The sequence below is a fragment of the Undibacterium sp. GW821-FHT11B02 genome (assembly GCF_058808955.1).
In genome coordinates this window covers 121985-179655 of record NZ_JBXASD010000013.1, presented here as the reverse complement: position 1 = coordinate 179655, position 57671 = coordinate 121985, and the positions used below count along the sequence as shown (strand labels likewise).

53 protein-coding genes, 2 tRNA genes and 2 pseudogenes (1 of these 57 cut by a window edge) are annotated in these 57671 nt (G+C 50.5%); 6 read left to right on the top strand and 51 right to left on the bottom strand.

Annotation, left to right across the window (positions count from 1 at the left end; translation table 11 throughout):
• The 10 genes from AC1RVX_RS24755 to AC1RVX_RS24710 form a co-directional block, all read right to left on the bottom strand.
• On the bottom strand, positions 1–651 hold the beginning of the coding sequence (locus AC1RVX_RS24755; protein ID WP_493219234.1) for an ApeI family dehydratase. The gene continues 1116 nt to the left of window position 1, outside the view; the window shows 651 of its 1767 coding nt (coding positions 1–651); its start codon is at positions 649–651; its stop codon lies beyond the left edge, outside the window.
• Positions 644–1174 (bottom strand): COG4648 family protein, encoded by a 531-nt coding sequence (locus AC1RVX_RS24750; RefSeq protein ID WP_493219233.1) that lies wholly within the window; start codon positions 1172–1174, stop codon positions 644–646. The genes AC1RVX_RS24755 and AC1RVX_RS24750 overlap by 8 nt, the downstream gene beginning before the upstream one ends.
• A 29-nt stretch (positions 1175–1203) precedes the next feature.
• On the bottom strand, positions 1204–1449 hold the full coding sequence (locus AC1RVX_RS24745; RefSeq protein WP_493219232.1) for an acyl carrier protein: 246 nt from the start codon (positions 1447–1449) through the stop codon (positions 1204–1206).
• Positions 1450–1477: 28 nt separating this feature from the next.
• A complete protein-coding gene (locus AC1RVX_RS24740) occupies positions 1478–1732 on the bottom strand; it encodes a phosphopantetheine-binding protein (protein WP_186949074.1) in 255 nt (84 codons plus the stop codon).
• Positions 1725–2498: a lysophospholipid acyltransferase family protein gene (locus tag AC1RVX_RS24735; protein WP_493219231.1), complete on the bottom strand. Its 774-nt coding sequence runs from the start codon at positions 2496–2498 to the stop codon at positions 1725–1727. Before AC1RVX_RS24735 ends, AC1RVX_RS24740 begins: the two co-directional genes overlap by 8 nt.
• Complete coding sequence (locus AC1RVX_RS24730; RefSeq protein ID WP_493219230.1) at positions 2491–3255, bottom strand: beta-ketoacyl synthase chain length factor; 765 nt, start codon at positions 3253–3255, stop codon at positions 2491–2493. Before AC1RVX_RS24730 ends, AC1RVX_RS24735 begins: the two co-directional genes overlap by 8 nt.
• A 338-nt stretch (positions 3256–3593) precedes the next feature.
• Positions 3594–6743, bottom strand: coding sequence for an efflux RND transporter permease subunit (locus tag AC1RVX_RS24725; RefSeq protein ID WP_493219229.1), 3150 nt, complete (start codon positions 6741–6743; stop codon positions 3594–3596).
• A gap of 9 nt (positions 6744–6752) precedes the next feature.
• Positions 6753–8036, bottom strand: coding sequence for an efflux RND transporter periplasmic adaptor subunit (locus tag AC1RVX_RS24720; RefSeq protein ID WP_493219228.1), 1284 nt, complete (start codon positions 8034–8036; stop codon positions 6753–6755).
• Positions 8037–8066: 30 nt separating this feature from the next.
• Entirely contained in the window at positions 8067–9542 is a 1476-nt protein-coding gene (locus AC1RVX_RS24715; protein ID WP_493219227.1) for an efflux transporter outer membrane subunit, read from the bottom strand.
• 8 nt (positions 9543–9550) lie between these two features.
• The gene (locus AC1RVX_RS24710; RefSeq protein ID WP_493219226.1) at positions 9551–10306 is read right to left on the bottom strand and encodes a CerR family C-terminal domain-containing protein; all 756 of its coding nucleotides are present in this window, start codon (positions 10304–10306) and stop codon (positions 9551–9553) included.
• 286 nt (positions 10307–10592) lie between these two features.
• On the opposite strand from AC1RVX_RS24710, the gene AC1RVX_RS24705 reads away from it, so the two are divergent.
• Positions 10593–12578, top strand: coding sequence for a methyl-accepting chemotaxis protein (locus tag AC1RVX_RS24705; protein WP_493219225.1), 1986 nt, complete (start codon positions 10593–10595; stop codon positions 12576–12578).
• Between the two features lie 116 nt (positions 12579–12694).
• On the opposite strand, the gene AC1RVX_RS24700 is transcribed toward AC1RVX_RS24705, so the two are convergent.
• The 9 genes from AC1RVX_RS24700 to AC1RVX_RS24660 all read right to left on the bottom strand — a co-directional run bounded on the left by AC1RVX_RS24700 (position 12695) and on the right by AC1RVX_RS24660 (position 20743).
• Positions 12695–13063 carry a MerR family transcriptional regulator gene (locus AC1RVX_RS24700; protein WP_493219224.1) on the bottom strand — a complete coding sequence of 123 codons (369 nt, stop codon included), beginning with the start codon at positions 13061–13063 and terminating at the stop codon, positions 12695–12697.
• A gap of 8 nt (positions 13064–13071) precedes the next feature.
• Positions 13072–13425, bottom strand: coding sequence for an integration host factor subunit alpha (locus tag AC1RVX_RS24695; protein WP_456243413.1), 354 nt, complete (start codon positions 13423–13425; stop codon positions 13072–13074).
• Between the two features lie 102 nt (positions 13426–13527).
• Positions 13528–15954: a phenylalanine--tRNA ligase subunit beta gene (pheT, locus tag AC1RVX_RS24690; protein ID WP_493219223.1), complete on the bottom strand. Its 2427-nt coding sequence runs from the start codon at positions 15952–15954 to the stop codon at positions 13528–13530.
• A gap of 72 nt (positions 15955–16026) precedes the next feature.
• Positions 16027–17043 carry a phenylalanine--tRNA ligase subunit alpha gene (pheS, locus tag AC1RVX_RS24685; protein WP_493219222.1) on the bottom strand — a complete coding sequence of 339 codons (1017 nt, stop codon included), beginning with the start codon at positions 17041–17043 and terminating at the stop codon, positions 16027–16029.
• Between the two features lie 127 nt (positions 17044–17170).
• Complete coding sequence (rplT, locus tag AC1RVX_RS24680) at positions 17171–17530, bottom strand: 50S ribosomal protein L20 (protein ID WP_186949063.1); 360 nt, start codon at positions 17528–17530, stop codon at positions 17171–17173.
• Positions 17531–17558: 28 nt separating this feature from the next.
• Positions 17559–17756, bottom strand: a complete 198-nt coding sequence (rpmI, locus tag AC1RVX_RS24675; protein WP_162020098.1) for a 50S ribosomal protein L35 — start codon at positions 17754–17756, stop codon at positions 17559–17561.
• A gap of 185 nt (positions 17757–17941) precedes the next feature.
• Positions 17942–18478, bottom strand: a complete 537-nt coding sequence (gene infC, locus AC1RVX_RS24670) for a translation initiation factor IF-3 (protein WP_493219221.1) — start codon at positions 18476–18478, stop codon at positions 17942–17944.
• Positions 18479–18531: 53 nt separating this feature from the next.
• Positions 18532–20439, bottom strand: coding sequence for a threonine--tRNA ligase (gene thrS / locus AC1RVX_RS24665; RefSeq protein WP_493219220.1), 1908 nt, complete (start codon positions 20437–20439; stop codon positions 18532–18534).
• A 227-nt stretch (positions 20440–20666) separates the two neighbouring features.
• Positions 20667–20743: transfer RNA gene (locus AC1RVX_RS24660), tRNA-Val, on the bottom strand.
• A gap of 200 nt (positions 20744–20943) precedes the next feature.
• Here AC1RVX_RS24660 and AC1RVX_RS24655 point away from each other — a divergent pair.
• On the top strand, positions 20944–21876 hold the full coding sequence (locus AC1RVX_RS24655; protein ID WP_493219219.1) for a cation diffusion facilitator family transporter: 933 nt from the start codon (positions 20944–20946) through the stop codon (positions 21874–21876).
• Positions 21877–21924: 48 nt separating this feature from the next.
• Here AC1RVX_RS24655 and AC1RVX_RS24650 read toward each other — a convergent pair whose 3' ends face one another.
• The 3 genes from AC1RVX_RS24650 to AC1RVX_RS24640 are packed head-to-tail and all read right to left on the bottom strand — an operon-like array spanning position 21925 to position 25396.
• Positions 21925–24162, bottom strand: coding sequence for a RelA/SpoT family protein (locus AC1RVX_RS24650; RefSeq protein WP_493219218.1), 2238 nt, complete (start codon positions 24160–24162; stop codon positions 21925–21927).
• Positions 24163–24167: 5 nt separating this feature from the next.
• Positions 24168–24518 carry a RidA family protein gene (locus AC1RVX_RS24645; protein WP_493219217.1) on the bottom strand — a complete coding sequence of 117 codons (351 nt, stop codon included), beginning with the start codon at positions 24516–24518 and terminating at the stop codon, positions 24168–24170.
• Between the two features lie 8 nt (positions 24519–24526).
• Positions 24527–25396, bottom strand: a complete 870-nt coding sequence (locus AC1RVX_RS24640; protein WP_493219216.1) for an alpha/beta fold hydrolase — start codon at positions 25394–25396, stop codon at positions 24527–24529.
• Positions 25397–25592: 196 nt separating this feature from the next.
• Here AC1RVX_RS24640 and AC1RVX_RS24635 point away from each other — a divergent pair, with 196 nt between their 5' ends.
• The gene (locus tag AC1RVX_RS24635) at positions 25593–26387 is read left to right on the top strand and encodes a 3-hydroxybutyrate dehydrogenase (protein ID WP_493219215.1); all 795 of its coding nucleotides are present in this window, start codon (positions 25593–25595) and stop codon (positions 26385–26387) included.
• A 128-nt stretch (positions 26388–26515) separates the two neighbouring features.
• Entirely contained in the window at positions 26516–27040 is a 525-nt protein-coding gene (locus AC1RVX_RS24630; protein WP_493219214.1) for a DUF3617 domain-containing protein, read from the top strand.
• A 192-nt stretch (positions 27041–27232) separates the two neighbouring features.
• Here AC1RVX_RS24630 and AC1RVX_RS24625 read toward each other — a convergent pair whose 3' ends face one another.
• Positions 27233–27874 carry a CoA transferase subunit B gene (locus tag AC1RVX_RS24625; protein ID WP_493219213.1) on the bottom strand — a complete coding sequence of 214 codons (642 nt, stop codon included), beginning with the start codon at positions 27872–27874 and terminating at the stop codon, positions 27233–27235.
• Positions 27875–27895: 21 nt separating this feature from the next.
• A complete protein-coding gene (locus AC1RVX_RS24620; RefSeq protein ID WP_493219212.1) occupies positions 27896–28597 on the bottom strand; it encodes a CoA transferase subunit A in 702 nt (233 codons plus the stop codon).
• Positions 28598–28801: 204 nt separating this feature from the next.
• Between AC1RVX_RS24620 and AC1RVX_RS24615 the strand changes: the two genes are divergently transcribed.
• A complete protein-coding gene (locus AC1RVX_RS24615; RefSeq protein WP_493219211.1) occupies positions 28802–29362 on the top strand; it encodes a LuxR C-terminal-related transcriptional regulator in 561 nt (186 codons plus the stop codon).
• A 41-nt stretch (positions 29363–29403) separates the two neighbouring features.
• On the opposite strand, the gene AC1RVX_RS24610 is transcribed toward AC1RVX_RS24615, so the two are convergent.
• Together AC1RVX_RS24610 and AC1RVX_RS24605 are read right to left on the bottom strand one after the other, a co-directional pair.
• A complete protein-coding gene (locus AC1RVX_RS24610; RefSeq protein WP_493219210.1) occupies positions 29404–29850 on the bottom strand; it encodes an acyl-CoA thioesterase in 447 nt (148 codons plus the stop codon).
• Positions 29847–30623 (bottom strand): SDR family oxidoreductase, encoded by a 777-nt coding sequence (locus AC1RVX_RS24605; protein ID WP_422986256.1) that lies wholly within the window; start codon positions 30621–30623, stop codon positions 29847–29849. The genes AC1RVX_RS24610 and AC1RVX_RS24605 overlap by 4 nt, the downstream gene beginning before the upstream one ends.
• 494 nt (positions 30624–31117) lie before the next feature.
• Here AC1RVX_RS24605 and AC1RVX_RS24600 point away from each other — a divergent pair, with 494 nt between their 5' ends.
• Complete coding sequence (locus AC1RVX_RS24600; RefSeq protein WP_493219258.1) at positions 31118–32740, top strand: electron transfer flavoprotein-ubiquinone oxidoreductase; 1623 nt, start codon at positions 31118–31120, stop codon at positions 32738–32740.
• 226 nt (positions 32741–32966) lie between these two features.
• On the opposite strand, the gene AC1RVX_RS24595 is transcribed toward AC1RVX_RS24600, so the two are convergent.
• The 25 genes and pseudogenes from AC1RVX_RS24595 to pssA all read right to left on the bottom strand — a co-directional run bounded on the left by AC1RVX_RS24595 (position 32967) and on the right by pssA (position 57144).
• On the bottom strand, positions 32967–33533 hold the full coding sequence (locus AC1RVX_RS24595; protein ID WP_493219209.1) for an NUDIX domain-containing protein: 567 nt from the start codon (positions 33531–33533) through the stop codon (positions 32967–32969).
• A pseudogene (locus AC1RVX_RS24590) lies at positions 33526–33720 on the bottom strand (DUF2818 family protein); the annotation flags it as partial. The pseudogene AC1RVX_RS24590 and the gene AC1RVX_RS24595, both read right to left, overlap by 8 nt.
• A gap of 198 nt (positions 33721–33918) precedes the next feature.
• Positions 33919–33981: pseudogene (locus AC1RVX_RS24585) on the bottom strand (DUF2818 family protein); the annotation flags it as partial.
• A gap of 33 nt (positions 33982–34014) precedes the next feature.
• A complete protein-coding gene (nuoN, locus tag AC1RVX_RS24580) occupies positions 34015–35499 on the bottom strand; it encodes an NADH-quinone oxidoreductase subunit NuoN (RefSeq protein ID WP_493219208.1) in 1485 nt (494 codons plus the stop codon).
• A gap of 71 nt (positions 35500–35570) precedes the next feature.
• Positions 35571–37064, bottom strand: a complete 1494-nt coding sequence (locus AC1RVX_RS24575; RefSeq protein WP_493219207.1) for an NADH-quinone oxidoreductase subunit M — start codon at positions 37062–37064, stop codon at positions 35571–35573.
• Positions 37065–37090: 26 nt separating this feature from the next.
• Entirely contained in the window at positions 37091–39166 is a 2076-nt protein-coding gene (gene nuoL, locus AC1RVX_RS24570; protein ID WP_493219206.1) for an NADH-quinone oxidoreductase subunit L, read from the bottom strand.
• An 87-nt stretch (positions 39167–39253) separates the two neighbouring features.
• The gene (gene nuoK, locus AC1RVX_RS24565) at positions 39254–39568 is read right to left on the bottom strand and encodes an NADH-quinone oxidoreductase subunit NuoK (RefSeq protein ID WP_162041807.1); all 315 of its coding nucleotides are present in this window, start codon (positions 39566–39568) and stop codon (positions 39254–39256) included.
• On the bottom strand, positions 39569–40216 hold the full coding sequence (locus AC1RVX_RS24560) for an NADH-quinone oxidoreductase subunit J (protein ID WP_493219257.1): 648 nt from the start codon (positions 40214–40216) through the stop codon (positions 39569–39571). It lies immediately after the preceding gene.
• A 16-nt stretch (positions 40217–40232) separates the two neighbouring features.
• Entirely contained in the window at positions 40233–40721 is a 489-nt protein-coding gene (nuoI, locus tag AC1RVX_RS24555; RefSeq protein ID WP_493219205.1) for an NADH-quinone oxidoreductase subunit NuoI, read from the bottom strand.
• A gap of 12 nt (positions 40722–40733) precedes the next feature.
• Complete coding sequence (nuoH, locus tag AC1RVX_RS24550) at positions 40734–41798, bottom strand: NADH-quinone oxidoreductase subunit NuoH (protein WP_493219204.1); 1065 nt, start codon at positions 41796–41798, stop codon at positions 40734–40736.
• Positions 41798–44104, bottom strand: coding sequence for an NADH-quinone oxidoreductase subunit NuoG (gene nuoG, locus AC1RVX_RS24545; RefSeq protein ID WP_493219203.1), 2307 nt, complete (start codon positions 44102–44104; stop codon positions 41798–41800). Before nuoG ends, nuoH begins: the two co-directional genes overlap by 1 nt.
• Before the next feature lie 32 nt (positions 44105–44136).
• The gene (gene nuoF / locus AC1RVX_RS24540) at positions 44137–45432 is read right to left on the bottom strand and encodes an NADH-quinone oxidoreductase subunit NuoF (protein ID WP_493219202.1); all 1296 of its coding nucleotides are present in this window, start codon (positions 45430–45432) and stop codon (positions 44137–44139) included.
• Positions 45432–45920, bottom strand: a complete 489-nt coding sequence (nuoE, locus tag AC1RVX_RS24535; RefSeq protein WP_493219201.1) for an NADH-quinone oxidoreductase subunit NuoE — start codon at positions 45918–45920, stop codon at positions 45432–45434. The genes nuoF and nuoE overlap by 1 nt, the downstream gene beginning before the upstream one ends.
• A gap of 37 nt (positions 45921–45957) precedes the next feature.
• A complete protein-coding gene (locus AC1RVX_RS24530; RefSeq protein ID WP_493219200.1) occupies positions 45958–47211 on the bottom strand; it encodes an NADH-quinone oxidoreductase subunit D in 1254 nt (417 codons plus the stop codon).
• Positions 47211–47807: an NADH-quinone oxidoreductase subunit C gene (locus tag AC1RVX_RS24525; protein ID WP_493219199.1), complete on the bottom strand. Its 597-nt coding sequence runs from the start codon at positions 47805–47807 to the stop codon at positions 47211–47213. Before AC1RVX_RS24525 ends, AC1RVX_RS24530 begins: the two co-directional genes overlap by 1 nt.
• Before the next feature lie 29 nt (positions 47808–47836).
• On the bottom strand, positions 47837–48313 hold the full coding sequence (locus AC1RVX_RS24520; RefSeq protein WP_186949040.1) for a NuoB/complex I 20 kDa subunit family protein: 477 nt from the start codon (positions 48311–48313) through the stop codon (positions 47837–47839).
• A 6-nt stretch (positions 48314–48319) separates the two neighbouring features.
• Complete coding sequence (locus AC1RVX_RS24515; RefSeq protein ID WP_493219198.1) at positions 48320–48679, bottom strand: NADH-quinone oxidoreductase subunit A; 360 nt, start codon at positions 48677–48679, stop codon at positions 48320–48322.
• A 114-nt stretch (positions 48680–48793) separates the two neighbouring features.
• Positions 48794–48878, bottom strand: a tRNA-Leu gene (locus AC1RVX_RS24510).
• A gap of 84 nt (positions 48879–48962) precedes the next feature.
• On the bottom strand, positions 48963–49349 hold the full coding sequence (gene secG / locus AC1RVX_RS24505) for a preprotein translocase subunit SecG (RefSeq protein WP_493219197.1): 387 nt from the start codon (positions 49347–49349) through the stop codon (positions 48963–48965).
• A gap of 177 nt (positions 49350–49526) precedes the next feature.
• Positions 49527–50270: a triose-phosphate isomerase gene (tpiA, locus tag AC1RVX_RS24500; RefSeq protein WP_493219196.1), complete on the bottom strand. Its 744-nt coding sequence runs from the start codon at positions 50268–50270 to the stop codon at positions 49527–49529.
• Between the two features lie 175 nt (positions 50271–50445).
• Positions 50446–51432, bottom strand: a complete 987-nt coding sequence (locus tag AC1RVX_RS24495; RefSeq protein ID WP_493219256.1) for an NAD(P)H-quinone oxidoreductase — start codon at positions 51430–51432, stop codon at positions 50446–50448.
• 147 nt (positions 51433–51579) lie between these two features.
• The gene (pnp, locus tag AC1RVX_RS24490; protein ID WP_493219195.1) at positions 51580–53724 is read right to left on the bottom strand and encodes a polyribonucleotide nucleotidyltransferase; all 2145 of its coding nucleotides are present in this window, start codon (positions 53722–53724) and stop codon (positions 51580–51582) included.
• Positions 53725–53939: 215 nt separating this feature from the next.
• Entirely contained in the window at positions 53940–54209 is a 270-nt protein-coding gene (gene rpsO / locus AC1RVX_RS24485) for a 30S ribosomal protein S15 (protein WP_110253976.1), read from the bottom strand.
• A gap of 142 nt (positions 54210–54351) precedes the next feature.
• Positions 54352–55890: a 2-isopropylmalate synthase gene (locus AC1RVX_RS24480; RefSeq protein WP_493219194.1), complete on the bottom strand. Its 1539-nt coding sequence runs from the start codon at positions 55888–55890 to the stop codon at positions 54352–54354.
• Positions 55891–56280: 390 nt separating this feature from the next.
• Positions 56281–57144 carry a CDP-diacylglycerol--serine O-phosphatidyltransferase gene (gene pssA, locus AC1RVX_RS24475; protein WP_493219193.1) on the bottom strand — a complete coding sequence of 288 codons (864 nt, stop codon included), beginning with the start codon at positions 57142–57144 and terminating at the stop codon, positions 56281–56283.
• Between the last annotated feature and the right edge of the window lie 527 nt (positions 57145–57671).

Sequence of the window (57671 nt, the reverse complement as noted above, 5' to 3'; positions counted from 1 at the left end):
TTGTTCAGGAAAACTCAGGCTTTCAGCATGGATGGCGCGCCCTGCCGCCAAAGGCCATAAAATCCGGAACAACAAACCATAAATATGCTGATGCGAGACCGTCGCCAGCACCACAGCATTTTCCAGGCGGGAACCAAAAACCTCTTCCAGATTGGACACTTCGCTGGTCAGTTGCGATATTTTTTTGGGTACTGCCTGCGCCTGCCCTGTACTACCGGAAGTATGTACCACCAAACCCTGAAATTCGGGGTCCAGGCTGGTCAACACCGGTATGCGAACAGATATGGCACTGGCTTGCACAGGCAGAAATTCAGCAGGAAAATCACCGGCAAACGCATCGACAGATTTCGCCATCGCTGCACAACTGCTATCCAGAGTATCGGCGTTCAACCAAACGGTTTTTCCGCACTGCCACGCTGCCAGCAAAGCGGCAGCAAATTCCAGGCTGTCATTCAGATACAGGGCCAGTTGCCTGCCGGGCAGATGCTGAAAAGCATGCGACCACGCACCTATGCGCTGCAGAAAATCAGCTTGAAATATAGTTTGAGGTGAGGCGTGAGATCCTGCAGCAGAACCAGTACGCAAACCGATGACGGTATGTGCCGGGCGGGATGCTACCGCCAGGCAAGGATCAGAAAAAAATTCAGACATGATGCAGCCGCTTAAATCGTAGACGTACCAGATATTCGAGGCCGAACAACAATCCCATGAGGATATAGGCGATAACGCCGGTATACAGTGACCACACCTTGGGCGATGCCCACAAGGCAGTCCCAAAAGCGACGGCCCCGTTGAATATGAAAAACACGCACCAGACCTGGGTCACACGCCTGGTGTAAGCCACTGCCGCAAGCGGTAAATCCGGTTCGCGCAAGCGGGCAAAGCGCTCCACCATGGAAGGTGGAACGGCCAGACTGAAACCAAACACCGCCAGCAATACGGCATTCACCAGAACCGGATACAATTTCAGCGGCAACAAGGCATTCGCCCAGACTGCACATGCCGCCAGCGCCAAGGCTGCCAGCATGGACCAGCGAGCGATACGACTGAGCTTGAAACTGGGGATTCTTGTAGCGGCAGCCAGCAACAGCAAGGCCGCCATCCAGCGCGGCTCGACCTGCCCCTGACCCAACCAGATCACCAGCGGATAAAGTACTGTGAGGACGACCGCCACAGCGGCCAGTATTCGGCGAAAGATACTGATTACTCCGCAGTGAGATGACCCAAAGCTTCCACTACATCCCCGATAGTGCGAATTTTCTTGAACACTTCGGGTTGCAAACGCAAGCCAGTCATTTGCTTCAACTTGACGGCCAGATCGACAGCATCAATGCTGTCAATATCCAGATCTGCGTATAGATTTGATTCCAGTGTCAATGAAGATTTGTCCAGCTCAAACATCTCAGCCAGTAGATCTACTACCCACACAAACAATTCATCTTTGCTCATTGCACTTACCACAACCATTGCCTGCCCCTTACTTCTTTCTATGTGTCTCAATCAATGCAGCAAGTGCACTGACTGACGCGAAATGGCGACGCGTGTCTTCTGAATCAGCAGACAGCGAAATGCCGTAGCGTTTTTGTAAAGCCACGCCTAACTCAAGTGCGTCAATGGAATCCAGCCCCAGGCCTTCTACAAACAAAGGCGCATTGCTATCTATGTCGGCTGCAGTGATGTCTTCCAGCTGCAACACTTCAATAATCAGTTCTTTTACTTCTTGTTCAAGCATGACGTCGGTTTTCCTCGGTAAAATAATGCTGCAGGTGATCCGTCAAATGACGAGCCGCCATGACGTCCGATTGACCGGCGTCGATAAAACCCTGTATCGGAATATCATCCCTTACTTCTATTCTGAACTGCGCCAGCTTACATGGTACCTGCCACCACTTTTCCCCTTTACCCAGAGTTGGTGGTTCACAACGTATCAATACCGGCGTGACTGCACACAGACCACGCACTGCGATATTGGCAGCACCGCGTTTCAAGCTGATAACACCATCCGCCGGAGTACGCGTACCCTCGGGAAAAATGATCAGGTTATTTCCCATCCTTAAGGAAGCGATACATGCTTCCAGTAAATCTTGCCCATGTTCATTACTGATGTACGCTGCCGCCCTCACTGGCCCACGGGTAAACACATTATTTCGCAAGCGTCCCTTCACTATGCAGTCAGCATGTTTTACAAATGCCATTAAAAACACTGTATCGATCAAGGTAGGATGGTTAGCCAGTATTAACAAGCCACTACGCTCAAGTTTCTCCAACCCTATCAATTCATAACGCAATACGCCCAGCAGGCGCATCAGGCCGACAAAACCGCGAAATGTCCAGCGTATGATATGGCGTGCCATGGTCCTGCGCCGGTCCTGTTGCCACACCAGAAGATGAAGCGCCGGAAATACCACAGCCCACAATAATACGCCGCCGATACCGAAGGTCATAAAACTGATACCCGTCGCAACGATGCGCCAGTAGCGATCCAGATAGTCAAACATCTCGCGACCAAATCCAGCGGCGATTTCCCGCCAGCCGGGTCAGTTCCGCCTGGCCGCCACATTCAAAACGCCATACCAGCAAACCGGATGACATTGCACCTGCGCCCACCACCGACTCAGTATATATATTGTCTTCCGGCTTTTCTGTAACGCTTTCACATCTCAACTGGATGACATCATCCTGCGCTGGCACCATCAACCATGCCCATGCATAAGGCTGTTCTTCCACATCCTGAAACTGTTTCATGAGTTCAGGCAAGGGTTGGTCATAGGCAACTAGCAAGACCATAGGCTCGCCATCCGCCAACAAGCCACAAGCTTCAATCACGGCATGCTCTATCGTACTATCACCAGCTGCCAGAGCAATATGATTCGCCTGGTCTTTGCGGGCAATCGAAAACAAACCGGCACTGGCATTGTGTACAGCCAGACCAAATCCAGTCGGTGATACAGATTGTTCTTGCACCAGTTCAGTCAGCAAATCAATGGCACGCGTCACTTCACCATGACGCGAGCAAAATACAGAAGGGATATTTTTACGTCCATCGAGGCATTGATAGGCCACTTCAAGCGCCATCTTCCCAAGAGAACCTGCACGGCGACGCAACATCGGCGGCATCGCTGCCACGGCTGGCTCAGCGCCCCCCACAAAAGGAAAAGGCGCTTTCGCCCATTCTTTCCAGGCAGCTATCGTCTCGACTCCCGGGGACCAGGCCGCATGACTGGCAATTGAAAAACGAACCCCATTTTCACGCATTATTTTTATTTTCCACTCAGGCACACCACACCGTTCGCTGATAGCGCAAAAAATCTGTTCTATACAATTTGTAACAAATTAGGCTCGCATTATAACAAAGCGCAATTAGAGCCCACAATCTGATGTGTCTAAATCGTCTTAATTTTTGCACTTCTTTTAACAATTTTGTCATTCAATGCAACATAAGCATTTCCAAAAGACAATTTTAGATAGTGATTGGCTTACATACTTTGAAATGCGAAAAGACCCGGGCGCATACAGATGCGCCCGGGTCTTTGTTTTTTTCCAGCAAGCAACCTGAATCAGAGCACAGCTTTCTGATCCAGGTTCAAGTCTTGTTACGATGTTGCTGCGACTGGTTTGCCTTTCAGCCAATGCCTGATTTTGCCCAGCAAATGTTCAAAATCATCAATATAGGTAAACACTGCTGGCACCACCAACAAACTCAACAGTGTTGAAGTTATCAGGCCACCGATTACCGCAATTGCCATTGGCGAACGGAAGCTGGGGTCAGCACCCCAGCCCAAAGCCAGCGGCATCATGCCCGCACCCATGGCAATAGTGGTCATGATGATGGGTCGGCTGCGTTTGTGGCAGGCATCCACCAGTGCATCAAACCGGCTCATGCCTGCTTCCCTTGCGATGACCGCATAATCCACCAGCAGGATAGAGTTCTTGGTGACAATACCCATGAGCATGATGAGACCTATCATGGATGGCATGGACAGCGCACGTCCGGTCACCAGCAAGGCTACGAAAGCCCCACCTATACTCAAAGGCAAAGCTGCCAGGATAGTCACCGGCTGCAAGAAATCCTTGAACAGCAAGACTAGTACGCCATAGATACACAGCACACCGATCAGCATGGCGATACCAAAACTGGCGAACAGGGCCTGCATCTCCTGTGCATCACCCAACTCGGCAATGCTGACCGAAGGCGGCAGGTTTTTCATGCTGGGCAAGGCACGTGCTTCTTCATTGACTTCACCGAGTTGACGGCTACCCAGCTCCACATCCAGCGTCACATTACGCTTGCGGTTCAACCTGTCTATCTGGGCCGGGCCGGATTCCATCGTCACGCTGGCCACGCTGCCGAGCATGACGGGGCCGTTTTTACCAGGCACAGTCAAACGTTCTATCTCTGCCAGATCTGCCCTGAAACTGTCTGGCAACTTCACACGGATTGGCACCTGACGTTGTGACAGGTTCAGCTTGGGCAGGGACTGGTCATAATCACCTGCCGTTGCCACACGCACTGTTTCACCTATGCTGGCAGCAGTGACGCCCAGATCGGCTGCGCGGGCCGAGTCGGGACGCACGATGATTTCAGGACGTACCAGCGAAGCACTGGAACTGACATTGCCTATGCCTTTGAGGGTACGCAGTTCCCTTTCGACTTTTTGGGCTGCTTCTATCAGGGCCAAAGGATCTTCACTCTGCAAGACCAGTTGCATCTTGACGCCGGTATCTGGCGGCCCTACGGTGAATTTCGCACCTGAAATATCTGCCACTTCCTTGCGGATCTTGGCATCGATATCGCCGATGGAATCCTTGCGTTTATTTCTGTGTACTGCTGTCACGGTCAGTACTGCACGCCTGGCTTCTGCCGCTGCACCGGGCGCAAAAGCATCGCCACTGGAACCACCACCGATGGAACTGAATACATTGATGATGTTTTTGTCGCGCATGATGGCGATCCTGGCCTGCTCTGCCGTCGCACGGGTTTCAGCCAGCGTACTGCCAGGTGGCAGTTCTATATTGATTTGGGTCTGTGCGCGATCTGCCGATGGCACGAAGCCGGTAGGCAACAAGCCGACCAATGCAATCGAGCATACAAAAAACACGGTGGCAGCGATCATGGTAACCAGACGATGACGCAAGCACCATTGCATGGTTTTCATATAACGCGTCATGAGCCAACCATCTTTTTGAACATGCGCGCCTTCTGGATTGACGCCAGCCTTACCCGGTTTCGGCGACTTCATGATGTAGGCAGCCATCATCGGTGTCAGCAAACGCGCCACCACCAATGAGGCAAGAATCGCAATCACCGCTGTCCAGCCAAACTGCTTGAAGAACAGGCCCGGTACGCCACCCATAAAGGCGGTCGGCAAAAATACAGCAACCAGCGCAAAGGTCGTGGCAATAACGGCCATACCGATTTCATCGGCTGCTTCCATCGCCGCCTGCATCGGTGTTTTACCCATGTGCAAATGGCGGGAGATGTTTTCAATTTCCACAATCGCATCATCGACCAGCACGCCCACCACCAGCGCCAATGACAGCAAGGTCACCGTGTTCAGGGTATAGCCAAAATACTTCAATCCAAGGAAAGTTGGTATCACCGACAAAGGCAGGGCCGCAGCCGCGACCAACGTGGCCCGCCAGTCGCGCAAGAACCAGAACACTACCAGAATAGCCAGCAAAGCCCCCTCATACAGCAAATCCATGGAGCCATCGAAATTTTCTTCCACCGGCTGAGCATTATCGATGGCCTGATGGAATTTCAACTCCGGATGCGCGGCCTGCAATTCTTCGACGGCAACACGCGAACCCCTGGCCACATCAACCTCACTCGCCCCCTTGGTACGAAAGACCTCAAAGCCAACTACAGGTTTGCCATCCAACGTTGCGGCGGAACGTGGTTCACTGACGGTATCCAGCACCGTAGCGACCTGGTCCAGGCGTATGTGACGGCCATCCGGCAAAGGAACGTCCAGCGTAGCCAGTTCGGCAGCAGTCTTGACGGTAGCAATGGTACGCACGGATTGCTCGGCACCACTGACATCACCACGACCACCCGGTGCTTCCTGTTGCACCAGTTTCAGGCGGCGTGAGACATCTACGGCAGCGACATTCAGTGCCGCCATTTTGGCAGTATCCAGTTCCACCCGCACTTCACGGGTCACGCCACCCATGCGTTTGACGGCACCAACACCCGGTACACTGCGCAGACGCTTTGAAACGGTATTATCAACGAACCAGCTCAGGTCCTGCGCATCCGGTTTACTGTTTTCGCCTGCAACAACATGACTGTTTTTGTCAGGCTCGGCTGCTTCAACGGTGTACGTCATGATGACACGGCCAGCTGTCGATGCCTTGGTCACAGTAGGATCACGCATTTCGCTAGGCAAGTCGGCACGCACGGTTGCGACGGCATCGCGTACTTCATTGACGGCATCAGAAATAACTTTTTCCAAAACAAATTCAACCGTCACTTCGACATCACCGTCCAGCACCTTGGTATAGACGTTTTTGACACCCTGCAAGGACGCCACCGCATCTTCTATCTTGCGGGCAACCTCGGTTTCCAATTGCGCCGGTGCGGCACCTGACAATGGTGCACTGACTGTCACGATGGGCAGTTCTATGTCTGGAAAATCTTGCACGATGGTCGTGCGGAACGACAATATCCCGGCCAGCGTCAGCAACACAAACAGCATGATGGCCGGAATGGGATTCTTGATTGAGAGGGCTGAGAAATTCACGTTTTCCCCTTAGTTTTTTGCAGTTGCTGGCCGCACGACCGCTGCCGCAGTACCAGCATTGGCGCCAGCAGTAGCCGCCACCACTTTCACCGCATCACCATCATTCAGAAAGCCGGCACCGCTCGACACAATAATGCTGTCGGCATTCAGACCCTGAGTCACTTCAACATGATCACCCTGCGGCAAGCTGACGCGACGGCCAGTCTGCAATTTGATCTGGGTCACGCGGCCATCGGGATTCAGACGGAAGGCATAACTGAAGCCGTCCCTCACTACAACGGCCTGCTGGGGAATCGTCAATGCCTGAGAACTACCCATGACAAATTCACCTTTGGCAAACATGCCGGGCTTAAATGCCTGTCCATTCGTCGGAACTGCCATTGACGACTTGCCTGATACAGCTGCGACCGTGGGCAACAAGTCCACATACACCAGACCCATCCGGGTCTGTGCATCGACAACAGGAGATACTACCCTGACCTTGCCCTTCCATTGCGTGCCGCCGGGGGCGGTGACGATGGCTTCAGTACCAGGTATCAACCTGGCCATTTCGCTGGCCGTGACTTCTGCCCGCCATTCCAGGCGCCCCTGACGTATCATGCGAAACAGCTCAGCCCCGTTAGCCACCACAGCGCCCAGTGTTGCAGAACGAGCAGTGATGATGCCGCTGTCTGGTGCCAGCACACGCGTATTTTTCATACGTAGTTGCTGCGCATCGACATTTGCTTTTGCGGCCTCTACCCGGGCTTTGGCAGTCTGCTCGGTAGTCAGGTATTGCCCGACCTGCTGTGCGCTCAGCACACCACTGCTTTGCAGGGAACGGGTGCGGTCAGCATTGGCAACCGCATCTGCCAGGTTTGCCTGCGCCTCGGACAGGCTGGCCTGGGCCTGGGCCAGATCGGCTTTCACGGTATCGCTGGAAAAACTCACCAGCAACTGGCCACGCTGCACATGGTCACCGATATTGGCATGCAGTTCCTGAATGCGCAGGCCGTTGGCTTCTGAACCTATCAGCGCTTCTTGCCAGGCGGCGACGCTGCCATTGGCAGCCAGCTTGATGACGAGGTTGCCAGCCACTGCCTTGGTGGTGGTTACTGTCAGTGCAGGCTTGGTGGGTCGGGCTGCACTTGCAGTGCTGTCTGCCTTTGCAGAAGCACTGGCAGTACCGGACATTGACGTGGCATCTGCTGCAATGGATGTGGAAGAAATCCACAAACCACCAACCGCGACGGCAACAACACCCGCCATACTCAAGCCCAGGGAAACCGGTTTGCGTGAAATGAATGGAATCATATGGATGAAGCTTTCTGTTATTCGTTAAATTCAGGAATTGGATTTGCTGGCGGCATCATTGACAGATGTGGCAGAAGGCATCAGCGGCGCAGCAGGCCTTGGGTTGTCCCCTGGTACGTTCATATTCCAGCCACCGCCCAATGCCTTGTACAAGGCGATCCAGGCATTATTTCTTTCAAGTTGCAGACTGATCAGCGATGATTGCGAAGCAAACGCGGTACGTCTCGCATCTTCCAGTTCCAACAGACTTGCCATGCCCTGGTTGTAGCGCACTGTGGTTGCCTGCAATGCCTGGGTATAACCGCGTGCTGCCAGTTCCGAATCCTGGCGGCGGGCATCAGTACTTTGCAAATTCACCAGCGCCTCTTCTACCTCACGCACAGCCTGCCTGACCTTGCTGGTGTAATTGCTGCTGGCGGCCAGATAGCGGGCCTTTGCCGCATCCACATTAGCGACAGCCTGGCCACCATCAAAGATGGGCAGTGTCAGCGCGAGCGGGCCGATGGACCAGGTGTCCATGTTGCTGTCAGTCCCCATGGTGCGGTACCGCATGCTGCCTATCGATCCACTCAGTGTCAGACGTGGATAACGACGTGCTTCTGCTGCACCAATCTGGGAACTGGCCATACTCACTTCTTTTTCTGCCGCGTAAACATCAGGACGCTGCTGCAAGACTTGCGCTGGCACCGTACTGATTCCCAGCGGCAGCAAATTCTTTGTCGCAGCATCACGGCTGACGATATCCAGCTTTTGCCGCAGCTCTGGCTCTGACCTTGCTGTCAAGGCAACCAGTGCCTTGATGTCACGGTCACACTGGGCCGCCTGCTGGATGGCGCGGCTGTTTCCTTCAGCAGCACTGGAACGTGTCAGGCTGGCAGTAGAATTTGATGTCATGCCAGCCTGTGCGCTGAGTTCTGTCAAACGTGCAGTTTCAGCTCTGGAATGGGCATCCTGCCAGGTAATATCCGCGACCTGACGGCAGCTAATTACAGAAAAATACAACTGAGCGACTTCAGCCGCTACCGATATACGTGCATCATGCCATTGCGCCCTGCTCCCTTCCAGGTCAGCCTCTGCCGCCTGATTGCTGGCGCGGTTGGCGCCGAACAGGTCCAGCTCCCACGAAGTCTGCAAACCCGCTTGTGCCGTGCTGGCGACCGGAACGCCGATCTGGTTTTTTGCCCGGCTGACATTCGCTACTGCATCCAGCGAAGGCAGCAAGGCTGCACCACTGGCAACCCTGGTGGCCCTGGCAGTTTCTATGCTCGACCAGGCTTGCGCAATAGATGGACTGACTGCTTGCGCCGCATCGATCAGTTCCACCAACGTCGCATCGCCCTGGGCTTGCCACCAGGACCGTAGTTCAGTATTTTTTTCTATTGATGGCAAAGCTGCCTGCCATTGCGTGGGTACGGTAACCATACCCGCCACACCCGTGTTGGTGGTGGCGCAGGCAGCAAGCAGGGAAACACTGCCAGCAGTAAGTATCAAACGTCGAATGATCATATCGCTGCTTATGAAGTTGGGTTATCGGAAATACGTAAAAGTCGGCGCTGTTTCTCGTCTTCACACATGGCCACGGCATAATCGACCAGGCGGGATGAAAATAAATCGATGGCCCTTGGTTTGGTGATCAATGTCGGGCGTATGACCTGCATCACGTCGCCACTCACCATCAGGGAAATCGCCAAGCCTGTGACGGAAAAAGCCAGTCTGTGCACATCATCGTCGGCACGCTGGATACCCAGATAGCGACACAACAGGCGAACCAGTCCCTGATGGGCTGGGCGTATCATGGTGTCGATTTCTTCCAGCCATAAACCAGTGGGTTCCAGCATTTCACGGAAATGCAATTTCATGCATTTCTCCACCATCTCTCCCTGTTTAAGAGAGTCGGTGAACGAACAAATCAGCTTAGACAAGATGTCACGCAATTGCGTTTCAGGTTGTTCAAAAATAGCTGGGTCCACATTGGGATTGCTGCGCGGGTCATTAAACACTGCATGGTACAAGCCCGCCTTATCACCAAAATAATAGCTGATAGCTGAAATATTCACGTCCGCAACCCTGGCGATTTCACGTGTAGATGTCTTCGCATATCCTCTTTCGGCAAATAATTGCAGGGCACTGTCAAGCAGGCGTGTACGTGCCTCTATACCGTCTACCCGTAAAGACTTGCCGCCATGGGTTGTGGACGACAAAGGTAGTTCTGGCAGGTTAGACCGACGAACGTTTTGGCTGGTGATGTTTTTGGGGCTGGTTTTTTTCATGAAATGCATCCTAACATAAATCAAACGTTTGATTTAACTATCTCATAAAAATTTCCCCTCACCTTTGTATCTGCGCATCGTCATATCAATAAAACACGTCGGTCACTGCCCTGATATGACATGTCATTACCTTTGTGCCGTGCTTGCATACGAAACCATAAGCTTTCCAGTATGCCGGTTTGAAACCAAGCAGAATATTTCCTGAAGACAAGCCAACTGTCACGGCATAGTCATATTGACGGATTAGGCTCTCAAAAATTGTATTTCCCTTGATTGGTGCCTAAAAGTGAACCTATTCAGCTCCCCCGCCATTCGTCTGATGCGCAGCGTCAAGATCGCCCAGAAATTCAGTTTTGTTGCTCTGGCATTTGGCATCCCCTTACTTGCCGTTCTCTTTCTGCTGTTTCAGGACATGAGAAACGACATCCTGCAAATCGAAGCCAAACAGACTGCGATCAAGACCATTGCCGAACGAGGCAAGCTGCGTCTGCTACTGCAAAAGCAACGCGCGCTACAACATATGCGTCTGCAGGGTAATAAGCAAACCGGCGCTGCGCTGGTTGAAACCCAGGGGAAAATCGATAAGTCGCTGGAACAGCTGGACAACAAGGAAGCCCTGAAAGCGCAATGGACGACCATGCTGGCCAAACAAAACAGTTTCAAGGCATCTGAGAGCTTTGCCGAATACAGCAAGCTGATACAGGCTGTTGATAATGAAGTTACAGCTATCGCCTATGCATCCAAACTGACGCTGGACGGTGATTTAAAAACACATCAACTGGCGAACGCCTATGTCAACACCCTGCCCCAGATTGAAGAAAAGCTGGCTGTCATTGCAGGACGCGGTGCCGCCTACATCGACAGTGGCTTGTTTGAGGCAGGTGAAGATGTCACGTTGAATTCCATGCATATGCTGGCACGACATGAATTGACCAGCCTTGCCCAATTCATGCAAGGAATCGGCCAGCAGGAACCACGATACGCAACGGTACAGACGACCATACAGCAGCAAATGGACGATGCAAAAACATTCCTTGCACGCTCACAAGATGAAGTCCTGGCTTCAGTCAATCAAAGTTCCGGTGATGCCTTTCTGCAAGCGGGCCTGGGAACAATAGAAAAACTGGCGCAATCAGAAACCATCATCGCCCAATTGATCAACCAGAATCTGAATGCCGATATTGAACGTGTGAACCAGCGTTCCTGGAAGATGTCAGCCAGTATCATTGCACTGCTTGTCATGGCCACCTATTTCCTGATCGCCATTTACCTGGCACTGACCAGTGACCTGAAACTACTGACCCAGGCCATCGCCGAAACCGCTGCCGGCAATCTGCAAAACCGCGTGCATAGTAAGGGAAAGGACGAACTGGCCCAGTTGATCAATGCAGTCGGCGCAATGAACAAAGACCTGTGTGACATGGTGACAAATATCCGTAATGGTGCCCTCACCGTGGATCTGATTGCCAGGGAAATCCATGATGAAAATACCGACCTTGCCAGCCGTACTGAAAGCCAGGCTGGAGCATTGCAACAAACTGCCAGTTCCATCGACGAACTGACTGCCACCATTACGGAAAATGCTGGTAACCTGGCGCAGGCGAACAGCCTGATTCATAGCTCGGCCGAACGAGTGCAGCAAGGCTTGCAAGTCATGAACAGCAGCATTGTGGCAATGCAAACAGTCAGCTCCAGCTCCAGGAAAATTACCGAAATTATCGGTGTCATGGATGGCATCGCCTTCCAGACCAATATCCTGGCATTGAACGCTGCAGTGGAAGCCGCCCGTGCGGGTCAGGAAGGACGTGGTTTTGCTGTCGTCGCTGCTGAAGTAAGGAATCTGGCGCAACGCAGCACCAGTGCAGCCAAAGAAATCAAGACCCTGATCGCCGCATCCGCTCAGGCGGTGGAGGCTGGTAGCAACATGATCAATACCGCAGGCAAGACCATGCAGGATATTGCTGAAAATGTGGATGTGGTGACAGAACTCATACGCCAGATCGCACAAGCCAGCCAGGATCAAAGCGTTGGCATTTCTCATGTCAACCAGGCCATAGCTGACATAGATCAGATCACTCAGGACAATACTTGCCTGGTAGAACAGGCCAGCGAATCGACCGCAAAACTAGAACAGCAAGCAGCCTTGCTGGGTGCAGCGGTCAGCGTTTTTAAAACCCAGGCATCAGCAACAGAAAACCAGCACCTGCATCTGGCCAGCAGCGCCAATGACTACCTGCCACCCAAACCAGCCACGCGAAAGCTGGCCGCATGAGTTATTGATCCAATAGCAGCAGGCAAGCACAACGCCCAAAATAAAACCACCTCACGGTGGTTTTATTTTTGATCTTTTGCAAAGTTGACCGGACAGCTTATTCTTACCAGCAGGTATCAGACTTTCAGCAAACTCAGAATCGATTTCAATTCATCCCTGATCTGATGCAGGTTGACCGGCTCGGCTTCATGCACTTCCGCCTCTGCCGGACCACCATTGACGTTCAACTTGTTTCTGGCGCCATTGATGGTAAAACCTTGCTCATATAATAATTCACGAATACGACGTATCAGCAACACTTCATGATGCTGATAATAACGACGGTTGCCGCGCCGCTTTACCGGTTTCAGTTGAGAAAACTCTTGTTCCCAATAACGCAGGACATGTGGCTTGACGCCACACAGTTCACCAACTTCGCCTATCGTAAAATACCGCTTTGCCGGAATAGGCGGCAGCACAAAAGACTCAATCTTGATTTCTGTCATGGAAAATATCAGGCAGCGTGGGCCAGAGGTTGACTGCCGACATCATCGACCATGCCTTTGAGCTTCTGACTGGCGTGGAAAGTAACGACACGACGAGCAGTAATAGGAATTTCTTCCCCGGTTTTGGGATTGCGACCAGGACGTTGCGGCTTGTCACGCAACTGGAAATTGCCAAAGCCGGACAACTTGACGGCCTCGCCCCTTTCCAGTGCATCACGGATTTCATCAAAAAAAGTTTCTACCATATCCTTGGCCTCACGCTTGTTCAAGCCTACATGCTCAAACAAAAGTTCGGCCAATTCTGCCTTGGTCAAGGTCGGCAACTCCTTTTCCGCTTGTGAGCGCGCCCTGGCTTCCAGCATCGCACGATTCAAATCAGCATCCAGCACCGACTGAAATTCAGCGGAAATAACGTCATTCATTTTGAAACTCTTCCCAAGTAAATCCAACAGGTTCAGACAAATTTAACGCAGACGGGCGGCAAATTGTTGACTAACAGCTGCCACCAATGCATTCATTGCAGCTTCCACTTTATCATCTTGCAGGGTACTTTGAGTATCTTGCAAGCTAAAGCGGAAAGCAAGACTTTTCTCATCAGTTTCCAGCCCCTTGCCGCGATATTCATCAAACAAAACAACGGCTTGCACTATTTTACATGCCTCATTCTGGCGAATTTCAGCCTGGAATACATCCAGCAAATTTTGCACTACTACTGTCTGTTTGACAACAAGTGCCAAGTCCCGCGTAACCGCCTGGAATTTGGAAATTTCCTGATACACAGGCACATCCACGTTTTGCAATGCAGCGACATCCACTTCAAACAATACGGGTGCCAAAGGTAGTTCATATTTCTGCTGCAGGCGCGGATGCAATTCACCAATCACACCAATGTGCTTGCCGTCACATTCTATGGCTGCACTGCGCCCAGGATGCAGGGCAACATGCTCGTGCTTGATAAAGCGCAATGTTTTTGGTGCAAATAATGCTTCCAGATCAGCCTTGACATCAAAGAAATCCACATTGCGGGTTTCCAGTCCCCACTGCTCTTCAGCAACCGGGCCATAAGCCAGCGCCGTCAGGCGTTTCGGCTGTTGATAGCCGGCGACTTCCAGCGGACCATCTTGCACATTAACATCCCGCAAATAGACTGCGCCGATTTCAAAAATGCGGACGCGATTCAGCTTGCGATTCAGATTATAACGAGTATTTGCCACCAGGCTGCCTATCATGCTGGTACGCATGACGCTCATCTGGCTGGCAATAGGATTCAGCAGGCGAACAGGTTGGGAATTGCCGGAAAAATCCTGTTCCCAGGTTTCTTCGACAAAGCTGTAATTGACGACTTCCTGATAATCCTGATCAGCGATCAGGCGGCGCACGGCAAACAGGGAACGCTGGTTTTCCGGCGCAATCAGCATCGCATTCGCGGCCACAGGCGGCAATGCAGGAATATTTTCAAAGCCATACACGCGCGCCACTTCTTCGATCAAATCTTCTTCGATTTCGATATCGAAACGATAGGACGGTGGCGTCACCATGAATTCACCTGGCACCTGAGTGAACTGCAAACCAAGGCGGGTGAAAATGTCGGCAATCTTTGTATCATCCAGTGCAACACCAATCACCTTGACGGCACGCGCCGTACGCAGCTTGACTGGTGGACGTTGCGGCAAATTGATAATCTGGTCATCCACTGGGCCCAGTTTGACCTGGCTGGTACCACCGCAGATTTCGACGATCAGGGCGCTGATGCGCTCTATGTGTTCGACAATGGAAGCAAAGTCGACACCACGTTCAAAACGATGGGCTGCATCAGTAGAAAAATTGAAGCGACGGGCACGGCCCTGTATCGCTTGTGGCCACCAGAATGCGGCTTCCAGATAAATATTTTGCGTGTCCAGGGTCACGGCAGTGGAGTCACCGCCCATGATACCGGCCAGGGATTCAATTTCTTTTTCATCAGAAATAACACCAACCCAGTCATCCACTTCTACCGTATTACCGTTCAGCAGTTTCAGCGATTCACCAGCCTTACCCCAGCGCACATCCAGGCTGCCATGGATCTTGTCCAGATCAAACACGTGGGAAGGACGACCGAGTTCCAGCATCACATAGTTGGAGATATCAACTAGCGCAGAAATCGGGCGCTGACCACTGCGTTCCAGCCTTTGCTTCATCCATTCAGGCGTCGCCGCACGCGCATTCACACCACGGATGACACGACCGGCAAAGCGGCCACACAGATCAGGTGCGCTGACTTTGACAGGCAAGGTCTCTTGCAAAGTCACTGGCAACACAACTGCTTCCGGCAATTGCATGGGTGTACCGGTCAACGCCGACACTTCACGTGCGACACCAAGTACCGACAGGCAATCAGCCTTGTTCGGTGTCAGCTTGATGGTGAATTTCAAGTCATTGAGTTGATAGTAATCACGGAAGTTCTGACCCACTGGGGCGTCCGATGGCAAGTCCATCAAACCGCCGTGGTCTTCCGACAATTTCAACTCGCGGGCGGAACACAGCATGCCATAGGATTCAACACCGCGCAGCTTGCCTATCTTGATTTCAAATGGTTTGCCGTCTGCACCAGGTGGCAAGATGGCGCCAACCATGGCGCACGGCACTTTCATGCCTACACGCACATTCGGCGCGCCGCAAACGATATTCAAGAGGCTGCCTGTGCCTACATCGACCTGACAGACATTGAGTTTGTCAGCATCAGGATGCTTGGCGATTTCGCGGATTTCAGCTACCACGACATTATTAAATGGCGGAGCAACCGGCTCCACCTCTTCGACTTCCAATCCCGACATGGTGAGCAGATGGGACAACTCATCCGAAGTCATCTTCGGATCAACCATGGTACGTAGCCAGTTTTCAGAAAATTGCATAATTCAGCCGTCTAATGTTGGATGCAGGGCGCGACGCGCCACTCAAAAATTCAGGAATGCGCTGTCATTCTTTTAGTTGAATTGCTTCAAAAAGCGCAAATCGCCTTCGTAGAACAAACGCAAATCGTTGACGCCATAACGCAGCATGGTCAGGCGCTCAAGACCGGAACCAAAGGCGAAGCCTATGTATTTTTCCGGGTCCAGGCCCATATTGCGCACTACGCTAGGGTGCACCTGGCCAGAACCAGACACTTCCAGCCAGCGCCCTTTCAATGGTCCGCTGCCAAAGGCGATATCGATCTCGGCAGAAGGTTCAGTGAACGGGAAATAAGAGGGGCGGAAACGCACCTGCAAATCATCGGTTTCAAAGAAGGCTTTGACAAAGTTCAGGTACACACCCTTGAGGTCAGCAAAGCTGATGTCTTCAGCAATCCACAAGCCTTCAACCTGATGGAACATCGGGGAGTGCGTGGCATCGCTGTCGACGCGATAGGTACGGCCCGGAGCAATAACCTTGATCGGCGGTTTGTGCATACGCGCATAACGAACCTGCATAGGACTGGTATGGGTACGCAATAATAATTGTTTGCCCTGGCTATCTTTGCCATCGACATAAAAGGTGTCCTGCATGGAACGTGCAGGATGATTTTCCGGACTGTTCAAGGCCGTAAAATTGGTCCAGTCCGTTTCGATTTCGGGGCCATCTGCCACGTCAAAACCGATGGAACGGAAGATTTCTTCGACACGCTGCCAGGTACGCATGACGGGATGGATGCCACCTACGCTGCGGCCACGACCAGGCAAGCTGACGTCGATTGCTTCTGCATTCAGACGTGTCTGCATTTGTGCATTGGCCAGCGCATCACGGCGCTCGGTCAAGGCAGTTTCAATCTGGACTTTGGCTGCATTGATGACTGCGCCCTGAACCTTTTTTTCCTCTGGTGGCAATTTGCCCAGACTTTTCATCTGTTCGGTAATCTGCCCACTCTTACCAAGGTAAAGCGCTTTTGCGTTCTCTAAAGCGGCAGCATCAATGGCTGCCAGAAAATCAGCACGTGCCTGGCTGACGATTTGATCTAAAGGGTTCATGCCTTGTTCCCGCTTACCACGAAGCTGAAATAATGATCTGAAAACAAAACGGGGCATAGGATTCAACCTCTGCCCCGCTTGATATTTGCAACTGAGCAAGCTCAGCCGCTGCGACTACCGTCTGCTATTAAGCAGCCAGGTTAACTTTGACTTGATTAACAATCGCAGCGAATGCTGGTTTGTCAGTCACAGCCATGTCAGCCAGTACTTTACGGTCGAGTTCAATTGCGGCTTTTTTCAGGCCGTTCATAAACACGCTGTAAGTCAGGCCATGCTGGCGAGCCGCTGCATTGATACGTGTGATCCACAAAGCGCGGAATACACGTTTCTTGTTGCGGCGATCGCGGTATGCATATTGACCAGCGCGCATAACTGCTTGCTTGGCAATACGGAATACCTTACTGCGACGACCACGGTAACCTTTAGCAAGGTTGAGAACTTTCTTATGACGGGCACGAGCTGTAACCCCACGTTTTACTCTAGGCATAATAACTCCTTAAATAATGAGTATGAGGTTAAGCTGTTGGCATCATGCGCATTACAGATACCATGTTGGTGTCATGAACACCTACAGCACCGCGCAATTGACGTTTGTTTTTGGTAGTTTTCTTGGTCAGAATGTGACGTTTGAAAGCTTGACCGCGTTTAACGGTACCACCTGGACGGACGCGAAAGCGCTTCTTGGCGCTGCTTTTCGTCTTCATTTTTGGCATAGTACTATCTGTCTGTTAAGACAGCTCCACTTTTATATGATGGTAGGTGGCAGCAACGATCGCTACTCTTGGATGCCTACTTCTCACTTATTGTGACCCAGCTTTTGGCTGGGTCCATCGTAATGCCCGCTAATGCGTGCCTCACAAAACCTGCTTTTGCTTTTTCGTTTCAAATAAGCTGAAACTTATTTTTTCTTCTTCGGTGCCAGAATCATGATCATCTGACGACCTTCCATCTTCGGAAACTGTTCAACCTGGCCATACTGGTCCAGATCAAGCTTCAAACGCTCCAGCATACGCATACCGATTTCCTGATGCGCCATCTCACGACCACGGAAACGCAGGGTAATTTTGGTCTTGTCGCCATCATCCAGGAACTTGATCAGATTACGCAATTTGATATTGTAATCACCATCATCTGTACCCGGACGGAACTTGACTTCCTTGACCAGTATCACTTTTTGCTTGAGCTTGGCTTCGTGAGCTTTTTTCTGCTCCTGGTATTTGAATTTGCCGTAATCCATCAGACGGCAAACCGGTGGTTGCGCCGTCGGCGCTATTTCCACCAAATCCACATTGGCTTCTTCAGCCAAACGGAAGGCTTCACTCAGTTTCACGATGCCCAGAGGCTCATTCTCAACGCCGGATAAGCGCACTTCAGGCGCAGTTATTTCACCGTTGATGCGATGTGACTTGTCAGTAGCTATTGCAGTTTCCTTCAAAAATAATAATAAAAGCTATGCAACCCTGTTAAAACAGGGTCGCTGCTAATCTGTTAAACCTTGGTTTCAACTTCGTTTTTCAAACGAGTTATAAAGGCGTCCAGAGGCATTACCCCCAGATCCAGATTGCCACGCGTACGCACAGCCACTGTGTTGGCATCCCTCTCTTTATCGCCTATCACGAGGATATATGGCAGTTTTTGAATGGAATGCTCGCGTATTTTAAAGGTAATCTTCTCATTACGCAAATCAGTTTTCACTCTAAACCCTTGTTTCTTCAGGATTTCGGCAACAGATTGTGAATATTCAGCCTGCGATTCCGAGATATTCAAGACGGAAACTTGCACCGGTGCCAGCCACAGCGGCAAGGCAGCAGCATGATTTTCTATCAAGATACCAATGAAACGCTCCATCGAACCCACAATCGCACGATGCAACATGATAGGCACTTTACGACTGTTGTCATCTGCGACATATTCCGCACCCAGGCGACCCGGCATGAAGAAATCGACCTGCATGGTACCAACCTGCCATGGGCGACCAAGGCTATCTTTCAGATGATATTCAATTTTAGGGCCGTAGAAAGCACCCTCGCCTGGCAATTCTTCCCACTCAACACCACAGGAACGCAAAGCAGTACGCAAAGTATCTTCCGCCTTATCCCAGATTTCATCGCTACCGATGCGGTTATCAGGACGCAAAGCCAGCTTGATGAAAATCTTATCAAAACCAAAATCTTCATACACTTTCATTGCCTGCGGGTGAAAGGCCATGACTTCAGCCTGAATCTGATCTTCAGTACAGAAAATATGACCATCATCCTGTGTAAAGCCACGCACGCGCATGATACCGTGCAGCGCACCAGACGGTTCATTACGATGGCACTGACCAAATTCACCAAAGCGCAAAGGCAGGTCACGATAACTCTTCATGCCGGAATTAAAAATCTGCACATGGCCAGGGCAATTCATCGGCTTCAAGGCATAGACGCGGTTTTCCGACTCGGTGACAAACATATTGTCTTTGTAGTTATCCCAGTGGCCAGTCTTGCCCCACAGGCTACTGTCAAGAATTTGTGGGCCCTTCACTTCCTGATAGCCGCAGTCCTGATACACCTTGCGCATGTATTGCTCTACCTGCTGCCAGATAGTCCAGCCCTTGGCATGCCAGAACACCAGGCCAGGCGCTTCATCCTGAAAGTGGAACAGGTCCAGCGCCTTGCCCAACTTGCGGTGATCACGCTTTTCAGCCTCTTCCAGCATATGCAGATAGGCTTCCTGATCTTCCTTCTTGGCAAAAGCAGTGCCGTAGACGCGTTGCAACATCTCGTTTTTAGAGTCCCCACGCCAGTAGGCACCAGCCAGCTTCATCAGCTTGAATACTTTCAGCTTGCCGGTGGATGGCACGTGCGGACCACGGCACAAGTCAGTGAAATTGCCTTCTGTGTACAAAGACACATCCTGGTCTGCAGGAATGGATTCAATGATCTCGGCCTTATAGGCTTCACCTATGGATTTGAAATAGGCAACAGCTTCATCACGTGGCAAGACCTTGCGAGTGACTGGCTCGTCTTTTTTCGCCAGCTCAGCCATTTTCTTTTCTATCGCCACCAGATCATCTGGTGTGAACGGGCGTTTGTAAGAAAAGTCATAGTAAAAACCATTCTCAATAACTGGGCCGATAGTGACCTGCGCATCCGGATACAATTCCTTGACGGCATACGCCAGCAAGTGAGCTGTAGAGTGACGTATCACTTCCAGGCCATCAGCATCTTTGTCCGTAACGATGGCCAGATCCGCATCCGCATCGATCAGATGCGAGGTGTCGACCAATTTTCCATTTACACGTCCAGCCAGAGCAGCCTTTGCCAGGCCAGCACCGATGCTGGCAGCAACTTGCGCTACCGTTACCGGTGCATCGAATTGTCGTTGCGAACCATCAGGAAGTTTTACTGAAACCATGTCACTCTCCAAAGCGGAAAAAATACTAAAGAATTGAGATAAAAAATGAGTCTAAAAAACGCAGACGAAAAAAAAGCACGGCTAGCCGTGCTTTTTCAGTTTGTTTCAAACGAAAAGTATCCTCGACTAGAGTCGCTCCCAAACCAGTTTCGTGGTAGTTCGCGGTGTCATAACCAGGGATGCCTTTCTCGCTCTTAACTATAATATTTTAATAATTTTAAAATCTTTGGTAGGCACGATTGGACTCGAACCAACGACCCCTACCATGTCAAGGTAGTGCTCTAACCAGCTGAGCTACGCGCCTAAAGAAACGAGATTATAGCAGAGACTTTCGAGAAATTGCTAGCCCCTTGCCTTAAAAAAATTTATCCGCAATAAACCTGACTGGAATTACGGTTACCGGAACTCATTTGCCGTGCGACCGAATACCCGCATTCGGCTACACTATGGCATATCCCGGATTCAATACTCGATTCAACTCTCAATAAGCAAGCCATTATCGATATGCCACATCACGTCCACAGTAAAAGCGACCATTTGCACGACCACCGCCGCGGTGACGCCGAACACCGGCATTATTTTGAAAGCCGCAGCCAAAAGATACTGGCCTGGGCGCTGGGCCTGACCCTGAGCTTTGCGGGCGTGGAAGTAGTGTTCGGTTTTATATCCAACTCACTGGCCCTGATATCCGATGCCGGGCACATGGTGACCGATGCTGCAGCGCTGGGTCTGGCACTACTGGCGCAGATCATTGCGAAACGACCTCCAACAGCAAAGAATTCATTTGGTTTTGGTCGCGCCGAAGCACTGGCTGCCTTTGTCAACGGCCTGATCATGCTGGGTGTCATAGCCTGGATCATCAAAGAAGCCCTACAGCGATTTTCCACACCAGAAACAGTGCAAGGCGGTACTGTCATGCTGGTGGCGAGCATAGGTCTGGCTATCAACATTGTCGTTGCCTGGGTATTGTCACACGACAAAGAAAGCGTCAACACCAAAGCTGCTCTGGTCCACGTCATGGGTGATTTGTTGGGATCAGTGGCAGCAATCGTATCCGGTGCCGTGATCTATCTGACTGGCTGGATGCAAATCGACCCGCTGCTGTCGATTTTTGTTTCCCTGCTGATCCTCAAATCCACGCTAGCAGTATTGAGCGAGTCCTACCATTTCCTGATGGAAGGCGTGCCTCATCATATTGACTATGTGCAAATTGGCGCAGACCTGGAAGAGGTCAATGGCGTGTTGTCAGTACATGACCTGCATGTATGGGAAATGTCACCCGGCTTCCCTGCACTGATAGGTCATCTGGAAATTGAAGACCTTAGCGCCTGGCCCCGCATACTGGAAAGCGTCAAGACCATGCTGCTGAGCAAACATAAAATTGACCACATTACGCTGCAGGCGGAAGTGGCCGAACTGGAAGAGTTTCAGGATTAAGAGCTACCATGCTGGATACGTCAGCAACCGAGGTATCCAGCATGCACTTTAATTACGCCGCACTTCCAGCACACCACTGACTTCATGCAACACCGTCAGCGCTTTTTGCAATTGCGTGGTACCGCCGATTTCAACGGTGAATGACATCCTGGCCTGTGACTTGGCGCTTTGGGTATTGACACCTATCACATTGATTTTTTCGCGAGAAAATACTTCGGAAATATCACGCAGCAGCCCCTGGCGATCTTGTGCCAGCACGAAGATATCGACGGGGTATACCGTGTCCTTGCCATGCTCGCCCCAGGTGGTCTGGATCACGCGCTCGGGCGCCTTGTTACGCATTTCTGCAAAATTCTTGCAACTCAGGCGGTGTATGGATATACCTTTGCCACGCGTAACAAAGCCGACGATATCATCCGGCGGTGCAGGTTTGCAGCAACGTGCCAGTTGTGTCATCAAACCTTCGGTTCCAACCACCAGCACGCCGGATTTGGCACCCTGCGTCACGCTGGATGCGCGACTCTTGTTGGTGAAACTGGCTTCGTCTGGCTCAGCCTCGACGACATTTTCACGCAACACGGTCTCGATCTGGCGCAGGCTGAATTCATCCTTGCCTACCGATAAAAACAAGTCATTGACTTCAGCAAAGCCCAGCTTGCGCGCCAGCTCTTCCAAATTGACAGCCGTCTTGCCTTCGCGCTGCAGGGTTTTTTCAACCAAGGCGCGGCCCGATGACAGGGTTTCTTCCTGATCGATGGTATTGAACCAGGCGCGGATTTTGGTACGGGTACGCGTGCTGGCAGAATATTCGGGCGTCAGCCAGTCACGCGAAGGGCCAGCCTGTGGCGAACCAACTTTGAGAGTAATAATTTCTACCGTCTGGCCGTTTTTCAAAGGTGTATTCAGCGGTACCATGACATTGTCGACACGCGCACCACGACAACGATGCCCTACATCTGTATGCAGGTGATAGGCAAAATCCACCGGGGTTGAATTGCAAGGTAACTCGATGACCCTGGCTTGTGGCGTCAAGACATAGATCCTGTCATCCAGGCTGGCAGCCTTGAGTTTTTCCACCCATTCGCGCTGCAATTCTTCGTGTTCAACAACAACATCAGCAACGTCGGTTTTCCAGGCCAGCAATTGCCTGAGCCAGGCAATTTTTTCATCGTATTCCTGCGCTGAAAAATTCGAGCCCCCCGATTCCTTGTAACGCCAGTGAGCAGCCACACCGTATTCAGCAAACTGGTGCATTTCACGCGTGCGTATCTGCACTTCCAATGGCCTGCCATCTTCCACCACCACGACGGTATGCAGAGACTTGTAGCCATTCGGCTTGGGGCGCGAAATATAATCGTCAAACTCTTTGGGTATCGGTGTCCAGGCATTGTGAACGATACCCAGGACCGTATAGCAATCCTTGATATCATCGACAATCACGCGGAAAGCACGGACATCATACAGCTCGTCAAAATCGACGGACTTGCCCTTCATCTTTTTCCAGATGCTGTATATGTGCTTGGGGCGCCCGGTGACTTCGGCCTTGACACCCGCCGCCAGCAATTCTTTGTTCAACCTGGCAATGGCATTGACGACAAAGCTTTCACGCTCCAGCCGCTTTTCTTCCAGCATCTTGGCAATGCGCTTGTATTGCTGAGGCTCCAGGAAACGGAAAGACAGGTCTTCCAGCTCCCATTTCAATTGCCACACACCAAGGCGATTCGCCAGTGGCGCATATAAATCCATGGTCTCGCTGGCATATTGCTGGGCTGCGCCATCTTCGCGTTTGCATTCGGCAAAATAACGCAGTGTGGTCACGCGCGAAGCCAGCCGCACCAGGACGACACGCATGTCGGTGGCCATGGCCAACACCATCTTGCGCAGGGTTTCCATCTGGGTGGCGGCTTTTTCTGCCGCGTCCTTGCCACGTCCGACATCATGCTGGGTCAGTGCAGCTTCACGCAACTTCATAAGACGGCGTATCCCAGTCACCAGGTCAGCAATTTCTTTGCCGAAGCGAATTTCTATCTGCTCTGCCGCGATCGGGTTCAGTTCTGGTAACTCAAACAGAATGGCGGCAATGCGGGTATCAACATCGGTACGCAGCATCGCCAGCGTGGCCACCACGCCACTGACGAATTGCAAGGCATTCTGCTCTGTCACTACACATTTATTTGCATACAGGGGTGTGACATATTCCAGCGCAGCGACAACCCGCTCTGCGTCTGTATCTGACAAGCCTTCAAGCAGCGCTGCTTCGGAGGCTGTGGTCGAAATTGATACCATATCAATTATTTCTGCGCTGCTGTAATGACGATCTCAATCAACCATTCGGGCTTTGCCAGTTTGGCTTCCACTGTCGCACGTGGCGGTGAATTGCCTTCGGCTACCCAGCTATCCCACACCTGGTTCATGGCGGTAATCAGTGTAATGTCAGACAAAAAAATCTGGCAGCTCAAAATCCGTGTCTTGTCGCTGCCAGCTTCGGCCAGCAAACGGTCAACGTGGGCCAGTACTTGTTCAGTCTGCCCTTCTATGCCCTGCGTGGCTTCATCCGGTACCTGGCCGGCAAGGTAAACCACCCGATTGAAAATGGCGGTTTCCGACAAACGTGGGCCTACATGAAATCTCTGGATACTCATTTTTATACTCAAACCTGATTCAACAAAAAATCAACTGCAACGGCAATCTGATCCGGTTGCACAAATGTCGGCGCATGCCCTATTCCTGCAAATTCCACCAGCTTTGCCCGTGGACCACGCTGCGTCATTGCCGCAGCCGACTCGGCCGTCAGCAAATCCGATTCACTACCACGCACCAGCAAGGTCGGGCATTTTATTGCATCATACGCCGCCCACAACATGTTCTGGGCAAGCGCAGCCATTTCCGGTGTGCTGGCCTTGATCGGTTCAGCCAGCCCAAGGTCATAGTGTCGCACCCATTGCCCTTGTTCATTTTGACGCAAAACATCCCGGGCCAGTTTTTCCCACTGCTCTGGTGTATGGGGGCCAAAAGAAATGGAAATCGCCTTGATATAAGCTTGCGCCTCTTCAAACGTTGCAAAACGTACATCCTGCCCTATGTAATCACCGATTCTGGCCAAAGCCTCAGGATTCAGCACTGGCCCCACGTCATTCAAGACCAGTTTTTGAATCGGATTATCAGGCAAACTTGCCAGGCTCATGCCTATCAAACCGCCCATGGATGTGCCAAACCAGTGCACAGTCCCGGCATCAAGGCGCGCCAGCAGGCTCACCATGTCACTCACATATTGCGGTATCTGGTAATGCATGGGGTTGCGCAAGCGGCCAGAATAACCACGCCCGACAACGTCAGGACACACGACACGATAGTGCTGGCATAGTGCCGCAGCCAAAGAATCAAAATCATCAGCCACCCGTGTCACACCGTGAACACAGATCAAGACCCTGGGATTGAGAGGGTCACCCCACTCTTTGTAAGACATGGTATGCAAGCCGGTAGGCGAGATACATTGCACTGATTTGCGTCTGGCCTGCATGGATTATCCTTATAAACAGTATTTTTACTAGCGCATGTGACCTACATTTTACCGTTCGTTGCGCTTAAAATCATTGTTAACTGTTTGAATGCATGTTTTTTTAGCAAATCAGGACTTGCCCCGGCTTGCATTAACACAACATATGACAGGGAATTTTTTTACGTCCCTTGCACTAAACCACACTTCAGGAGTCAGCATGTCAGCATCTTCGCTTAAAGGTAAAACCGCACTGGTTACAGGTTCCACATCCGGCATAGGACTCGGCATAGCCCGTTCGCTGGCTGCTGAAGGCGCAAATATCGTCTTTAATGGCTTTGGTGACAGACAAGAGATACAAAACCTGCAGAATGCCGTCGAAACCGAGTTTGATGTCCAGACAGCCTACCACAATGCAGATATGAGCAAAGCTGGTGAAATTGAAGCCATGATGCAGTTTGCCAATAGCAAGTTCGGTGGTGTTGACATCCTTGTCAACAACGCTGGCATACAACATGTCGCCAATATTGAAGACTTCCCGGTAGAAAAATGGGATGCCGTCATCGCCATCAATCTGACATCCAGTTTCCACACCACGCGTCTGGTGCTGCCTTACATGAAGCAAAAAAACTGGGGTCGCATCATTAATCTGGCTTCAGTTCATGGCCTGGTTGCATCTGCCCAAAAATCAGCTTATGTGGCGGCAAAACATGGTCTGATCGGCTTTACCAAAACGACTGCATTGGAAACCGCAGAAACCGGCATTACCTGCAATGCCATCTGCCCAGGCTGGGTATTGACACCACTGGTACAAAAACAGGTGGATGACCGGGCAGCAAAAGAAGGTGTTGACAATGACACTGCAAAAAAACGCCTGCTGGCAGAAAAACAGCCATCCGGCGAATTCGTCACGCCAGCACAACTGGGGGCGCTTGCCGTGTTCTTTTGCAGCGAGGCAGGCAATCAGATTCGCGGTGTCGCCTGGAATATGGATGGTGGCTGGGTCGCACAATAAATGTCAGACCAGCCCAAAAACTACTCTGCTGCGCCAGTGAGCAAAGAAGTGACAGCTTTTACTTTTTGCTTTCGTCACACTTTTTTCAGATGTATAGTGCGATAACACTTTCAAAACAGGAGCCCCTCATGCAAGTTCTTGTACGTCTAGCTGGCATTTCTGCCATCGCCCTCACCGCCAGCACCTGTCTTGCCGCAGATAAAATGAAACCCGGCCTATGGGAAATGACCATGAAGTCGGATTCCATGAAGAGCATGCCCAAAATCCCGCCTGAACAGTTGGAAAAAATGAAGCAGATGGGTATCAAAATGCCTGTCATGCAAGATGGGGCCATGATACATAAAGTCTGCTTCACCAAAGAAATGGTAGATCAGGACAAACCGCCCGCCAGTGGTCGTGATCAATATTGCCAGAACAAGAATTTTTCGCGCTCAGGCAATAGCTATTCGGCAGAGATCGTCTGTGATATGCCGGAAATGAAAGGCACAGGTAATGTCAAAGGCAGCTTTACCTCTGACAGTATGACTTCTGTTTATGATTTTAAGGGTGTTTCTCACGGCAAGCCGGTTTCTCAGCATATGGAAACCACGGGTAAGTGGATGGGCAGTGATTGTGGAGATGTCAAACCACCTGTCATGCCACAGAAAAAATAATTCACGCAGGACTTACGCAAAACCGCTCCTGCTGCGTTGCAGCGACTGGCTGTAGTACTGTCTTCGTCGCTGCAACCTTGCTGGAATAATTTTGCATCAGTCTTATCACGCATGTACTGCTACGAACGAACAAAAAGCCGATGTCATACACATCGGCTTTTTGTTTTAGAAAACTTAACTCAATCCATACACTCAGGCCACTGCACTGACATCGATCACAGCTTCGGTTTTGGCAATAATTTCTTCCTTGCTGACCCCAGTCGCCAGCTCGACCAGTTTCAAACCCGTTGGCGTGACGTCAATCACACCCAAATCAGTGATAATGCGGTTCACCACAGCGACGCCAGTCAAAGGCAGATTGCAGGCTTTCAAAATCTTGTGCACATCGCCCTTGGCTACATGCTCCATCAACACCACGACGCGACCCACACCAGCCACCAGGTCCATGGCTCCACCCATACCCTTGACCATCTTGCCAGGGATCATCCAGTTGGCCAGATCGCCGTGTTCGCTGACTTGCATTGCCCCCAGAATAGCCAGGTTGATCTTGCCACCACGTATCATGGCGAATGAATCAGCCGAACTGAATATCGACGAACCCGGCAAAGTTGTTACTGTTTGCTTGCCTGCATTGATCATGTCGGGATCCACTTCCTCCTCAGTCGGGAAAGGGCCTATGCCCAGCAAACCATTTTCGGATTGCAACCAGACTTCCATGCCTTCTGGCACATGGTTGGCGACCATAGTCGGCAAGCCTATGCCCAGATTGACGTAAAAACCGTCTTGCAATTCCTGTGCTGCACGCGCAGCCATCTCATCACGATTCCATGCCATGTCTCTTGTCTCCTGCTGTGTTTATTTCGAAGGGCGTACGGTACGCTGTTCTATACGTTTTTCCGGATTGGCATTGACGACTATGCGCTGCACGAAAATACCCGGCGTGTGAACCTCATCCGGATCCAGTTCCCCGGTTTCGACCAGCACTTCGACTTCCGCCACGGTAAACTTGCCAGCCATCGCGACATTCGGATTGAAATTGCGCGCTGTCTTGCGGTAGACGAGATTACCTGCCTTGTCGCCCTTCCAAGCTTTGACCAGGGACACGTCGGATACCAGAGAGCGTTCCATCACGTATTTTTGGCCATCAAACTCACGGATTTCCTTGCCGTCAGCCACAATGGTACCAACGCCCGTCTTGGTGAAGAAGGCTGGGATACCGGCACCACCGGCACGCAGCTTCTCTGCCAGCGTGCCTTGGGGAGTGAATTCCAGTTCCAGCTCACCAGCCAGGTATTGACGTTCAAATTCCTTGTTTTCACCCACATAGGATGAAATCATTTTCTTGATCTGACGGGTGGTCAACAATTGCCCCAGACCAAAACCGTCAACACCCGCATTATTCGAAATGGCGGTCAGTTCTTTGACACCAGAATCACGCAAGGCAGCGATCAGTGCTTCAGGTATGCCGCACAGGCCAAAACCACCTACAGCAATGGTCTGACCATCTTTGATAATACCAGCCAGTGCGCTGGCAGCGTCAGGATAAACTTTGTCCATAATGTCCCCTCTCCAGGTTTTAAATCGATATTTCTTTTGTCAATTGGCCGCTGCAAATGCAGCAAAGCGCCATGCAAATCATTAGCCTTACAGGATATGATGCTGCGTTATACTGCGCAATACCGTAAAAATACGCCTTTATTAAAACTCACTTCATAAACTGGACTGAGTTGTGTTCTATAACCCTGTCAGTGGATCATGGAAATGAATGTCGTACAGCCCATAGATTTTGAATCCATATTTCAACATGCGCCTGTCGGTATGTGTGTGTCGCAAAATCGCATCATTCACGCCTGTAATGATGACCTGGCAAAAATGTTTGGCTATCAAAAAGATGAATTACTGGGCCAGTCTTTCCTGGTACTTTACCCCAGTCCTGACGAATTTGAGCGTACCGGTGCACGAATTACCCCCATCATGAATGCCAAAGGCTATTACTCTGATGAACGCATCATGAAACGTGCTAATCAGGAACTGTTCTGGTGTCACGTATCAGGACGGGGACTGAGCAAGGACAATCCGCACGCCGCCGGCATCTGGACTTTCGAAGACCTGAGCGCCAAACGCCCGGTGACTGCCGAACTGACGCCACGCGAACGCGAAATTGCCGCACTGTTGGTGGAAGGCAAAACCAGCAAGCTAATTGCACGCCAAATCGACCTCAGTCCAAGAACAGTGGAAATGCACAGGGCAAAACTGATGCGCAAGTTTAATTCATCGACTTCAAGTGAACTTGTGCATAAACTGCTGGGTATCATTCGCTGAACCAAGGTGTATGAGACAGCGCAAGCAGCGCCGTCAGCACCTCACTTTTTGCGTTTTGCCACCTTGATCTCACTTAATTTCTGCTTGATCGACTCCGGCAAACCAGTGGACTTGCCAGTATCGGCCGCCACCCAGACCACCTTCGCACCGCCTTCTGCATACAGGGCATAGCCGTCACCAACCGAGCGCATTTCCTGTATGGTTTCAAAGCTGCTACGCCCTGCTGCCCCGATGTAGGTACAGACCTCAACCTGGTCAGGATATTTCAGCGGTTTCTTGAAGGTGCAATAGGCATTCACGATAACGGGGCCGTTGCCCTCTTCATCCGGCTGGCAACCCATCATGCTCAGCCACTCTATACGTGCCTGCTCCATATAACGAAAATATACGGTATTGTTGACGTGGCCCATGGCATCCATATCTCCCCATCGTATGGGTATGGTGACGGTGTAGACCAGCTTCTTTTCCGTTACCTTATTCTCTATCATTGCACACTCATACCATCATCGGCGGTGACGATAGCACCATTCAGGAAGCGTGATTCTTCGGCGGCCAGCAAAAGCAGCAGGCCATCCAGATCTTCCGGCGTGCCTACACGTTTTCTTGGCAGCATCTCGACCAGTTTTTGACCTGCTTCAGTCGCAAAATAGTCTGAATTGATCTCAGTAGAAATATAGCCGGGACAAATCGCATTTACATTGATACCGTACTTACCCCACTCCACTGCCATCGCTTTGGTCATGTGCACCACCGCCGCCTTGCTCATGCAGTAGATGCCTATCTGTGGCAGCACACGCAGACCGGCTACAGAGGCAATATTGATGATGCGATGCTGCTTTTTAGGATCGCCCTTATGGCGGGCGATCATACGCTTGGCGGCTTCCTGCGCCACAAAGAAGGCACCGCGTTGATTGGTATCCATGACATAGGCATAGTCATCCGGCGTCACATCGACCAGGCGTTGCGTAGTCGACACACCGGAATTATTGATCAGGATATCTATCGGGCCCGCCTCGGTCTCGGCGTGGGCAATCGCTGACTTGATGCTGCCATAGTCCGTCACATCCAGGGCCACCACATGCGCGGCACCACCTTCGGATTCGATTTCGGCACGCAATTCTTTCAGTCTGTCTATACGACGCGATGCCAGCACGACCTGTGCGCCAGCCTGTGCCAGAATTTTGGCAAACCGTGCACCAAGACCACTGGAAGCGCCTGTAATCAGCGCAATTTTGCCTTCGAAATTGACTTCTATGCCCATCTGATTCTCCGCAATATTTGGAATAAGTTCACTAAACTATAAGACTCTATGATGACATAGAGATTATGCTTGTGTTGTACGGATTTGAATTAGTTGAAGATTTTTACAGAAAATTTCCTGCAAATTCACATGATCTTGATGCATCCCAAAGTTGGCTCTGCGATAATCCGGTGTAACTTGTGCACCAATGGAACCTGTTTACGATCTGTAGCGAGCGAGCGTCAGCGGGGTAAGGGTAACTAAGCGCAGCGCAAAAAGCGGAATGTACTCTAGTACACGAGCATTTTGAGCAACACATGAGCCCCGATCACACACGCGCAGTAAGATCGTAAACAGGTTCTAAGAAAAATTTTTGGAGTGCACCCTCGCTTGCGAAATATACCTACAGCAGATAACATGCTGAAAACAAATAAGCACGATCGTTCGAAAATCTTCATAAAGTGAAAATAGCCATGACTCAAAGCATACTTGAACAGTACGGTCCTCGCGACGCAATGGAATATGATGTCGTCGTCGTCGGCGGTGGTCCGGCGGGTTTGTCGGCAGCCATCAAGCTGAAACAGCTGGCTGCAGAAAAAGGTACGGAAGTCTCAGTCTGCGTGCTGGAAAAAGGCGGAGAGCCAGGCGCGCACATTCTTTCTGGTGCCGTCATGGACCCCAAAGCCCTGACAGAACTCTTTCCCAACTGGAAGGAAATGGGTGCGCCTTTGAATACCGAAGTCACAGAAGACCGGGTATTGGTATTGACTGAGAAAAAAGCCTATCGCACCCCCAACTGGGCACTGCCTGCCTGTTTTGAAAATCACGGCAATTACATCGTCTCGCTAGCCAATGTGACGCGCTGGCTGGGCCAGCAGGCCGAGGCTTTGGGTGTGGAAGTATTCCCTGGTTTTGCGGCGGCAGAAGTTCTGTACAACGAAGATGGATCAGTAAAAGGTGTTGCCACTGGCAATATGGGGGTAGACCGTCACGGTCAACCAACTTCCGCCTTCCAGCTAGGTATGGAATTACACGCGAAATACACCCTGTTTGCAGAAGGCGCACGTGGTCATCTGGGCAAACAAGTGATCGCCAAATATGATTTGAACAAGGGTAAAGACCCACAATCTTACGGCATAGGCATCAAGGAACTGTGGGAAATAGATCCCAAGCAACATAAACCTGGCCTGGTCGTGCACACAACTGGCTGGCCTTTGATGGATCAGTACAGCGGTTCTTTCCTTTACCATCTGGAAGACAATCTGGTTGCAGTAGGTTATGTCGTGGGTCTTGCATATGAAAACCCTTACCTGTCACCATACGAAGAATTCCAGCGCTTCAAAACTCATCCAGCGATTCGCACTTTCTTTGAAGGTGGCAAACGCGTGTCTTATGGTGCAAGGGCAATTACTGCCGGTGGCTTGCAATCCCTGCCTAAACTGGTGTTCCCAGGTGGCGCCTTGATAGGTTGTGATGCAGGCTTCCTGAATATGAGTCGTATCAAGGGTAGTCATGCCGCGATCAAGACGGGCATGCTGGCCGCTACAGCCGCCTTTGAAGCGGTGTCTGCCAACCGTCAGCATGATGAACTGAGCAGCTATTCGACGGCATTTGAACAATCCTGGCTGCATGAAGAGTTGTACACTGCACGCAATGTCAAACCATTGCTGAAGCGCGGCACCTATGGCTCGCCGCTGGTGTGGCTGGATCAGGTGGTATTGCGCGGCAAAGCACCGTGGACACTGCATCACAACAAGGCTGATCATGAATGCCTGCGCCCTGCTTCTGAATTCACGCCTATCGTCTATCCCAAGCCGGATGGCAAGCTGACCTTTGACCGTTTGTCTTCAGTCTTCATTTCCAATACCAATCACGCTGAAGACCAGCCCATCCATCTGACATTGAAAAATGCCGATGTGCCAGTATCTATCAACCTGGCGAAATTCGCTGGACCAGAGGCGCGCTATTGCCCGGCTGGTGTGTATGAATTCGTGAAAACCGAAGCTGGTGCTGACCGTCTGCAAATCAATGCGCAAAACTGCGTGCATTGCAAAACCTGTGACATCAAGGACCCAACGCAGAACATCGTCTGGGTGACGCCTGAAGGTGGGGGTGGACCCAATTATCCAAACATGTAGTCGAAGTTCTGATTAAGCTACTGCGCAGTGCGATTTTGAGCCTGCCTTTTTGCAAATTCGTCGTCGTACGTATGTACGACTGCGCTTCTTAACTCAAACTAGCCCTGCTCGCTACGCTTACTCAGAACTTCTTGACATATTAATTTTGGAAATGAATTTCTAATGCAAAAAGCCGCTAATTAGCGGCTTTTTCGTTTTCGGAGCTTTTTAAGACTTCAACCTGCAATCACCACTTGCCGGCCAGGATTTTTTCCAGCCAGAATGTGCCTATGACGGTTTTTACGTCGGTGATATGGCCGGATTTTATCCAGTCCAGCATCTCTGGCAGCGTGGCGGTGAAAACCTCCAGGAATTCTTCTTCATCCAGTGCTGCCTTCCCTGCCGTCAAGCCTTTGGCAAGGTAGATGTCCAGATGCTCGTCGGAATAAGCGATGGCATTGTGTATGGTGCAGACGAAAGACCAGTCCGTGGCGGTATAGCCGGTTTCTTCACGCAACTCGCGCTGGGCACAGACCAGCGGATCTTCACCCGGATCAATTTTACCAGCGGGAAATTCTATGAAAATGCGGTCAAGGGGATAGCGGAACTGTTTCTCCAGCAAGATCCTGCCGTCATCAAACAAAGGAATAATGACAACCGCACCAGGATGCCGAATGTATTCTCTGGTAGCAGTCTGACCGTCTGGCAGAGACACTACATCTTTGTCGACCTTGAGAAAACTGCCTGCATACACCTGCTCACTGCTAAGCCTGGTTTCTTGCAGATCCAGCTTGCTGGTGACTTTTTCAGCCATGTTTGCGCTTCAGGTAACGATAAACAAAACCGGGGAAAGCCAGCACCAGAAACAGGCAGCCATTGATGGCATAGAACTCCCAGCCCTGAGGAAACGGATTGCCAGCGGCTGACTCAAGAGCAAAGGCGACTCCACCAACAACAAAATATAGAACGACAAGTTCAATAAGGCGCAGCCATAGCGGTTTAACTATCGGCATAACAATTTCATTTTGTGATTCTGAAATTGCCGCGTTTGAATTTTCAACTACCTGATCCGCAAGATTGGTAGTAACCCTATTGACGTCTTCGTCGTCAAACAAGTCTGTATCTGTCGAATCGAACTTCGCCGGGCGCGATGCCCAAAAGAAAATTGGTTTCAGAAACATAAAACGCTGCAGCGGTATTACTGCGAAACAGCGCTCATTCACAAATGGCGTATTGGCGGCCAAAACCGCCAATACGATCACCAGCCAGACTGATGCAGAATTACCCACTGACGATCAATACTTAAGAGTATTTGAAATGGCGTTTGCACAGGCCATCATCAAAGAACCTGGCATCAAACCCATGACCAATACGGCCAAGCCGTTGATACTCAATATGACGCGCATATCAGTGCTGACAACGATAGGACTATGATCCAGAGGCTCGTCAAAATACATGAGTTTGACGACACGCAGATAATAGAAAGTACCTATCAGCGAGAACAGCACGGCAACAATTGCCAGCCACAACTGACCTGTAGACAATACTGCCTGCAATACGGACAATTTGGCGTAGAAGCCCATCATAGGTGGGATACCTGCCAGCGAGAACATCAGCAACAGCATGACAAATGCAAACCATGGGTTGCGCTTGTTCAGACCTTTCAGGTCTTCCAGATTTTCTGCTTCAAACCCGCTACGGGCCAGCAACATGATGACGCCAAATGTACCCAATGTCGTCAGCACATAAGTAATGCTGTAGAACATGGAAGCGCTGTAGGCATCCACTGCCAGATCAGCATTACCATGGGCGACGCCAGACAACATGCCCAGCAACATAAAGCCCATTTGTGAAATGGTGGAGTACGCCAGCATGCGCTTCAGATTGGTCTGCGCGATAGCGGTCAGGTTACCGACGGCCATCGACAATACTGCCAGGACCATTAGCATTTGCTGCCAGTCCACAGCCAGCGGGAACAAGCCTTCTACCAGCAAACGGAAAGTGATCGCAAATGCCGCCAGTTTAGGTGCACCACCCAGCAACAAAGTAACGGCTGTCGGCGCGCCCTGGTACACATCAGGTACCCACATGTGGAAAGGAACCACACCCAGTTTGAACGCCAAACCAGCCACCAGGAACACGATACCAAATACCAGGATAGTTTTGTTGGCAGTTGCCGTCGCAGCCACTTTAACCACTTCGCTCAATTGCAGGGAACCAGTAGCACCGTACAACATGGAAATACCGTACAGCATGAAACCAGATGCCAGCGCGCCCAGGATGAAATACTTCATCGCCGCTTCGGTCGATACTGTGTGTTCACGACGCAGGGCCACCAATGCATACAGCGACAGGGACATCAATTCCAGGCCCAGGTAAATGACAAGGAAGTTATTACCGGAAATCATCACCATCTGACCCAGCAGGGCAAACAGCGCCAATACATAGTACTCGCCACCCAGATGATTGTTGGTCATGCCACGATCGCTCACGTACTGACGTGAATAAATCAGGGTAACGCCCACTGCCAGATAAGAGAACAGCTTCAGCATATTGGACATGGGGTCAGACACAAACATGTTGTTGCTGACGTAGATCGACATCACCGTATCAGAATTGGCTGCAGTCAAGGCTCCACACACGGCCAGGCTCAACAGGCTCAGCACGTAAGTGACATTGCGCTTGCTGTCAGCCAGAAACATATCTATCAGCAATATGACGCAAATCGCCAGTAGCAAAAAGATTTCAGGATAAAGTGGTATCAGGTTCATATTATTCATTTTTACAAGCATTGATCTGCCGCCACGTGAGATCTGCTCTCAGTTCGTGGCTCGCGCATCCATATCCTCTATCAAGGCATCACTTTTGACACTGCCACATGTTTCAACAGATCGGTAACCGAGACCTGCATTGCATCTGTAAATGGCGCTGGGTACAGCCCCATCACCAATACCGCAATTGCCAGCACGCCCAGCATGAAAAATTCACGCTTGTTGATATCTGTCAGGTGCGCCACATGTTCATTCGTGATATTGCCGAAAACCACACGTTTTACCATCCACAATGAATAGGCGGCACCAAAAATCAATGCCGTTGCCGCCAGCATACCTATCCAGAAGTTGAACTGAACTGCCCCCAGAATCACCATGAATTCACCGACGAAACCGGAAGTCGCTGGCAAGCCGCAGTTGGCCATGGAGAACAAGACGAACAAGGCAGCAAATTTAGGCATCGTGTTCACCACGCCACCGTAGTCAGCGATTTCGCGGGAATGTACACGGTCATACAATACGCCGATACACAGGAACATCGCGCCAGAGATAAAGCCGTGGGAAATCATTTGTACAATCGCACCCTGCACCGACATATCATTGAACATGAAGAAGCCAAGAGTCACAAAACCCATATGCGCAATCGAAGAATATGCCACCAGCTTTTTCATATCCTTTTGTACCAGTGCCACCAGACCGATATAAATAACGGCGATCAGTGACAGGGTAATAATGAAACCAGCCATGTAATGACTTGCATCCGGCGCAATAGGCAAAGAGAAACGCAGGAAACCATAAGCACCCAGCTTCAGCATGATTGCAGCCAGTACCACGGAACCGCCAGTAGGTGCTTCCACGTGGGCGTCTGGCAACCATGTATGTACTGGCCACATTGGCACCTTGACAGCAAATGCCATCAGGAAGGCACAGAAAATCATGATCTGCGTTGTCAGTGGCAACGGCAGTTTATGCCATACCAGGATGTCGAAAGAATGACCGGCTTTCAGGTACAGGTAAATGATGGCAACCAGTGTCAGCAAGGAACCCAGCAAGGTGTACAGGAAAAACTTGAAGGCTGCATACACGCGATTCGGACCACCCCAGACACCGACGATGATGTACATAGGGATCAGTGTCGCTTCGAAGAACACATAGAACAGCATGCCATCAGTTGCGCAGAACACACCTATCATCAAACCGGACAGTATCAGGAAAGCGCCCATGTACTGAGCAACCTGCTTTTCAACCACTTCCCACGCAGCAATCACTACGATGACGGTGATAAATGCCGTCAGCGGTATCAACCACAACGAAATACCATCGATGCCCAGTGAGTAAAAAATGTTGAAGCGTTCTATCCATGAAAATTTTTCGACAAACTGCATGCCGTGCGCAGCATTGTCAAAATTTTTGATCAACGGAATCGTGACCAAAAAGCTGGCCAGGGAACCGATCAGCGAAACACCACGCACCAGGCCTGGATTGTTGTCGCGACCAAAAGCGAGGACGAAAATACCAAACGCAATAGGACACCAGATTGCGAGGCTAAGTAGAGTAGAAGTTGACTGCATCATGATTATATTTTTATAGCCGTGGTCACTTATTTAGCGAAGGGAAACAGCACTGTGTAAGCCAGGAATGCCATTACGCCGAGTATCATTACAAACGCGTAGTGATAAATATAGCCACTTTGCAACTGGCGTATCACTTTGGAGAACCAGCCAACCAGTTTTGCGCTGCCGTTCACCACCAGACCATCAATCAGGCCCTTGTCACCAATATTCCACAAACCACCACCGAGCATGCGAGCGCCGCCAGCAAACACGATCTCGTTGAAACGATCCATATAGTATTTATTGTCCAGCAGCGTATAAATCGCGCTGGCTTTTTCTTTGATCATAGCGGGAATCGCAGGCTTGACCATATAGAACACATAAGAGGTCACGACACCAGCCAATGCCAGCCAGAACGGTGGCGTCATCAGGGCATGCAGGGCCATCGCAAATGGAGAATGGAATTCGTGCTTGAGTTCTTCCATTGCATGGTGGGCTTCATTGACGAAAATAACATTGTCAAAGAATTTGCCAAACAGCATAGGCTCAATAGTAAAGAAGCCAATAACAACGGAAGGAATCGCCAACAAGACCAACGGCAACCACACTACCATTGGAGATTCATGTGGCTTTTGTCCTGGTGCCAGGCCATGATGATGCGCATCATGGTCGTCATGAGCATCATCTGCATGCGCATCGTGAGCATCTTTGGCATGGCGATCATCATGATGATCATGCGCGTGGCCAAAGTTTTCCTTGCCATGGAAGACCAGGAAATACATACGGAAAGAATAGAAGGCAGTCACAAACACACCTGCCAGCACGGCAAACTGGGCAAACCCCGCGCCTGGCAAATGACTTGCCTGAACAGCTTCAATAATGCTGTCCTTGGAATAAAAACCGGAAAAGAACGGCGTACCAATCAAAGCAAGGGAACCCAGCAGTGATGTGATCCAGGTGATTGGCATGTATTTGCGCAGACCACCCATATTGCGGATGTCCTGATCATGGTGCATGCCGATAATCACGGAACCAGCAGCAAGGAACAGTAAGGCTTTAAAGAACGCATGTGTCATCAAGTGGAAAACTGCAACTGAGTAAGCAGATGCACCCAGGGCCACGGTCATGTAACCAAGTTGTGACAAGGTCGAATACGCGACCACACGCTTGATGTCGTTCTGGATAATCCCCAGGAAACCCATGAACAAAGCGGTAATCGAACCAATCACCAACACGAAGGACAAGGCTGTATCAGACAGTTCAAACAGTGGCGACATACGCGACACCATGAAGATACCGGCTGTCACCATGGTCGCCGCGTGGATCAGTGCGGAAATCGGTGTAGGACCTTCCATCGAATCCGGCAACCAGACATGCAACGGGAATTGCGCAGATTTACCCATGGCACCGATAAACAGGCAGATACAGGCAACTGTAATCAGCATCCAGTCTGTATGTGGCAACAGCATGGCTGCCAATTCCTGTTTTTTAGCGAATACTTCGAGATAGTTCATGGAGCCAGCATTCGCCACCAACAAACCTATACCGAGAATGAAACCAAAGTCACCGACACGGTTAACCAGGAAGGCTTTCATGTTGGCATAGATTGCGGTCGGTTTGGTGTACCAGAAACCGATCAGCAGATAAGACACCAGACCTACAGCTTCCCAACCAAAGAACAGTTGCAGGAAGTTGTTGCTCATGACCAGCATCAACATCGAAAAGGTGAACAACGAGATATACGAGAAAAAACGGTTGTAACCTTCGTCTTCAGCCATATAGCCAATGGTATAGATATGCACCATCAGCGACACGAAGGTCACAACGCACATCATCATGGCGGTCAGGCCATCGATCATAAAGCCGACTTCCAGCTTCAGGCCGCCAACATTCATCCATTGATACAAGGTGGCGTTATAGGTAGCGCCATCGATCACGGCAGACAAAGTCATGCAAGAAATGACGAAGGCAATCAGCACGCCCAGTATGGTCGCTGTATGCGACACTTTTCGTCCTACCACATTGCCAAAAAACTTCGTTCCTAGCAAACCTGCGATAGCAGACCCTGCCAGAGGCGCCAGAGGTACTGCCAATAATAATTGTGGGTTAAGTTGCCCCGCCATGATGACCCTTTGTTAGCTTATTACTTTTCTTAAATCGCCAGCGTATGCCGGACTGTCGCAATGCGTCAGCCCGCAGCATTATCCTTGTTAACCTTTTAATGCATCCAGATCTTCGACATTGATCGTGTCCAGATTACGGAACAACACAACCAGTATTGCCAGACCAATCGCAGATTCAGCGGCAGCCACGGTCAATATAAAGAAGACGAATACCTGACCAGCGGCATCACCCAAATAATGAGAAAAAGCGATGAAATTAATATTCACTGCCAACAACATCAACTCGATCGCCATCAACAATACGATGATGTTTTTACGATTGAGGAAAATACCGACGATGGAAATCGCAAACAGAATTGCGCCCAATATCAGGTAATGCGTCAAACTCAAAGTCAAAGCCATTTAAGCCTCCTGCTTTACTGTTGCTGCCGCAGCGGCTGCGTTGTTGTCTGCACGATCAGACTCGGCCTTCATGCTGACGATGCGGATACGGTCCTTGCTCTTCACTTTGACAGCAGCAGCCGGATCAAAGTATTTGCTGTCTTTACGGCGACGCAAAGTCAGGGCAACGGCTGCCACTATGGCTACAAACAAAATAGCTGCCGCAACTTCAAAGGCAAACTGGTAATGCGTGAAAATCTCTATACCCAGTGCCTTGGTATTACCTATCTTGTCGGCCGCTGCCGGAACATGATTGTCCGGGCGTAAAAAGCCGCGCAACAATACTGCCGACATTTCCAGCACGATGATGACACCGACTGCAGCCGCCAAAGGAAAGTGACTCCAGAAACCTTCCCTGAGTTTATCGAGATTAATATCCAGCATCATCACGACAAACAGGAACAGTACCATGACCGCGCCGACATAGACCAGCACCAGTACAATCGCCAGGAACTCGGCCTTCAACAGCATCCAGATACCTGCTGCATTGAAGAAGGTCAATACCAGAAACAAGGCAGCATGCACAGGATTACGTGCAGAAACGACCTGTATCGCAGCGACTATCATGATCGCTGAGAAAACGTAAAATAAAACGGTAGTAAATTCCATATCGAACCAGGTCCAGTTAGCGGTATGCGGCATCAGCGCTACGCGCCGCTGCAATTTGTGTCTCGTAACGATCACCGACGGCCAGCAGCATTTCTTTGGTGAAATACAGATCGCCACGTTTTTCACCGTGGTATTCCAGTACATGGGTTTCCACGATGGAATCGACGGGGCAGGATTCTTCACAGAAACCACAGAAGATACACTTGGTCAGGTCAATGTCATAACGGGTAGTACGGCGGGAACCATCAGCACGCTGTTCAGACTCGATCGTGATTGCCATGGCCGGACACACTGCTTCACACAATTTACAGGCGATGCAGCGCTCTTCCCCATTCGGGTAACGACGCAAGGCATGCAGGCCACGGAAACGTGGAGACTGTGGCGTCTTTTCTTCCGGGAATTGCACCGTGATCTTGCGGGCAAACATATAGCGCCCTGTCAGGGCCAGGCCCTTGATCAGTTCGCGCAGCATCAGGCTGCCAAAAAAATCCTTGATTGCTTCCATTTTTTTAGCCTCTTACTTCCAAATATTCCATGGAGTTTGCATCCATGCTGCGACGATCACCAGATACACCAGGGTCAGCGGGATAAATACTTTCCAGCCCAGACGCATGATCTGGTCATAGCGATAGCGTGGGAAAGATGCGCGTGCCCAGATGAACATGGAAACCACAACAAAAGTCTTGATACCGAGCCAGATCCAGCCGGGAATGAAATCCAGGAAACGGAACGGTGCAGACCAGCCGCCGAGGAACATCAGTGATGCCATGGCAGAGATCAAAATCATGTTGGCGTATTCAGCCAGGAAGAACATGGCGAAAGACATACCGGAATATTCAACCATGTGACCGGCAACGATCTCAGACTCACCTTCCACCACGTCAAACGGATGACGGTTGGTTTCAGCGATACCAGAAATCACATACACCACGAACATAGGCAACAGCGGCAACCAGTTCCATGAGAACAGGTTGAAACCGTGCTCAGCTGCAAAGCCTGTAGTTTGAGCTTTGACGATATCTGTCATGTTCAGACTGCCGGATACCATCAATACGATAACCAGTACAAAGCCCATGGCGATTTCATACGATACCATCTGCGCAGACGCGCGCATGGCACCCAGGAAAGCATACTTGGAGTTGGATGCCCAACCGGCGATGATGATGCCGTAGACTTCCATCGAAGTGATTGCCATGATCAGCAGCAAACCAGCATTGACATTTGCCAACACAGTTTCAGGGCCAAACGGAATCACCGACCAGGCCGCCAGCGCTGGCATGATGGTCATGATAGGTGCCAGTACGAACAAGATTTTATTCGCCTTGGCCGGGATAATGATTTCTTTCAACAGCAGTTTCAATGCATCAGCGATAGGCTGCAGCAAACCTGCGGGGCCTACGCGATTCGGGCCAAGACGGATATGCATCCAGCCTATCATCTTGCGTTCCCACAAGGTCAGGTAGGCGACACAGCCCATCACAGGCAGAGTGATACAAACAATCTTGATCAGCGTCCACAAGGGCATCCACAATGCACCAAGGTAATGCTGACCAAATTCATGGATAGAGAGCAGCAAATTCATTATGCACGCTCCAGTTTGATGGCACCAAACATGCCGTCCAGATTGGCTGTCAGGGTATGACCAGCAGCAATCCTGACCACATTGTCAGGCAGGGATTTGTCAATTCCAACAGGGATCAGCGTGGAACCTGTTTTGCTCAGTCGTACCATGTCGCCTTCAGCTATCCCCAACTTGCCAGCTTCAGCCTGACTGATCCAGGCTTGTGGCGCACGTGCATCAGTTGTCAGTTGCAGGGATTCTGCACGGCGAACGATCGCATCTGTGCTGTAAATACCGACATCAGCTATACGTTCCAGACCAGCGTTCGCATTCGCGGAAACCGCAGGAACAATTTTGGCCAGGTTATTCAATTGTGCCGTCAGGTCAGCTTGTGTCAGCACGGTATCGCGCACAGCTTCTGCTGTTTCAAAATCAAAGTTTTCCAGACCCAGCAAATTGCCCAGTACGCGCAAGACTTTCCATGCCGGACGGGTATCGCCCAAAGGTTTGACAACACCGTGGAAGCTTTGTGCACGACCTTCACAACTGACGAAAGTACCGGCAGTTTCAGTGAATGGAGAAACCGGCAGCAAGACATCTGCATATTCGGCACCATGCTTGAATGACGACATGACGACAACCATATCAGCCTGATCCAATGCTGCTTTAGCCTGCACCGGATAAGCGCTATCAAGCAAAGGTTCGGCATGCAGCACGATGTAGGCTTTTTTAACCTCAGTAAATACTGGCTTGGCATTGTTGGCCGGAATCGCATTTGCCAGGTAACCACCAACGGTGTTAGCGGCTTCTGTCAGATAACCAAATTCGCTACCGGCATTTTCTGCAATCCATTGTGCCAATGCATGCAATTTTGATGCTTCTGGATGGTAAGACGCTGTGTTACCAAGGAATACACCGGCATTGCCCGCCGCCAGACTTGCTGCGATTGCTTCAGCAGTTGCAGACGCCTGCACTGCTTCCAGACCGGCTGGTTTGGCGATTTCTTTTTTTGCTGCCACAGCTACCGCAACTTCTGCCAGGAAAGACGTCCACAGCGAGGGTGCAATCACTGCCTTGTTTGCCAGCTTGATGAGCAAGTCATCATCAGTTGCATTCAAAATGCTAAGCTTGGCACCCATTTTTACTGATTGACGCAGACGCGCAGTCAGCAAAGGATGGTCTTTACGCAAGAAAGAGCCAATCACGAATACATTTTTCAACTGTGCAAATTTGACGATACTGGTTCCCAGCCAAGGCTTGACAGCAGAATTCAAAGCAAAGTCAGACTGACGCAGACGGAAATCAACATTGTCTGAGCCCAAACCGCGTACTACACGCTGTAACAGCGTCAGTTCTTCCAGCGTGGCACTTGGTGCTGCAACGGCTGCGATGGACTCAGCACCATGTTCATGCTTGACGTTACGCAAACCGTGCGCGACATATTCAAGTGCAGTCTGCCAGTCAGTTTCCTGCCATTCACCGCCCTGCTTGATCATAGGCTTGGTCAGGCGTTCTGTGCTGTTCAGTGCTTCGTAAGAGAAACGGTCTTTATCGGAAATCCAGCATTCATTGATTTCTTCGTTTTCCAGTGGTACCACGCGCATGACCTTGTTGTTCTTGACTTGAACAATCAGGTTGGAACCCAGGCCATCATGGGCACTCACCGATTTACGGCGGGATAATTCCCAGGTACGGGCAGAGTAACGGAAAGGCTTGGATGTCAGTGCCCCTACCGGGCACAGATCAATCATGTTGCCTGACAATTCGGAATCAACCGTTTTGCCGACGAAGGAAGTAATTTCAGAATGTTCGCCACGGTTAAGCATGCCCAGTTCCATGACGCCAGCGATTTCCTGGCCGAAACGTACGCAACGTGTGCAGTGTATGCAACGGCTCATTTCTTCCATGGATACCAGCGGGCCGACATCTTTATGGAATACAACGCGCTTCTCTTCTTCGTAGCGGGAAGCCGTGCCACCGTAACCAACAGCCAGATCCTGCAACTGACATTCACCGCCCTGATCGCAGATAGGGCAATCCAGCGGGTGATTGATGAGCAAGAATTCCATCACCGCTTTTTGTGCTTTTACTGCCTTGTCGCTTGATGAACGCACGATCATGCCAGGTGTGACAGGAGTCGCACAGGCAGGCAAAGGCTTCGGTGCTTTTTCAACCTCGACCAGACACATGCGGCAGTTAGCCGCAATAGATAATTTTTTGTGATAGCAAAAGTGCGGGATGTAGGTGCCAAGCTTATTGGCAGCGTCCATCACCATACTGCCCTCTTGGACTTCGACTTTTTTGCCGTCTATTTCGATTTCAACCATGGTCTACTCTAAGTGTGCTAACCGAAGCTGGCTTACATGTAAGTGGGCACCAAGCAATGCTTATGCTCGATGTGATATTCAAATTCTTCGCGGAAATTCTTGATGAAAGCGCGTACTGGCATCGCCGCTGCATCACCGAGGGCACAAATTGTCTTGCCCTGTATGTTGTCAGCGATGGAGTTCAGCATATCCAGATCATCTGCACGACCCTGGCCATGCTCTATCCTGTGCACCATGCGATACAACCAGCCCGTACCTTCACGGCATGGTGTGCACTGACCGCAGGATTCTTCAAAATAGAAGTAGGACAGACGCAGCAATGATTTCACCATACAGCGCGTTTCATCCATGACGATGACCGCACCAGAACCCAGCATGGAACCAGCCTTGGCGATAGAATCGTAATCCATATCCGTAGCCATCATCACATCACCCGTCAACACAGGCATGGAAGAACCACCGGGGATAACTGCCTTGATCTTTTTGCCGTCGCGCATGCCACCAGCCAGTTCCAGCAAGGTCGCAAATGGTGTACCCAACGGCACTTCATAGTTACCTGGTTTGGCTACGTCACCAGACATGGAGAAAATCTTGGTGCCGCCATTATTAGGCTTACCTAGCGCAGCGTATTTTTCACCGCCCATGGCAAACACAAATGGCACGGCTGCAAAAGTTTCTGTGTTGTTGATCGTGGTTGGTTTGCCATACAAACCAAAGCTGGCAGGGAAAGGCGGCTTGAAGCGCGGCTGCCCTTTTTTGCCTTCCAGCGATTCCAGCAAGGCTGTTTCTTCGCCGCAGATATAGGCACCGTAGCCGTGGAAAGCATGCAACTGGAAATTAAATTCAGAACCAGCAATCTTGTCGCCCAGCATATTGGCTGCACGTGCCTCTTCCAGCGCTTCTTCAAAGCGGTCGTAATCAGCAAAAATCTCGCCGTGAATATAGTTGTAACCCACAGTGATGCCCATGGCGTAAGCGCCTATGGCCATGCCTTCGATCAGGGCATGCGGGTTATAACGGATGATGTCACGATCCTTGAATGTACCAGGTTCGCCTTCGTCGGTATTACAGACCAGGTATTTTTGCCCTGGGAACTGACGCGGCATGAAACTCCATTTCAAGCCGGTAGGAAAACCCGCACCACCGCGACCGCGCAAAGAAGACGCCTTCAATTCGGCAATCACTTGCTCAGGCGGGATTTTTTCATTCAGGATACGTTTCAGGGATTCATAGCCACCACGTGCTACGTAATCTTGCAGATGCCAGTTCTTGCCATCCAGACCTGCCAGTATCAAAGGTTTAATATGGCGATTGTGCAGACTCGTCATTATTTACCCGCCTCTTTCAGTTCATTGACCAGGCCATCGATTTTTTCATTCGACATGAAACTGCACATACGTTTGTTATTGACGATCATCACAGGCGCGTCACCACAGGCACCCATGCATTCACCTTCAACCAGGGTGAATTGGCCATCTGCCGTAGTTTCCTTGTAATCGATACCGAGCTTTTGCTTCAGATGATGTGCTGCACGCTCGCCACCAGACAAGGCGCAAGGCAAGTTAGTACAGACCGAAATCTTGAACTTGCCCACTGGCTTGGTGTTGTACATATTGTAGAAAGTCGCGACTTCCTGCACTGCTACAGCGGGCATGCCGATGTAATCAGCCAGGGTCTGCATAACTTCGGGAGAAACCCAGCCAGTTTCATCCTGGGCGATAGCCAATGCGGCCATCACAGCGGACTGGCGCTGGTCAGCCGGGAACTTTGCCAGTTCACGATCAATTTTTTTAAATGCCTGCTCTGATAACACCATAGCTAATGCCTCGATTCGACGCCCTCAGGGCGCCGCTTTATCTGTCAATCTCACCAAACACAATATCCTGAGTACCGATGATCGTTACCGCATCAGCAATCATGTGACCTTTTGCCATTTCATCCAAACCCTGCAAGTGCGCGAAACCTGGCGCACGGATTTTCAGACGATAAGGCTTGTTAGCACCATCGGACATCAAGTAAATACCAAACTCGCCTTTAGGATGTTCAACCGCGGCATAGGCTTCGCCAGCAGGAACATGGAAACCCTCGGTGAACAGTTTGAAGTGATGGATGAGTTCTTCCATATTCGACTTCATGTTCACGCGATGCGGTGGCGCAACCTTGTGGTTATCGGTAATCACCGGGCCCTGGTTATTTCTTAGCCATTCCACGCATTGTTTGATAATGCGGTTGGACTGGCGCATTTCTTCCACGCGCACCAGATAACGGTCGTAGCTGTCGCCATTCACGCCAACCGGGATATCAAAATCCAGCAAGTCATAGACTTCATACGGCTGCTTCTTGCGCAAATCCCATTCGATGCCGGAACCACGCAACATAGGACCAGTAAAGCCCATAGCTTTGGCACGTTCAGGCGAGACCACACCAATACCAACCAGACGCTGTTTCCAGATACGATTGTCGGTCAACAGTGTTTCGTATTCGTCGACGTATTTAGGAAAGCGGTTGGTGAAGTCTTCAATGAAATCCAGCAGAGAACCCTGACGACTTTCATTCAACAGACGCATCGCTTTTTCATTTTTCAAAGCCGATGTCGTGAATTGCGGCATTTGATCCGGCAAATCACGATATACACCACCAGGGCGATAGTAAGCTGCATGCAAACGTGCACCCGAGACCGCTTCATAGCAATCCATCAGGTCTTCACGTTCACGGAAAGCGTACAGGAACACCGCCATCGCGCCCACGTCCAGCGCATGCGCGCCTATCCACAGCAAGTGGTTCAGCAAGCGCGTAATTTCATCAAACATGACGCGGATATACTGCGCACGCAAAGGCACTTCCAGACCCAGCATCTTTTCAATCGCCATGACATAGGCATGTTCATTGGCCATCATGGATACGTAGTCCAGGCGATCCATGTAAGGCACGGATTGCAGGAAGGTTTTTTGCTCTGCCAGTTTTTCCGTAGCACGATGCAACAGACCAATGTGCGGATCAGCACGTTGTATGACTTCGCCATCGAGCTCAAGCACCAGGCGCAACACACCATGCGCAGCAGGATGCTGTGGACCAAAGTTCAATGTGTAATTCTTAATCTCAGCCATTATTTCATCCCGTAATGTTCTTCACGAATGATACGCGGCACATTTTCGCGTGGTTCTATCGTGACAGGCTGGTAAACGACGCGCTTTTGATCTGCGTCATAACGCATTTCAACATAGCCGGAAACTGGAAAGTCTTTACGGAAAGGATGTCCGATAAAACCATAATCGGTCAGAATGCGACGCAAGTCATTGTGACCATCAAACAAGATACCAAACAAGTCGAACGCTTCACGCTCATACCAGTTGGCTGCATTCCAGACATCGATCAAAGAAGGCACGACCGGCATTTCATCATCCGGTGCGAAGACACGCACGCGCAAACGCCAGTTATTTTTAATGGACAGCAAATGCGAAACGGCGGCATAACGCGCGCCTTCCCAAATGCCATCACCATAAGTGGAATAATCAACACCACACAGGTCGATCAATTCTTCAAAACAGGTATCCGGATGATCGCGCAAGGCAAGCATCACATCAAGATAAGCTGCAGCAGAAACCACGATAGTGATTTCACCCAGCGCATTTTTCAATTCCAGAATGCGTTCACCCAAGACCGTTTTTACTGCCGTCTCAAGGTTTTCCAGTTTGGTAGTCATAATTTAATGTTGCCCCGGCGACGACGCAATTAACGCGCAATGGTGTTGGTACGCTTGATCTTGTTTTGCAACTGTATGATGCCGTACATCAGGGCCTCTGCCGTTGGCGGGCAACCTGGCACATACACATCCACAGGAACAATACGATCACAACCACGCACCACGGAATATGAATAGTGATAATAACCACCACCGTTAGCACACGAGCCCATGGAAATAACCCAGCGCGGCTCTGCCATCTGGTCATACACCTTGCGCAACGCAGGTGCCATCTTGTTACACAGCGTACCAGCAACAATCATCACGTCAGACTGACGTGGCGACGGACGAAACACTACGCCAAAACGATCCAGATCGTAACGTGACGCACCAGCATGCATCATTTCAACGGCACAACAGGCCAGACCAAAGGTCATAGGCCACATGGAACCGGTACGCGTCCAGTTGATCAGCTTGTCTGCCGTAGTGGTGACAAAGCCTTCACTCAATACACCTTCAATTGCCATAATTCATCACTCCCAATCCAGAGCGCCTTTTTTCCAGATGTACCAAAAACCCACACCAAATTCCAGCACGAAGCCAAGCATGATCAAAAAGCCATTCCAGCCAAGATCACGCATCGCCACACCCCAAGGGAAGAAGAATGCCGTTTCCAGATCAAACAAAATGAACAAAATTGCCACCAGGTAGTAGCGCACGTCAAACTTCATGCGCGCATCTTCAAATGCTTCAAAACCGCATTCGTAAGCAGAATTTTTTTGAGAGTCCGGTTTATACGGAGCGAGAATACGCCCCAACACTTGCGGCACCACACCTACAGCGATACCAACCAGAATAAAGAGAAGAACTGGGAAATAATTTTCGAGGTTCACGTTAGGCTACCTGTAGTTGAACGCCAGATTGAAGCAAGTCACTTATTGATACTAACAAACAATAAACAACTGCTTCCTCGACCAAGCCAGCAAAGAAAACTGACTCTATTTTTTTGGTGCCGACGACGAGACTCGAACTCGTACAGCTTTCGCCACTACCCCCTCAAGATAGCGTGTCTACCAATTTCACCACGTCGGCCTAAGCCCAGCATTCTACTATGTATAGCCTCATTGTTCAACGCACAATTGCGGCAATTCAATGTTTTTTGCTGAGCAAAATCAATTATTTTGGAATCTGGTTTGCCTGACCAGCTGAAGCAGAGGAAGCAGGCACAGGGGTAACAACCGGAGCGGAAGCCGTACCCGCAGAAGCTGCAGGCGCTACTGGCTTAACTGCTGCCACACCCTCCATGACACCTATGGCAGGCTTACGATTGCCACTGGAAACTGCCAGCCCCAAAGTCGCAGCAAAAAAGATCGCCGCAGCAACGCCTGTTGCCTTCGACAGGAAGTTGGACGAGCCAGTTGCACCAAACAGGCTGCCAGATGCGCCAGAACCAAAAGAGGCTCCCATATCAGCACCTTTGCCGTGCTGCAACAAAACCAGGCCAATAATTGCCAAAGCTGACAACACCTGAACAACCACAACCAACGTAAATAAAGTTTGCATTCAAGACATCCAAAAAAAATTAAGCATTCAACAAATTAATTCAAATAACTCAGAACCTGTTTGCGATCTTACTGCGCGTGCGTGATCAGGGCTCAAAATGCTCATGTACCAAAGTACATTCCGCTTTTTATGCTGCGCTTTACCCTGACCCCGCTGACGCACGCTCGCTACAGGTTCTCAGGCCGCTGCAATAATCGACAGGAAGTCCTGCGATTTCAATGCTGCGCCACCTATCAGCCCACCATCTATATCAGGCATCGCCAGTAATTCTGCGGCATTTTCCGGCTTCATGCTGCCACCGTACAAGATTTGCACTTTGCCAGCCGCATCAGCATTTCTGACCGCCATCTGTTGACGCAGGAATTGATGCACGTCCTGCGCCATTTGCGGCGTTGCTGTCTTGCCAGTACCTATTGCCCATACCGGCTCGTAGGCAACGACCATCGCTGTCATATCGCCCAACACATCCAGAACTGCATTCAACTGAGCAGCCACCACTTTATTGGTTTGACCGCTTTCGCGTTGTTCCAGCGTTTCACCAACACAAACGATAGGCAACAGACCCGACGTCTGCAAGCGCAACGCCTTCTGCGCCACCAGCTCATCGCTTTCAGCGTGATAAGCACGGCGTTCGGAATGCCCGACTATCACATACTTGCTGCCGCAATCCGCCAGCATGGCTGCCGATATCTCGCCGGTATAAGCACCCTGCGCATGCACTGAAACATCTTGTGCGCCCCACATGACAGCACTACTCGCCAATAATTCAGCGCATTGTGCCAGATAAGGTGCTGGTGGGCACACCAGAACATCACAGTTCAACGATGCAGGCAAACCTGCCTTTATTTCAGACAACAATGAACGATTAGCAGAAAAACCACCATTCATCTTCCAGTTACCGGCTATTAAGGTGCGTCGCATAGTAAGCCAAAATATAAATAACCGTCTATTGTAGCCCTCAGCGCTATCAGGGTCAAACCAGCACACTCAGGTTTATGACTTTATGACTACAAAAGCTGCCTCATACGGCCTGTCAAAGAGCGATTTTAGTGCACGCAAGCCATCTTTTTGATCATGCCGACAATACTATAGCGCCTTAGCCCACATCCATGGACAGCATGATTTTTCCTATATGCGCCCCCTCCTCCATCATGGTATGCGCCTGCGCTGCCTGGGCGAGAGGGAAGACGTGATGTATCACAGGCACGATCGCCCTGGAACTCAGTAGCGGCCAGACATGCTCTTGCAACTCAGTCGCAATTATTTTTTTGAACGCCACTGAGCGTGGACGCAGAGTAGAACCAGTGACCGTCAGGCGGCGGCGCAATACTTGACTCAGGTCCAGTTCGGCACTAGATCCACCCAGCAAGGCAATAATAGCAAGGCGACCATCATCAGCGAGGCAATTGATCTCTTGCGGCACATAACTGCCAGCCACCATATCAAGAATGACATCAACACCTTTACCTGCTGTCAACTCCTTGACGACATCGGTAAATTGTTCAGTCTTGTAGTTAATGCCACGTTCTGCACCCAGTTTTTCTGTCGCCCGACATTTTTCATCCGAACCAGCAGTAGCAAAGACACGATGTCCCAAAGCCTTGGCAATTTGAATTGCGGCAACACCAATACCCGATGTACCGCCCTGCACCAGAAAACTTTCGCCCGGTGATAAATGGGCGCGCTGAAATACGTTGCTCCAGACCGTAAAATAAGTTTCCGGCAAAGATGCCGCCTCCAGTAAAGACAGGCCCTGCGGCACCTTCAGGCACTGCCCAGCCGGTGCCACGCAATATTCAGCATAGCCACCGCCTTGTACTAAAGCACAAACCTGGTCACCAACCTGAAACCCACTCCCATCCAGGTCGCCAGCAACTACCTCCCCCGCCACTTCCAGGCCAGGCAAATCTGAAGCACCAGCAGGTACCGGGTAAAAACCAAGACGCTGCAACACATCAGGTCTGTTCACACCGGCAGCACTGACCCGTATCAATAATTCCCCTTTACCTGGCACTGGCACAGGTCGCGTAGCAATCTGCAACACTTCTGGCTTGCCGTACTGGGTGATTTCTATGGCACGCATTTCAGTTTTCATGTGGACTCATCCATAAAGTGAACTCTTGGGCTTGAATTGTAAGCGAATAAAAAAACGCCCGTGCAAAGCATGGGCGTTTCTTCATTTTTCAGTCTGACGGCACAAAGCAGATGACTGCCTTATTACCCGCCACTATTACTGTTGCTGCTGTTGTTGCTGTGGCTGACCTTGTGCTTCAGACTCAGCCAAAGCCGCCTTCATGGACAACTTGAAGCGACCGCGGTCATCTGTTTCCAGCACTTTGACACGCACTTGCTGACCTTCTTTGAGGTAATCAGCAACGGCATTCACACGCTCATTGGCGATTTGGCTGATGTGCAGCAAACCGTCTTTACCAGGCATGATTTGCACAATCGCACCGAAGTCCAGCAATTTCAATACTGTACCTTCGTAAACTTTGCCGACTTCAACTTCTGCAGTCAATTCTTCGATGCGACGTTTGGCTTCCTGACCTGCTGCTGCATCAACAGAAGCAATAGTGACCACACCTTCATCGCTGATATCGATTTGCGTGCCGGTTTCTTCTGTCAATGCACGAATCACTGCACCACCTTTACCGATAACATCACGGATTTTTTCCGGGTTGATCTTGATCGTGATCAGACGTGGAGCAAAGTCAGACAATTCAGATTTGCCGACAGGTACGGCTTCCTGCATTTTGCCCAGAATATGCACACGACCTTCTTTGGCCTGCGCCAGAGCGACTTGCATGATTTCTTTGGTGATGCCCTGGATTTTGATATCCATTTGCAGGGCAGTAATACCCTCTGCTGTACCGGCCACTTTAAAGTCCATGTCGCCGAGGTGATCTTCATCACCCAGGATGTCTGTCAGAACGGCAAACTTGTTGCCATCTTTGATCAGGCCCATGGCGATACCGGCAACGTGTGCTTTCATCGGCACGCCAGCGTCCATCAACGCCAGGCAGCCGCCGCAGACGGAAGCCATGGAAGAAGAACCATTGGATTCAGTAATTTCAGAAACCAGACGCACAGAGTAGCTGAAATCTTCCGGATCAGGCAAGGCAGCCTGCAATGCACGCTTAGCCAAACGGCCATGGCCGATTTCACGACGCTTAGGTGTACCAACGCGACCTGTTTCGCCAGTGGCAAACGGAGGCATATTGTAGTGCAGCATGAAGCGGTCAGAATACTCACCCATCAGCGCATCAATTTTTTGCTCGTCACGGGCAGTACCCAGCGTTGCAATCACCAAAGCCTGAGTTTCACCACGTGTGAACAGGGCTGTACCATGCGTACGTGGCAGAACGCCGGTACGGATACTGATAGGACGCACTGTGCGTGTATCACGACCATCGATACGTGGTTCACCTTCAAGGATTTGGGAGCGAACGATTTTCGCCTCCAGATCGAACAGGATATTGCCGACTTCCGATGAATCAGGAGCAGCTTCGCCTTTGGCAGCAGCTTGTTCAGCCAGCGCCACAGCGACAGTAGACGTTGCCGCCTTCAGTTGCTCAGTACGAGCCTGTTTTTCTTTGGTTTGGTAAGCAGCGCGCAACAAAGGCTCTGCTACTGCAGTTACCGCAGCAATCAGTGGCTCATTTTTTGCAGCAGGCGCCCATTGCACTTCAGGTTTGCCACCGTCACGTACCAGTTCATGGATCGCATCGATAACAGCCTTCATTTGTTCGTGACCGAAAACAACCGCACCCAGCATGACTTCTTCAGACAATTGCTGCGCTTCGGATTCGACCATCAATACGGCTTGCTCAGTACCGGCAACAACCAGATCCAGCTTGGATTGCTTCAGTTGCGTCGCAGTCGGGTTCAATACATATTGACCATCGATATAGCCAACACGTGCTGCACCAACCGGACCACTGAATGGGATACCAGCAACGGAAATCGCAGCAGAAGCACCGATCATCGCAGCGATATCAGGATCGATTTCAGGATTGACGGACAAGACATGCACGATGACCTGAACTTCGTTCAGGTAGCCTTCTGGGAACAGAGGGCGGATAGGCCTGTCGATCAAACGGGAAGTCAGTGTTTCTTTTTCCGATGGACGACCTTCGCGCTTGAAGAAACCGCCAGGGATGCGGCCGGCAGCATAAGTTTTTTCCATGTAATCCACGGTCAGAGGAAAGAAATCCTGACCTGGCTTGGCATCCTTCTTTGCAACCACGGTTGCCAGTACAACGGTATCTTCTATGGATACCATGACCGCGCCAGAAGCCTGGCGGGCGATTTCACCGGTTTCCAGTGTGACCTGGTGCTGACCGTATTGGAAGGTTTTGGTAATTTTATTAAACACAATGTGTCCTTTCTATTTTGCCGACAGATTTTCAGGCGCTGTCGTTCACCTCACCGCGAGCAACCCGCCTGGATTGCTTTTTGCCTGTTTTCAACATTTTCGTCAAAAACCTGGCTAAAACTGGGAGAAACTAAAACTCTACATAGACAAAAAGCCTGCGACAGAAAACTGACGCAGGCTTTTTACTACCAATGATTTGCTAAGCTCAGCAAGAATTACTTACGCAAGCCGAGTTTTTCGATCAGTGAGCGATAGCGATTCAGGTCTTTACCTTTCAGGTAAGACAGCAGACTCTTACGACGGTTAACCATCATGATCAAACCACGACGGGAGTGGTGATCTTTAGAGTGAGCCTTGAAGTGACCATTCAGGTCATTGATACGTGCAGTCAACAGAGCAACTTGCACTTCAGGAGAGCCTGTGTCATTTTGACCACGGGCATTGTCCGCTACGATAGCGGCTTTTGCATTTTTTTCGATAGACATAATTTCCCTTAACATGCGATAACAAGAGTCGTCGTATTTATAAAAACATCAACAAAACCATCGTTATCGTGAAATAGCAATCCCGCCGGAATGACGGGACCCATGACTATACCACCGTTTTAAGCTGGAATCAAATCTTGCTTTAAATCTGGGGATTCAATTTCTCGATCTTTGACTGCAATTTATTCAATGCTGACAAATAAGCTTTCGCTGAGGCAACAACAATATCAGGATCTGCACCAACACCATTGACTATACGACCCGCTTTAGACAGACGCATAGTGACTTCGCCCTGGGACTGGGTACCTGTGGTAATAGCATTCACAGAAAACAACAACAACTCTGCTCCGCTCTGCACTTTGGAATCAATCGCATTGACGATGGCATCAACCGGACCATTACCATTACCTTCACAGGTAACTTCCTTACCATCCGAAGTAAATACAACTTTAGCAAATGGCAACTCACCAGTTTCAGAGCGTTGTGAAAGAGAAACATAATGGAAGGCATCATTGTTTTGTGCATGCTCTTCATCAGACACCAGGGCAAGAATATCTTCGTCGAATATTTCAGACTTACGGTCGGCCAGTTCCTTGAAGCGGGCAAAGGCAGCATTGACATCAGCTTCGGATTCCAATGTTATACCCAATTCTTCCAGACGTTGCTTGAAGGCGTTACGGCCAGACAATTTACCCAGGACCAGTTTGTTGGCACTCCAGCCCACATCTTCCGCACGCATGATTTCATAGGTGTCACGCGCTTTCAAGATGCCATCCTGATGAATGCCGGATGCGTGGGCAAACGCATTCGCACCCACCACTGCCTTATTTGGCTGCACGGCAAAACCGGTGATTTGTGACACCAGCTTGGATGCCGGCACGATCTGACTAATATCAATACCCAGTTGCAGATCAAAATAATCTTTGCGGGTACGCACTGCCATAACGATTTCTTCAAGGGCGGTGTTACCTGCACGCTCACCCAGGCCATTGATCGTACATTCGATCTGGCGTGCGCCACCTATCATGACACCGGCCAGGGAATTCGCCACGGCCATACCCAGATCGTTGTGACAGTGCACCGACCAGATAGCCTTGTCAGAATTAGGGATACGTTCACGCAGGGATTTCAACATATTACCGTACAGTTCAGGCACAGCATAACCAACGGTGTCAGCAAAATTGATGGTGGTTGCGCCTTCCTTGATGACCGCTTCCAGCACGCGGCACAAGAAGTCCATATCCGAACGGCTGCCATCTTCCGGACTGAATTCCACGTCATCTGTAAAGTTACGGGCATAGCGCACGGCCTGTATTGCCTGCTCCAGTACCTGATCTGGTGTCATGCGCAATTTCTTTTCCATATGCAAAGGAGAAGTTGCAATGAATGTATGGATACGCTTGCGCTGTGCGGCTTGCAAGGCTTCGGCGGCGCGGGCGATATCACGGTCATTGGCTCGCGACAGGGAGCAAATCGTGGAATCCTTGATGATGGAAGCGATCGCCTTGATGGATTCAAAATCACCTGGCGACGCTGCAGCAAAACCAGCCTCGATCACGTCGACCTTCATTCTTTCCAGTTGCTTGGCAATGCGGATTTTTTCATCCTTGGTCATGGATGCACCAGGTGATTGTTCGCCATCGCGCAAGGTTGTGTCAAATATGATGAGTTTGTCGGCCATGATTTTGCTCCTGAGATAAATTTACAAAATTGATATGAGATAAAACTGCAAATTGTGAATATTCTTCAGCCTACCCTTGCAAGACGCACATGGGTGATGAGACTACTCGAATTGTGGGTGTGGGGGATTTAGCGCGTAACCGCTAGTAGAGATACCAGCAATAGCGATAGCAGACCAGACAGGCCTGCCGTAGTATTTTTTGCTATTGATGTGGATGCGAAGTTCATGCCAAAGACTATAAGCGCGATTACAAAAAAGTGCAAGAATTTATAGCAGTAAAATCCTATTTTTCTCAGGCGAAAAAGCAAAAAAGCCGCAATACATTTTCTGCATTGCGGCTTTTCTTTTAAAACACCAAATTTTATCTGGCCGACATTGCTTCAGGCACGCTTATTTTTCTTCATGATGCTCAACACTGGTCTGCACAATACTGACAGGCCTGCCTTTGCGCCAGCGCCACAACAACACGACATAGCCAGACAAGCCATACAACACGAACAAGCCAAACAAGACCTTGGGTGGATCACTGACCACTGCAACATAGGCCAATACAATCAAAAATGGGGCGATAAACGGCACAGACCGACGCAGATTGACATCCTTGAAGCTATAGAAAGGTACATTGGTTACCATGGTCAAACCTGCAAACAAGGTAATGCTCCAGGTGCTCCAGCTTAGTTCACGCCCGGGGAAGTGCAAGTCTTCCATCAGCAACACAAAGCCAGCCACCAAGGCTGCAGCAGCCGGGCTAGGCAAACCCTGGAAGTAGCGCTTATCGACGATCCCTATATTTGTATTAAAACGAGCCAGGCGTAAAGCAGCACCGGCACAATACACAAAGGCCGCCAGCCAGCCCAGCTTGCCCATGCCTTTTAACGACCATTCATAGGCAACCAATGCTGGCGCTGCGCCAAAAGAAATCATGTCAGACAAGCTATCGTACTGGGCACCAAATTCACTTTGGGTATTGGTCATACGGGCCACGCGACCATCCAGACTATCCAGCACCATGGCTACAAAAATCGCCAGTGCAGACTGGTCAAAACGTTGATTCATCGCCATCACAATGGCATAGAAACCGCAAAACAGGGCTGCTGTCGTAAAAGCATTCGGCAACAGGTAAATACCACGCCTGGGTTTGGCTGGGACACGTACCTCTTCCCCCTCATGCGCGCCCGCAGCCGCATTCTTGCGCATGCCCTTGGGGAATAACTTGAAACTGCCTTTGGGCTTTCGTTTTAGTATAGGTGCCATTCTTGCTATCGTAATCTGTGGAATATGTCACTTGCCTGGGCAAGGGATGCAAAAGTGTGCGAAGTATAACCCCGATTATTGCCGATGAAAACAAACTCAGGGACATGCACCCTTCACGCTCAGGCTTCCAATATACATCTTCATTCATATAGACGTAAAAAAATCGCCCCGGAGGGCGATTTTAGTCTTCGAGCAGCGTGCGCCGACAAGCGCACGCTATTGATGCCCGGCGATGTCAGCAATTAGTTCTTGCTTTGATCAACCAGTTTGTTTTTAGCAATCCATGTGCACTTGAAGGCGTAAAAAAGTCGTCCAAGTGGACGACTTTTAGCCTTCGAGCTGCGTGCGCCTGCAAGCGCACGCTGGATGATGCCCGGCGATGTCAGCAATTAGTTCTTGCTTTGATCAACCAGTTTGTTTTTTAGCAATCCATGTGCACTTGAAGGCGTAAAAAAAGTCGTCCAAGTGGACGACTTTTAGCCTTCGAGCTGCGTGCGCCTGCAAGCGCACGCTGGATGATGCCCGGC

Bases quoted from the DNA above. Each gene is read 5' to 3' on its own strand.
- AC1RVX_RS24745 (WP_493219232.1), bottom strand. From the start codon at position 1,449: ATGAGCAAAGATGAATTGTTTGTGTGGGTAGTAGATCTACTGGCTGAG.
- AC1RVX_RS24740 (WP_186949074.1), bottom strand. From the start codon at position 1,732: ATGCTTGAACAAGAAGTAAAAGAACTGATTATTGAAGTGTTGCAGCTG.
- AC1RVX_RS24735 (WP_493219231.1), bottom strand. From the start codon at position 2,498: ATGTTTGACTATCTGGATCGCTACTGGCGCATCGTTGCGACGGGTATC.
- AC1RVX_RS24730 (WP_493219230.1), bottom strand. From the start codon at position 3,255: ATGCGTGAAAATGGGGTTCGTTTTTCAATTGCCAGTCATGCGGCCTGG.
- AC1RVX_RS24720 (WP_493219228.1), bottom strand. From the start codon at position 8,036: ATGATTCCATTCATTTCACGCAAACCGGTTTCCCTGGGCTTGAGTATG.
- AC1RVX_RS24715 (WP_493219227.1), bottom strand. From the start codon at position 9,542: ATGATCATTCGACGTTTGATACTTACTGCTGGCAGTGTTTCCCTGCTT.
- AC1RVX_RS24710 (WP_493219226.1), bottom strand. From the start codon at position 10,306: ATGAAAAAAACCAGCCCCAAAAACATCACCAGCCAAAACGTTCGTCGG.
- AC1RVX_RS24700 (WP_493219224.1), bottom strand. From the start codon at position 13,063: ATGACAGAAATCAAGATTGAGTCTTTTGTGCTGCCGCCTATTCCGGCA.
- AC1RVX_RS24695 (WP_456243413.1), bottom strand. From the start codon at position 13,425: ATGCTGGAAGCCAGGGCGCGCTCACAAGCGGAAAAGGAGTTGCCGACC.
- pheT (WP_493219223.1), bottom strand. From the start codon at position 15,954: ATGCAATTTTCTGAAAACTGGCTACGTACCATGGTTGATCCGAAGATG.
- pheS (WP_493219222.1), bottom strand. From the start codon at position 17,043: ATGAACCCTTTAGATCAAATCGTCAGCCAGGCACGTGCTGATTTTCTG.
- rplT (WP_186949063.1), bottom strand. From the start codon at position 17,530: ATGCCTAGAGTAAAACGTGGGGTTACAGCTCGTGCCCGTCATAAGAAA.
- rpmI (WP_162020098.1), bottom strand. From the start codon at position 17,756: ATGCCAAAAATGAAGACGAAAAGCAGCGCCAAGAAGCGCTTTCGCGTC.
- thrS (WP_493219220.1), bottom strand. From the start codon at position 20,439: ATGGTTTCAGTAAAACTTCCTGATGGTTCGCAACGACAATTCGATGCA.
- AC1RVX_RS24655 (WP_493219219.1), top strand. From the start codon at position 20,944: ATGCCACATCACGTCCACAGTAAAAGCGACCATTTGCACGACCACCGC.
- AC1RVX_RS24650 (WP_493219218.1), bottom strand. From the start codon at position 24,162: ATGGTATCAATTTCGACCACAGCCTCCGAAGCAGCGCTGCTTGAAGGC.
- AC1RVX_RS24645 (WP_493219217.1), bottom strand. From the start codon at position 24,518: ATGAGTATCCAGAGATTTCATGTAGGCCCACGTTTGTCGGAAACCGCC.
- AC1RVX_RS24640 (WP_493219216.1), bottom strand. From the start codon at position 25,396: ATGCAGGCCAGACGCAAATCAGTGCAATGTATCTCGCCTACCGGCTTG.
- AC1RVX_RS24635 (WP_493219215.1), top strand. From the start codon at position 25,593: ATGTCAGCATCTTCGCTTAAAGGTAAAACCGCACTGGTTACAGGTTCC.
- AC1RVX_RS24630 (WP_493219214.1), top strand. From the start codon at position 26,516: ATGCAAGTTCTTGTACGTCTAGCTGGCATTTCTGCCATCGCCCTCACC.
- AC1RVX_RS24625 (WP_493219213.1), bottom strand. From the start codon at position 27,874: ATGGCATGGAATCGTGATGAGATGGCTGCGCGTGCAGCACAGGAATTG.
- AC1RVX_RS24620 (WP_493219212.1), bottom strand. From the start codon at position 28,597: ATGGACAAAGTTTATCCTGACGCTGCCAGCGCACTGGCTGGTATTATC.
- AC1RVX_RS24615 (WP_493219211.1), top strand. From the start codon at position 28,802: ATGAATGTCGTACAGCCCATAGATTTTGAATCCATATTTCAACATGCG.
- AC1RVX_RS24610 (WP_493219210.1), bottom strand. From the start codon at position 29,850: ATGATAGAGAATAAGGTAACGGAAAAGAAGCTGGTCTACACCGTCACC.
- AC1RVX_RS24605 (WP_422986256.1), bottom strand. From the start codon at position 30,623: ATGGGCATAGAAGTCAATTTCGAAGGCAAAATTGCGCTGATTACAGGC.
- AC1RVX_RS24600 (WP_493219258.1), top strand. From the start codon at position 31,118: ATGGAATATGATGTCGTCGTCGTCGGCGGTGGTCCGGCGGGTTTGTCG.
- AC1RVX_RS24595 (WP_493219209.1), bottom strand. From the start codon at position 33,533: ATGGCTGAAAAAGTCACCAGCAAGCTGGATCTGCAAGAAACCAGGCTT.
- nuoN (WP_493219208.1), bottom strand. From the start codon at position 35,499: ATGAATAATATGAACCTGATACCACTTTATCCTGAAATCTTTTTGCTA.
- AC1RVX_RS24575 (WP_493219207.1), bottom strand. From the start codon at position 37,064: ATGATGCAGTCAACTTCTACTCTACTTAGCCTCGCAATCTGGTGTCCT.
- nuoL (WP_493219206.1), bottom strand. From the start codon at position 39,166: ATGGCGGGGCAACTTAACCCACAATTATTATTGGCAGTACCTCTGGCG.
- nuoK (WP_162041807.1), bottom strand. From the start codon at position 39,568: ATGGCTTTGACTTTGAGTTTGACGCATTACCTGATATTGGGCGCAATT.
- AC1RVX_RS24560 (WP_493219257.1), bottom strand. From the start codon at position 40,216: ATGGAATTTACTACCGTTTTATTTTACGTTTTCTCAGCGATCATGATA.
- nuoI (WP_493219205.1), bottom strand. From the start codon at position 40,721: ATGGAAGCAATCAAGGATTTTTTTGGCAGCCTGATGCTGCGCGAACTG.
- nuoH (WP_493219204.1), bottom strand. From the start codon at position 41,798: ATGAATTTGCTGCTCTCTATCCATGAATTTGGTCAGCATTACCTTGGT.
- nuoG (WP_493219203.1), bottom strand. From the start codon at position 44,104: ATGGTTGAAATCGAAATAGACGGCAAAAAAGTCGAAGTCCAAGAGGGC.
- nuoF (WP_493219202.1), bottom strand. From the start codon at position 45,432: ATGACGAGTCTGCACAATCGCCATATTAAACCTTTGATACTGGCAGGT.
- nuoE (WP_493219201.1), bottom strand. From the start codon at position 45,920: ATGGTGTTATCAGAGCAGGCATTTAAAAAAATTGATCGTGAACTGGCA.
- AC1RVX_RS24530 (WP_493219200.1), bottom strand. From the start codon at position 47,211: ATGGCTGAGATTAAGAATTACACATTGAACTTTGGTCCACAGCATCCT.
- AC1RVX_RS24525 (WP_493219199.1), bottom strand. From the start codon at position 47,807: ATGACTACCAAACTGGAAAACCTTGAGACGGCAGTAAAAACGGTCTTG.
- AC1RVX_RS24520 (WP_186949040.1), bottom strand. From the start codon at position 48,313: ATGGCAATTGAAGGTGTATTGAGTGAAGGCTTTGTCACCACTACGGCA.
- secG (WP_493219197.1), bottom strand. From the start codon at position 49,349: ATGCAAACTTTATTTACGTTGGTTGTGGTTGTTCAGGTGTTGTCAGCT.
- tpiA (WP_493219196.1), bottom strand. From the start codon at position 50,270: ATGCGACGCACCTTAATAGCCGGTAACTGGAAGATGAATGGTGGTTTT.
- AC1RVX_RS24495 (WP_493219256.1), bottom strand. From the start codon at position 51,432: ATGCGTGCCATAGAAATCACCCAGTACGGCAAGCCAGAAGTGTTGCAG.
- rpsO (WP_110253976.1), bottom strand. From the start codon at position 54,209: ATGTCTATCGAAAAAAATGCAAAAGCCGCTATCGTAGCGGACAATGCC.
- AC1RVX_RS24480 (WP_493219194.1), bottom strand. From the start codon at position 55,890: ATGGCCGACAAACTCATCATATTTGACACAACCTTGCGCGATGGCGAA.
- pssA (WP_493219193.1), bottom strand. From the start codon at position 57,144: ATGGCACCTATACTAAAACGAAAGCCCAAAGGCAGTTTCAAGTTATTC.